Here is a 50038-nt window from a genome sequence, read left to right as displayed (position 1 = left end):
GGATCGCCGCGCCGAAGGCTTCGCCGTCGCGTTGCAGCTTGCCGCGCATCACCTCGCGGCCGAGATTCTCGCGGATGGCTACGAACTCCATTTCTGGCGTGATGATGCCGGCGCGCGCATAGGCAAGTTGGGTCACCGCCTTGCCCTGCTTGGCCTTGAGCGGCCGATTGCGTATCGGAAATTCCGGTGTCAGGCGCTCGCCGGTGGCGAATCCATTGTCTTCCGGCCGGACGTGGCGGCCGTCATAGGCTTCGACATCGCAACGCGCCGTGACCCATTCGTGGCGAAGCCGGGCAAGGCCTTTTTCGATGCTGGTTTGGACTGATGGATCGGTGTAGGGGCCGGACGGATCGTAGACGGTGACGGGCGGTTCGCCGGCCGTCGGATGGACGGAAATCTCGCGCATCGGCACCCTGATCTGCGGGTAGAGGACGCCGGGCTTGTGGATTTTCCGCGAGGCGGGCAGTGGTCCCGTCGACACGGCGGGGGTGAGGGCATTCATCGTGAGGCTCCTTTGCTCATGCATTGGAGACCCAGTTCTGTGCCGGAAGGATGAAAAGACGCTTCTGTAGACCTGCTGCAGCAGGACCTCGGGCGTAAACTCCCGCAAAGCGCTTGCACCGTCCCTACGCCAGTATGAACTGGATCAGGTTCAACGGGTCACTGCGCCGCGAAAGCCAGCAGTATCTCAGCCCCTTACCGGGACTCCCCTGGTGAATGCCTCAAGTTGAATGGGCCGGTGCTGCTTTGTCAAGCGCCTTCGGGCGCCTTCGGGCGCCTTCGGCCGGTGGCGACGTCCGGCGGCCGGCCGAGCGGAGAGCTCGCGCATGCATCGGGGACAAGTCACGCCCCGTAGACCAGGGCTGGAATGGCCAAAGTCTCATTCGCTTCGTGAAGGATGGAAAAACTGTATCGGCCATGTGCGTCGAGATCGACCGAGTAGCTCAGGCGGTCACGGATGTGGTTATCCTGGTCGAAGGCGACGATTTGCGGCTTCAGCGAGGTGATTTGCACCACGTCCAGGTAGATGGAGTTGCAGATATGATCTGGTCGTCGGGCTGGCAGGTGCAAGCGGCCGCTCTATTCAGGATGCGGCATCGGCGGCGTTCCCGATACCAATGATATCTTGCGGGCAACTTATGCAATCACCGGCTTCGTAAAACCCGACGGCGGCGGCCGTGTCCTGGCGCTGAGGATGTGCCGCTGTTCCAGCAGAGAAATCGCGTGGGCGCGGAGTTTTCGCTCTGCGAGGAAGAGTTGACGCAATCGTTTAGCTTGCTTGCAGTTCGTAGAGACCCGCCTTTGAAAGCAACTAAGCTATTGCATTGATATGTTGGTGCGCGATCGATCGCTACATAGCCGGCCGCCATTATCCGAGTATTGATCCGCCGGTGTTCGTGTTGCCGTATATGGCAATCCCTGCGAGATCGTCGCGGCCGGATCGGCCGCACCCTCTAGTCATAAAAGGGGAAGCGACCGAGAATTCCGCTGCCGAAAACTTCTCTGGCTTGGCTATGCATGCGGTAGATGAGATCGCCGCCTACCGCGACCTGGTCGAGGAAGGCATCGACGCCCAGTTCGGACAGCCTGGTTATCGCAATGCGTTAGCGGCTCAGACTTGCGGTCTCGAGAGCGGCCTTTGGGGGTCACCTCTTTTTTGTTTCAGAGGTTGGAAGACGGCTGCTCGTTACCCAATAGAAATGGCGACTACGGAACGCGATCGATCGCGGCCATCAGGAAACACCTGTCTTCGGCTCAACCTCGACATGGCGTCCGATCGACCGCAGATATACAGCTATCTCGTCCATGAGATGATCGCGTTCGCCGTAGATCTCAGCAATCCTGCGCAGCTGTGGCTCGACGGACCTCCGTTGCGCCGGCGTCAAATCAGCATCGCCAAAGACATATCCCAAGTTGCCAATCGCGCAAATGTTGCAGCCGGCCTCCACAACTGCTTGCACGAATGCCGGAATGTCTTTTTCTTGCATAGTCTTCATGTCGAACCTCTCGTGAATGGCGTGCTTGCGCGCCCATGCTGCCTTTTCAGCGTGTCCTCTGGGCGGCGCAAGCCTTGAGCGTAATTGTGCCGGGCAACCTCGACTATCCCGTCTGCCACGCTCTTTAGAGTCGGTGGGGTCTGGTGATTGCAGGCTGGGCCACTCAAAAGCCTGCAAGAAGAAAGTCATGGCGACCATTGCTCAAGATCGCGAGGGTGCGTGCAAGACCTTCCGTTGGCAGTCATGCACGCTCACCCAGCAACTGGGTATTGAGCAACTGGGTCTCACGTCGCGGGTCTCGTGTGCTTCACAGCCGAAAATAAGGTACCACCGTGGCTATTCTCAAGTGCAGGCTACCTCTTCAGGACACGGCGGAGTGCCTTCCGACGCACCCCTGGTGCAACGTGCGACCTAACGAGACACATCTCGTTCGCGTTCCCTCGACCTTTCTTCGTATTGCTGCTTGCCCTGCGATTTCAGGCCCTCTGCTAGCTTCTCGGCCGCTCTTTGGCCTGCAATGTCACTATTCAAGATCATATCCGACATCCCTGGATGGTCATAACCGTAATGCGCATGCAGTTTCCCTCACGAGCAGCGCCTATCCGTCGATTAGTTCGTCTTCCGGAACCCGAAGCCCTTTTTATCCGGCGTACCTATCCACCATTCAACCGGTATACCTTTCCCAACTTTGGCGGACCATTTACCTCAGGCATGATCATCTCGCGTGACATTTTTTTTTGGCGCCATCATCGCACGTGGCATTTTCTAAAAACCAAGACGTGTCAATTTGTAAAATCAAGGATGCGGCCGCGCCCGTTGCGAGGATTTGCAGGTAGCTCTTCAGCCCCAACACGATGTGTGAGGCGGCGGTGGAAAAGGCAACCGACGGCGTCGACGCGTCCTTTGATGATCGCAAGCGATATGCTTCGTCGCGAGCCCAGATTGCGGTCTCGGGCACAAGGCGAGATCACAGTTCTGCGATCTGTGGTAACGCGAGCCCGCAAAGCGCCGCTGCGGCCACCGCTTTTGGAATCTGGACGAGATTCGTCGTCGTCTGAGATCAGTTGATCGAGCAGTTCGCGCGCGCGGGACGCGCTTGCGGTGCAGTCTCTCCCGCGAGCTCGCCCGTGACCTTCTCATCGACGACATCCGAGAGCTGCGCGGACGGCCCTATGACCTCGTCGCTGTCGCCGGCGGCTGGAAGCACCTGACACGGCCGGCCTATGCCGATGCCATCCGCGCCTGCGGAAGCAGCGGGCGTGCCGTGGACCTGACGTGGTCGGACGTGCTGATGCTGATGTGCATCGGCACTTCCAGCCGATTACCCGCGCCGAATTGTCGTCGGTTTTCGGGAAGTAATCAGTCGCGACCTGATCGGCCATCTGCGGCACCGGCCTGATCGCGTCGAACCCGCGCAGTCCGACGCCCGGCGCTCCCTACACCTATGTGACGACAAAAGCGTCCTGCTCGAGTTCGGCCTCGACACGCTTCGCGATCTCCCGGACTGCGAGGCGCTCGAGGATGCCGGGCTGCTGAGCAGAGATGAGCTGCTTGCTGGTGAAATTATGCCAGAGTTGGCTAGTGGCCATGAGGATGCGGGTTTGGATACGGAGGAATAGCTTGGCGCTGCAGACGCTGTGGCCACCGGGCTTGCGAGTGCTTCCAGCTTTCCATAGCGAATCTAGCGCGCCCAAGGGCGTCCGAAATTTGTAGGCAAATTTCGGACATGGACACGGTCAGCGACGTCAAGCAGGCAGCGGTATGCGGCCTCTGCACCGCTGTCGCCCAAAAATTCGTGGCCATGGGCAAGCCCCACTTGAGACCCCCAGAGAGAACGCTCGTGAGCGATGGAAACGGTTTTGGTCCAAAGCTTGATACAGATGGCCTGCAGATGGGTGTAGGGTTTCAAAGCGCTCGAAGACGCGCCTTCGCAGAGTTAAAAGTCCGCGACGAACTCGTGTGTCGTTTGTCGCCAACTGCAAATTCGATAGTTAGCGCAATTATACTGCGCCGAGTCTGCCATCTCGAGCCCCAAGGGTTTGTGAGGCCTCTCGGCTCACCACCGCCTTTGCTAACCGCCGTGATTCCAAAGACGCGTGCCTTTACGGAGGGGGTCAAACGGCCTATATTATTCTTTATAAGGAGAAGAATAATGGGCACACTTGCTCGCATCTACACCCCCGCAGAGGCAGCCGCCGTCAGCGGGATAGGAATCAAGGCCGTGCACAATGCGATCGACAAACGCATTGTCGATACTGTGCCAAGCACTGCTCGGCGCATCGGTGGGGTCGTCCGACGGGCATTGACCGGCGAGGATTTGCTGCGGCTCAAGCTTTGGTATGGCGTGGGTGCGACATTGCCCGCTGATCGTCGCTACCGCCTGTTCGAGGAAATCAAAGCTGCCCCAAGGGCCAAGACCGTAAGGGCCGACGACCTGCTGATCGTCGACGTCGCCGAGGCACGTAAACAGCTCAAAGCGCGCATCGTGGATCTTGATGAAGCGGAGGCCGCCATCGGCCGCGTTAAAGGGGTGATGGGCGGAGAGCCTGTCTTCAAAGGAACCCGCATCCCTGTTCGTATGATCACGACGATGCTAGCGCAGGGCGCAGATGAAGCGGAGGTTCTGGAGGGATATCCGAAGCTAACGCCGCGCGTGATTGAGCTCGCCAGAATGTGGGTCGCCGCGCACCCGGTTCGTGGGCGGCCTAAGAAGCTGGTCGAGCAGGGCGTGAAAATAAAGTCGTCGAAGCGCGTGGTTTTGAAGGGCGACCCAGGTCCGTCGGCCAGGTCGAGACGCGTGTGACCTCGTGAGGTTTCTGATCGATGAGTGCCTGCACACGTCTCTGGTTGCGGTAGCCCAAGAACGCGGACATGAAGCAAACCACGTCAACTGGCTTGGGCTAAGCGGCGAAACCGACTGGGACCTCATGCCGCTCATTATCGATGAGGATTTCACCTTCGTCACCAACAATGCTAAGGACTTCAGGAAGCTCTATGCCAAAGAACCGGTTCACGCCGGCCTGATTATCGTCGTCCCTCAGGTCGGGCCTGAAAAACAGAGAGAGCTCTTCGATGCTCTCCTCGAGGATCTTGGCCCAGAGGAATTCCTGATTAATGAAGTTATCGAAATCGAGATCGAAAACGGCATTGCAATCGTAACACGATACGATCTGCCGTCGCCCTAGCTGAGGCTGCGCGATCTCCGCTTATGACCGACCCGGTTGCCAGTCGCTCATCTGCAAAATGTTACCGCCGAGTTTTGCAAACGCGCGTTGGCGGCAGGAGAAAACGAGAATCTGCTGATCGTGTGATTGACGATGCAAAGCGTCGAACATGCGCTCGATGCGGTCGTCATCGGAATAAACCAAAGCGTCATCCAGGATAACCGGTGTGGGTCGGCCGTCGCGGGCAAGCAAACGGGCGAAGGCCAGACGTGTCAGAACCGAAAGCTGTTCTCGCATGCCGCCACTCAACCTATCGACATCCTCATCCTGACCATTGCGGCGAACGGTCTGTGGCAACAGTGTGTTCTCGTCGAACACTATGGAGATGTCATCGAATAGCAATCCAAGCAGCGGTCGCAGCTCGGACATGACCGGCTTCAGATAAAGATCGCGTGCCGTCGAGCGCGCAGCGACCAGCGTCGTGCGCAGCCGGTCGAGGACGGCTTTTTCGAATTCGAAGCGTCTCGCTCGCTCTCCAGCGATTTCCAATTTTTCTGTGGCCTCGCGCAAAGCTTCTTCCACCGCGTCGTCGGACCGAGTGCGAATATGGCCATTGAGATCGGCCAGGGTTACACGCAACTGACTTGCTTCCTGTGTGGCGGCATCCTGAACCGAACGGGCGCGGCGCAGAACGGCTTCAGCGCTGGTGAGATCGCGAGCGCCGTCGCGCAGGGGAGCAGCGCGCATTTCGGCCGCTTCGCGCAGCTTTTGTCGTGCGGTGGCCTCGGTGAGCAGCAAGCGCCCCTTTTCCTCGCGCGCTGCATCGGGTCCCAATATGACCTCGAGGCTGGTCAGTTCCGCCTGGATGGTGACATAAGCCGTCTCCGCAGCCATGACAGCCTCGTCGGCATGGCTGCGCAAAGGCAAGGCCTCGCGCACGCTGTTGCGTGTTGTCGCCACACGCTGCTCGGCTGCGGCATGATGTTGCCGGATCTGTTCTGGATCGACTTTGAGTTCGAGGTCCCCGGCCCCGAGGGCACTCAGACGAGCAAGCTCCTCGTGTAATTGCTGTATCCCCTTGGGCGCGAGATCGGCAAGTCGCTGACGCGCCAAGCCCAGTTCGGTAGCTTTGTCGCGCGCTTCCACTAGGCGCTGGCGTGCCGTCCTGAGGCTATCGACACCGAGGGACGCAAGCAGGCTGCGGTGCTTCGCTTCGGCGTCTTCGATGGTCCGGTCGGCCTGCTGCGGCCGATTCGATCGCAGGGTCAAGGCTCCGATGCCGGCAATATCCAGGCGTACGGTGCCAGCAAAGCTTTGGTCTTCTGCATGGGGCAAGGGCTTGGCATCGATGGTCACCAAATCGGCGGCGCCGTCCCGGTATTCCATGCATAGCGTCGGCAGGGTTGCCAGGTGAGCTGCACGAAGGCTGGCGATCTCGATTTCGAGCGCCTGGAGTTGCTCGACAGCTTGTTCCGGCACCGCCAGCATCGCCAGTGCTGCCTCTCCATCTTCGATCTGGGTTCTGGCGACTTCGGCTTGTTTCAACCGGTTGTCCGAGCCGGCCAGTTGTTCGGCAGCGTCACGCGCCAAAAGAGTCGCATCCAGCCGCGCGAGCAATTCGCGTGCTTCGCGCTCTTCCAGTTCGGCTGCTTGAACTTCGCCCATCGCTTGTTCGTTTTCGGCAATGGCAGAAGCGCGCCGATCGAGAACCTCACTGCGGCGAAGCTGCGCAATCGTCGACTGCTGGCGCAAATCCGTGGCTCGTTTGAGCGCGGTCCGAAAACTATCGAGGGCCTGCTGCGCCGCGTCGTGGTGAATTGCGGCAAGGGCAGCTTCCGCCTCGGCGGCTTTCAAGGCTTCGCTGTGCGATTTGGCGGCCTCGACTGCGGCTTCCGCGGCCGAGATGGCTTCCCGCCGAGTGGCGCCTTCTTCGGGGTTTTCAAGCTCAGACAGACGCGCCAACGCCATGCGCCGCTTGTCGAGCGAATCGCGCAGACCGGTGACTTCGGCGCTGAGACGCTGCTCGTCTTTCACCAGCTTGTCACGCTCGTCGAGCGCTGCCGCATAGAGACCGCCGCTCTTGGGACGCAGCGTTGACGTAACCAGGCTATAGAGTTCTTCTTCACATGCCGCGGCGATTTCGGCCATGCGTCGCCCGCCGGTCAGGGCTTCAACTTCCCCCTGAACCGAGGACAGTAGGCTTTCGCGCACGCGTTTTTCGCCGTCCTCCTCGCTTTTGCTGCGCCTTTCGATGCCGGTGACCCCTTGGCGAACCCAGAGCAATCCTGCCGGTCCTGCGCTTCCGCCATGGATTAGTTTGCCGATAAAGGCTTCGGCCTCATCGGCTTGAGCCAACAGTCGCCCGCCGTCGAGGTCAATAACGCTGGCCAGCCTGCCGCCATAAAACTGCTTGGCAAGTCGATAGCGTCCTTCTGAAGTGGTGATGTCGGCCTCCACCACCGGATTGCCCCCACTGTAAGGCCGCAACAGTCGCACGCCTTCGGGTGTGCCCGTGTGAGGCTGGAAAAAGAGTGCGTGCAGCGCTTCGAAGAAGGTTGATTTGCCGAACTCATTGACCGCGCAAAGCACGTTGACGCCGTCGCCGATGTTTTCGATGGCGACGCCTTGCCCGGCGAACCGTTTGACGTTGTGGAGCCGAAGGGCCGTAAGTTTCATGATCCCATCGCCTCGCAATAGCTGAACAACCGAACCAGTGCTTCTCGCGATATGTCGCGTTCGACAGCCGACCGGGTTTCGTCGCTGCTTTCATCCAACAGTGCCTGCGCTGCCTCGCGAAGGGCACCAGAGCGGTCGATCCGATCCAAATCGCCACTTTCGCAGTCGGTCGCGAGCCCGTCCCCGTCCAGTTCCAGATAGGCGAAGTCGGGCGCGGCTACCGCGATCGCCGCTTGAAGGATCGTTCGCCCACTTAACCGCACCCGGCCAGACGCGGCAATTCGCAGCAAAGTCTGACGCCGCAGATGAGCCGGTGGAAGCAACGCTTCAAATGCCGCGGCGCTGTCGTCGCCAGACAGCAGATGCAGGGGAGCGGTTTTCCAGGAAAAGCTAGCTGTTTCAACGGCCACGATCTCGGGCACGGCGCCAGGCCCGGCAATGGAAACGACAAGGGCCTGACCGGGTGTATCATGCTTGAAACGGTCAGGTTCGGGCGCACCGCTATAACGGCTGCGCTCATTGATGGTGACGGGTCCGTGCCAGTCGCCAAGTGCCAGATAATCGAGGCCGGCCTTAGTCGCGCGATCTGGTGCAATGACATCGGACGCTGCTGAATCTTCGGAAAAGTTCTGAATAGCGCCATGAGCAAGGCCGAGCCGGATGGCGCCTTGCGGCGTCGCGGCGCTGTTCATCCACTCGGTAAGGTCGCGACCGGGTCTGCGGGTGGTGCAAGGTGCAGGCAGCAGCGCCACGTCCGCGCCAATGGTCAGGGTTTCGGGCCGCGTCGCCAGCAGGACATTGTCCGGCACAACGCTGTCCGCTGCACTCCACAATTGATCAGCCAACAGGGAATCATGGTTGCCAGGCAGCAATATCCAGCGCAGAGGCGCGCTCTGGCTCATCTCGGCCATGGCCTGCCGCAACATCGCTGGAGTGGGCGTTTCGGTATCGAACGTATCGCCGGCCAGAAGTATGGTGGATGCACCATGGACGCGTGCCTGCTCTGCCAGCCGGCTGATCGCGCCATGGCGCGCTTCACGGAGCCGCCCGCGCAGATCCTCTGGCATGTTGCCGAACCGCTTGCCGATATGAAGATCGGAGCTGTGGATGAATCGAAACATGGAGTCTCCGAGACTATGTCGATGCCAGGTTGCGCTGGGCGCGATCGATGGCTTCATCCAGCCGGGAGCGTGAAATCGCCGCAAGTCGCTCGACACCGAGCAGACGTGCAAGGTCGAGAGCGGGGTCGGACTGTTCCAGAATGTCCTCGTTCGCAACGACGACAGCGGCCAGCTCGGCGATTGGAATGTCGGCAATGGACCGGCGGGCATCGGCATCGAACGGCATGCGATAATCAAGCAGGTCGACCACCGTCCCTCTCTTCCATAGGAAGCTGCCGCTGGATTCTTCAGTTCTATCGAACTCGCGCAGATGCAGGTCGATCCGCTCCCGAATCTTGTTGCCCGTTCTGAGCCAGCCATGCGCCCGTGCGATGCGCTGCGCAAGGACGTCATCTCGCAGAGGTCCTTCCTGCTCGATCACCGCGTCGACCATGGACCGCAGCGTGCCTCGGTAGACGAAGTCATAAAACTGATCCGGGCTGGTGGAAAATCCGGTTAGATCAGTCAGGCGATAACGGCCGCCCGTCGGTACGGTATCATGCGTCGAATGCGCGGCCGCAGGCAAAATTCCTGCAGATGCCGATGGGCGCTCTCCCGTCGCGAGGGGAGCGGCGACAAGTTCTGGCTCTGATTTTATCGACGGATGTTCCGGTTCGCCGGCCGATGCTAGGTCTTCGGCTGGCAATGGGTCCATGGGGTCGACCTTATGTCCCATGTCCCAATGGATCGCGGCTTCACTTTCCTGTTGTTCAGCCTGTTTGCGACGGCTTTCCTCGAGCAGCGCGGCCAGGCTGGCATGAAGCCTCTCGGTGCAACCTTCGAGATCAAACCACCAATCGGTTGACCATACCCGGACAATGTTCCACCCGAGGCCGCGCAGGACCTGCTCGCGGACCTTGTCTCGATCTCGCGCCGTGGCAGAACTGTGATAGGTCGCGCCGTCGCATTCGACCCCAGCCAGATAGGCGCCGGCGAGATCGGGATGCCGGATCCCTATATCCACTCGAAAGCCCGAAATGCCGACTTGAGGAACGATGGTCCATCCGCGCTTCTCAAGCTCGGCAGCGACGGCCTCCTCGAAAGGGGATTCCAGGGCTCCGACCGATCCGCGTTCCTGCGCTGGCAATGCCACAGCGCCGCGTTCGGCAAAATCGAGAAAGGCTTTGAGATGCTGTACGCCGATCGCTTTGGTTCGGTTGGGGTCGATCTGGTCGGCGGCAAAACCTGAAAATACGATCAGTTCCTGCCGCGCACGCGTCACCGCGACATTCAGCCGGCGTTCGCCGCCGTCCCGATTCAGCGCGCCGAAATCCATGCTGCGCTTGCCGGCATTATCTTGCGAAAAGGTGATCGAAAACAGGATTATGTCACGCTCGTCCCCTTGGACATTTTCCAGATTCTTGACGATGGCGGGCTCAATACGCTCGTCGGCAAAGAACCATTCAAGCTCCGGCTCTGTCTGGCGTGCCTTGTCGAAAAGGTCGAGGATGAGCGACTGCTGTTGCGCGTTGAAAGTGATGACTCCGAGCGTGGGTCGGTCCTTTTCCGGTAGGGCCAGCCAACGCCGCATCCTGCTGACCGCCTCGTCGGTTACCGCTTGGGCTTCGATTCGATTGGTGCGGCTTTTGCCACGGTCATAGATGCCGGTCGTGATTTTTCGCAGCTGAACTGCCCGATCTTCCACCGTTGGCGAAGGGAATGTGATGAGCCGGTTCTGATAGTAGTGATGGTTGGAAAAGGCGATCAGCGACTCATTGCGGCTACGATAATGCCAGCGCAGGTCACGTACCGGGATGCCGGCCGCTTTGGCTTCGTCGAGAATGCTCTCAAGATCCTTTTCGTGTTCGACGACTTCCTCGTCCTCCTCGTTGCGGCCAAAGAAATTGGTGGGCGGCAACTGCTTGGGATCGCCTACGATTATGGTTTGATGGGCTCGCGCGATGGCACCGACGGCGTCCCAGGTGGTGATCTGCGATGCTTCGTCGAAAATCACCACGTCGAACAGGGCTTGGTCGGGCGGTAGATATTGAGCGATTGAAAGAGGGGACATCAGCATGCACGGCGCGAGCTTGGCAAAGCTCGTCGGCATCGCGCCAATCATCTCGCGGATTGACCGGCTGGGCCGCTGCAATTCCATCTGATGGCGCAACAGGCCCAACTCGGAATTGCGCGGGACGCCTTGCACAGCCGGCAAACCATGAGCGATGGCACTGATGACGCGAAGGCTTGCTTGAGCGCGGACAAGATCGTCGATTTCCCGGAAATCTTCGATGGCGTGCTCGTGCTGGAAGCGACGGAAATTCCGCAGCACCGGATCGGCATCCAGCGTGGCCGGCAGCCACCAGCGTACATAGGCCAGGCGGAACGCGGATTGAGCTTCAGCTGGTCGCACTAGACCCGCCTCGATATCGTCGACCAACGCTCCCAGATTGTGACTGACAGCCCTGCGACGAATGCCGCACCACGAAGTCCAGTCCCGGAGAAGATGACGGGCGTCGAGCAAGTCTCCCATCGCAGTCGTCAATTCGGTCAGCGGGTTATCATGTTCTGCCCAAGAAGGCGTCTTTCCAGCAGGGATCGCAAATTGGGTCTTGGCAGCCTCGAATGCTGCAGAAGCCGCAAGGAAGCGGGCTGCCCCATAGCGCATCGTGCTATCTGCTGCACCGCTTCGCAGGCTCGGGGCGGTTGCTTGCAGGAGCGCTTTGAAATCCTCCGTGCCGAGGCCGGGCAGGCGTAGCGTCTGTCGAAGCCTTTCGGCCATCGAGAGTATCTGATCGATACGGTGGGTGTCGGTATCAAGTGCGGCAAATCCGATCGGCTTCCCAGATAGGATGTTGGCTTCGACAGTGGCCCGGCGGTCCTGCATCAGGCGCAACAGCAGCAAGTCGTGCTGAGGATCGGCTACCCCCTCTGTGACATAGCCTTGAAGCAGCTTCTGGACTTTGCGTTTGCCCAACTGACTGTTTGGCCAGAATGCAGAAGCGGCCTGCTGCCATTGCTGCTCTATGTCCTCCACCCGTATGCGCGCAAAGGCAGCCTCGTCATAGCGGGCCGACAGGTCCTTGCGAGACTTGCGATAGTCTCCGATTGCCTCATTGAGAGTGGCGAGGGCTCCCCGCAACTGGGCGAAATCTCGATCAAAGACAATGCTGACGTCATAGCCGGCACTGTCCTGGAGTGCCGCTGCTAGTTTTCGCAGCGCTTCGAGCTCCGCTTTTGACGCGTCGCCTTTGGCGCGCAGGCCGATGCTCACCAGGAAGGCGTCGAGTGCGGTCGCTAGAACCTCGGACGCATTCTTGAGGGTCTTTGCCCCTTCGAGCAAATTGTCCTGCCAGCCTGACGTCCACTCGGTGACATCTATAAGACGCAAGACCGACCGCATCTCCACCGACTGAAATGCGAGACCTGTTTCGGCGGCAATATGCTCCAGCGCCAGCCGGTTTGCCTCGTCATGGGAATCGCGCGATGGCCAGGACAATCTCGGAGCGTGCTGCCGCTTGTTCTTGAGAGCGATGCCGAGCGCCAGATAAGGCGTCAGACCATTGACATGGTGCCGATGCAGCGCTTCGACATAGGCATTCAGTTCGTCGCGACGGACGCGAAGCCGCTCGTTGATCGCAATCCACTCCGCTGCGTCCACGCGCACGCCGCTTTCCCAGCTGATCCTGAGCTGGGTGAGAAAGTTGCGTCGGTCCGCCTTGCTGGAATGGAGTTCGAGACAATGCGCGCCCAGGCCATGTTCGCGCAGGCGGCGATACACCACATCGAGCGCCGCCGTCTTCTCGGCCACAAACAGCACGGTTTTGCCAACTGAAAGACAGTTGGCAATCATGTTGGCAATGGTCTGGCTCTTGCCAGTGCCGGGAGGACCGATGATGACAAAATCGCGACCCTCAGCGGCGGCAAGACTTGCGGCGGTCTGTGAGGAGTCGGCCGGCAGCAGCAAAACCATGTCGGACGGGGCATAGTGCCGGTCGAGTTCGCGCTCGTCGCGGAATGATGCGCCATTGCCCTCGAAAGCTATCTCCGGCGTGTCGATCAGATGGCGCACGACACGGTTTTCGCGCAGCGCATCGGTACGCTCGACCAGATCCTTCCACATGAGAAACTTGGCGAAGGAAAAGGTCGACAGCGCCGTCTCGTCCACCACCTCCATGCCGGGGACGTCGCGCACTGCCTGGCGCATAAGACCGAGCAGCCTCGGCACATCAACGCCGCTTTCGTCCTCGGGCAGCTCACCGGAAAACTGTGGCAGTTTGAGCTCGAAGTCGCGTTCGAGAAACTGCAACAAGGTTGCGTTGAATCGCGGTTCATCTTCATGGAAGCGCAAGGTAAAATGCGATGTTGCGCTGCGGCGCTCGATTTTGACCGGTACGAGCAGCAATGGCGCGCGATAGCTGCGCTCGTCCTCGGCCTTCTTCTTCCAGCGCAGGAAGCCGACCGCCAGGAAGAGCGTATTCGCGCCGCCCTCGGCAAAATCGTTGCGCACTTGCCGGTAAAGATCGATCAGCCGGGATTCCAATTGACGCCCATCGAGCGTCGACGGGAGCTCGTCGCGCAGAAGCGCTTCCGCGGCAAAGCCACGCTGGAGGTCACGTCCGTGCACCTCGCGATAGAGGACAGCATCCCGCTCGCCCAGTGGATTCTGTTCGGGGAGCGAAATCAGCCGGATCGAAGCGCCTGCCATCAGACGGTCCTCGAGGTAGCCGACGTCAGTACAAAGAAACGGAATTGTCTTCTTGGAGTCCGGAAAATTGAGCAGGCGGTTCCGCAGTGTCAAATCGAGGAGCTTTTTCTGCCAGCGGTCGATCCGTCCGGCCGCTGTCGTCGGCTTTACCTCGACGATCTCGACCGGCAGGGCTACCACGGCCGGTGCGGCTGGCAACGGCAACGCGATTTCGGTTGCCGCCTCTGCATCCACGCTGCGGCGCGTCGGTTCGTGCGAAGCAAGCGGTGTGATGCCGCCGCTGCGCGAGCGGCGTATATCGATGGCTGCGACAAAGGTGGCTACCTGCGTTTCGTCGAGCCGCTGTTCGATTGCGTGTTGGGCAGCCTCCAACGTCATCGCCGGCCGATGCGTCACGCCTGTCGTCTCAAACACGATGAGTTCGCGCGATGCCAGCGCCTTGCGGACCTCCATGGCATCGGGTTCAATGGCGTTGGCGAGCGTCCTTTGTGTCATCCAGACGCCGACGGCCGCGTGTCCCTGAAACATCAAAACGACGGGATGCAAGCCCGTCGCCTCCAGGGCGGACGCGAATAACAGACTGGTATCGAGACAGGTTGCCAGCTTTTCTGCCGTAATAATTGAGGGACGTCGAATTTTTTGGCCGCGGCTTTCGAAGCTCGCAGGTGGCTCTGCATAATGCAGCGATAGGCCAGCAATGGCCGAATAAATTGCGGCCGCCAGCATGAATGCGCGTTGCGGATTGCCGCTTTGATAGCCATCGAGGCTGGAAGGATGACCATGCGCTGCGAGCAGCTCCGCTGCGGAACGCAGCAGTCCTGCGATCGCCGGGTCGTTCGGCATGACGAATGCGGCGAGCAATTGCGCCATATCGACGACGCCACCCCATTCGTCGCGGGCAAGCAGGCGCACCGCAACGCGCTGCTCGGCCAGCACTGCGCCTCCTGAGGTTAGGCGCAACGTTATCTCCCCGCGCTCAGCCTCGTTGAGACCGGCCAGATAGCCGGCGTCGAGATCGATTTTTCGATCGCTTAAGGGAAGCCGGTCGCCAGCAACGATCCGATCAATTGTCCAGCTTTTGGCGCGCAAAAAAGGGGGGTTCGATGTCAGCTCGAGAGTGCATTTTTCGAAACCCTGCTGGGTCGGGTTGTTGAGCGCGATAGACCGGATCACCGGAATAGCATTTTGGAAGGACGCATATGTAAAGCTGGCGGCGATGTCCGCCACGACTTCTATTACGGGCGCGGCTGATATACCGGCAGCATCGCCAGTCTCCGAACTCGTTTCCATACCCCATCCCCTATTTTCATTTACGATAGAACTTTGCCGCCAGAATTTGAAAGTAAATTCTCGGTATGGTCGCCGCTTATGTCCAGCAGCATAGATTTCTAAAAGTGTTACCGCCCAGATAACGGTCGAAATGGAGACAGGCGATAATCGGTCGTCACGATTGGAGGGGATCCAAAAGTCGCGGAAATCGGAGCGCCGGCGCACGCTGCTGAAACCCAAGACGGGCAGGACGTCATCCGCAAATGTGTGGCGGTCCGGGCGCCATGGACCAAGCGTTGCGCGCCTATCGCGAGCGCTGTCGTGGCGCCTATCGCGGACTCGGACCCAGCCCGACAGTGACGGCGAACCTCGATCGGCCTATCGGTGAGGCGGTCGAATTCCGCCCATAGACTATCGAAAGGCACGCACTTCCAGCTCTATCTCCTCGTACGCGTTGCCGGCTACCTAAATTCGTGCGCGCGGTCCAATGCCTTTGATTGCTGATGTCGTTGTGGAGACGTTTGATCGCTGAAGCATTTGTTTGCTGACCTAGCGGCGCGGGGGGAGGTCATTTATTGGGTACATCTCCAGCACTCTATGTGCGATCGCGAGGAAAATTTGTCCAGACAAGCGAATTCATCGAATCTGGACTAATCAATAAGTATAATGATGGTAAGATTCGGGGGGCAGGAATGGCCGAGGTTGGACTTTTGGAATGGGCGGATAAGCAGCCCGACTGGATTAGGGATGCCTTAAGAAGACACGCCGCGCGGCCGGGCTTCAACCTCGAGCAGGAGGATAAGGCCGGTGTAACAGCTCGGGTCCGCCACGTCGGTGGATTTACCGCTGATCTGCCCGAATGCTCTCCGCTCTCGGCGGAGCATTTGAGGGCCAACAGTTCGAACGAGCCGCGCGCGGTGCTTTGCTCACTCGGCCCCGTCAAGCATTTGAACCGCCTCGCCGAAGAGCAGCAACTGCGTTTCGCCACCGATGGCATCACCATTATCTACGGCGACAATGGAAGCGGAAAGAGCGGCTATTGCCGGATCGCGAAGAAGCTTTGCCGTAGTCTGACGGCGGATGATCTTCTTGGCAACGTGTTCGAGATCGGCACCAAACCGCCAGCCGAAGTGCTTGTCCGGTTTCTCGAAGAGGGTGCTACGGAACCGACCCCCATAACCTGGAAGGACGGAACGCTGCCCCCCGCGTCAATTGCACGGATCTCCGTTTTCGACTCCGCGAACGCTCGCCTCTACGTCGATAAGCAAAACCGTATCGGTTTTCTGCCCGCAGCCATCGCGCTTCTCGAAAGCCATGGACGTCACCGCACCGAGCTCGAAGCCGACTTCCGGGAAGAAATCAAAGCGATCGAAAAGAACCTAAAGACACCATTGCCGAGTGGGTACACAGCTGCCGGCGCGGTCGTAAAGCTGCTGGCTCGTCTCGAAATCAAGTCAAAGGACGTGATGCCTTCCGCAGCCGAAATCAAAAACCTCGCTGCCCTCTCAGAGCAGGACATGGCTGATCTCGCTGGCCTCGAACAGGCTCTGGCAAGCGACCCTTCAACGATGGCGACAAAGCGTCGGCGTGCCAAGGCGGCCTTGGAAAAACTGCTGACTGCATCTGAACAGATCGACGCGGCTCTCTCAGCGGCGGCCCTCGAGATTTATCGCAATCTATATGCAACAGCCGATTCTACAGCGCAGGCTGCACAACTTGCCGCCTCAGGAGCGTTCGCGACTATGCCGTTGAGCGGCGTTGGGCTTTCTCCCTGGCGGTATATGTTCGACCATGCACGAGCCTATTTAGCGAGCGTCACTGGCATCGATCATCAGCACTTGCCAGATCAGGAAGGCGATCGTTGCATGCTCTGCCAGGAGCCGATGACGGCGGACGCCGCGGGGCGGATCCAATCCTTCAATGACTTCGTAACGGGCGCCGCAAATAAGGCGGCGCAAGTCGCATCTATTGCCCATGAAGAGGCCCTGCGCCAAATCAAAGGACTCACCATTGCGACCGGGGAGGCGGTTGAGGCGGCTCTCGGAGAGTTTGGCGATCTGTCCGCCGCACGCAAGGCGATGGTGGCCCTGATCTCGGCATATTATGTCGAGGCAGGTAAAAGGCGTGATGCAATTGTCGTTGCGGCTGCGCTGTCCGAGTACGCTGCGTTCCCGCAACTTGCGGCGCCAGTTGCATCGAAACTCCGAACGGAGGCGGAGGCGCTAGAGGCCGAAGCGCTGACGGACGACAAGGCAGCGGCCGACGACGGGAACCGCGCTACCGATCGAGCTCGTCGCGATACACTCAAGGATCGGAAAAAACTGGGCGACGATCTCACCATCGTTCTCGCGCGCTTGGCGAATCTCGAAGAGCGGCGCAAGCTTCTCTCATGCTGCGATGCTGTCGAAACAGGCTCGGTGTCACGGCAGATGACGTCGCTTCGACGAAGCCTCGTCATGCAGGATCTCGAAAAGCGCGTCGTCGCCGAGATTGAGACTCTGGCGTTAACGCACATCCCGTTCGCAGTTAATGATCGTAGTCAAGATGGGCAGAGCTATTTCGAGGTCGGGCTCAACGCGGCAAAAGCGATCTCAAACAGCAAGGTCTTAAGCGAAGGAGAGCAGCGCGCGCTTGCCCTGGCCTGTTTCTTAGCCGAGGTCGGAGGAGACACATCGCGTCAAGGCATGATCATCGACGACCCCGTGTCATCTCTCGACCATGTTCGGATCAGGCGGGTCGCGGCAAGGCTCGTAAAAGAAGCGGCCACAGGACGTCAGATTATTATTTTCACCCATAATCTTCTGTTCTTCAACGAGGTGGTTGACGCAGCTGCGCAGGCCAATCCGCCGATTCCCCTTGTTCGAAACTACATCAACAAGTCCGAATCTGCCGGTTTTGGCTTGATTAGCGAAACTGACGAGCCGTGGATCGCACAGTCTGTCACGAAGCGCATCGAGACTCTCAAGACGCGCCTGAAGAGCTTCGACGGCGCCACTGATTTCACCACCGATGCTTGGCGAAGGTCAGCGAAGGATTTCTACAGCGATCTTCGGGAAACCTGGGAGAGGCTCGTTGAAGAAATCCTGCTCGGTAAAGTCGTCGAGCGATTTAACAGCGATGTCAAGACACAGAGCCTGAAGGGTGTGGTGGTCGAGGACGAAGACCACAAGCGAATCTATTGGGCCATGAAGCGAGTTTCGGAGCGTTCTGGACATGACATGGCGTCCGCCAAGGCCATTCCAGTTCCAACACCAAACGATATGAAGAGCGATCTTGATGGAATTGACCAATATCGTATCGACACCACCAAACGAAAAAAGGATGCCGAAAAGCGCCGGATTGAATTCGAACAGCCTCCCAAGGCGACTGTACTCTAGCCTAATGACTATTGTCGTGTATTACTGGCCCTCACTGGCTTCATCCTGCTGCGCATGCCGGTGTCCGCCTGCCGCGGGCGAAGCCGACGTGACGAGGAAGTATCGCGAGGGCGCCAAGCCATCAATGGCTGTGCGCTCGCTCTTCATCTTGGATTTCAGCGCCGAGAAGCCTGACCGCTGGTAGTGCTTCGCCTGCACAATGTCGCCGCCGGCAAGGGCATGTCGACCATCCATCGCGTCGTCCGGTCCCTCGGGAAAGGCCTCGAAACGCTTGTCGATCTCGCGACCTACGAGGTCGCGGGCCAAATCCTCAAACTCGTTATGGGACAAACTCGAGAAATCATAAGCCATGCGCCCAGATTGAGTGCCCATTTGGTGGGCAGACAAGCAACCGGGGGCACAATTGCGTCGTGCCTCTCCATTACCAACAAAAAGATAAACGCGCTTTCCAGGCGATGCGGTCGGATGATCGTTTCGCGCTTGGCAAAAGCGAACGGATTAGTCTATGGCTCTCGGCGGGGGGGCGAGTTATGCGACGGGTGCGAATCCTTCAAGTAGGCGATATTCACTATCCGGATTGGCATCCTTCCTCTAGCAACATCGATGCCAAGGATAGCAAGTTCGCTCCGAAAATAACGCAGAAGCTACGCGCGTCTTCGCTGCGTGCCGTCTTGACGAAGCTTCGGCGGCTGACGACTTCGAAGCCCTTGGATTCGATCGCCTTCATGGGGGATTTCACGAGCCGTGGCGACAAGACTTTCATTGCTTCGGCATTCCAGCATTTCACGTTGCTCTGCCGCGCACAGGGGCGCAGTTCAAAGGCGCTTCCGTTGATATTCGTACCGGGAAATCACGATGTGAACCGTGATGACGCGCGCGAACTTGGACCGACTGAGAAATTCAGCGAAATGGCGAGTTTAGCCGCCCGCTTGGGTTGGCAGACCGTTCCCGTGGACCAACCCGTGCACTTCAGACTTCCGACAGGATCCGCAGGCGCAAACTTCATCCTCGTCAACACAGCGATAGGCAGTTGGGAGCTTCAGAACCTTCCCGCGTTCCTTCGTGATCGTCTCGAGGCACTCGGTCCTTCTACAGAACCTGTAGATCTCGGCTCGCCGGACACCTCGGGACATTCGCCCGCGACACCTCCCAGCGATCCAGACAAGGAGGCGTCCGACGACGAGTATTACGGTCAGATGGACACGCCATACATCTCGCGTGAGATGCTTGCAGGCCTACAGGAATTGCTCCAGCAGCCCGACATGCGTTACGGCATCATGATCGGCCATCACAATCTGCTGCCACAAAAGACTCCGCGCATTACGCCATACGCGGAGATGCTCAACAGCGGATTTGTCAGAACTCAGCTGCTGCAGGGCAACAAGCCTATCGTCTACCTGCATGGACACATACATGCCGATCCGGTCGAGATCGTCAACGATCCAAGGTTTCCGGACGGCAAATTGATCTGCATCTCAGCACCAGAGATACAGTCAGGTTTCAATGAGCTCGTCTTCTTCACGACCGATCAGGGAGAGCTCGTCGGCATCCGACTTATACCCTACCGCACCAATGTCGCCGACGGGACGGTCATGGAAGGCGAACATTGCTTCATCTCGACTATGTCCAACGGCAAGGCCTTTCTGAACAACGACACGTTTGACCTGATGCGCCGACTGCGCGACCATGCCACCAGGCGCGGGAATGGGTTACTCTTCTGGGACGAGATCACTGAGATTGCCGCCTCCGCCGAGCTCGGGCTAGATTTGGAAGACTCTCTTCTGATGCTCCAAGCGGCGCGCTTCGTCGAGATAGACGGCCTCACGAAGGCAAACTCGGCTTGGCGCATTAAGGTAAGGGACGAATAGAGATGGAGAATCCGTTCGGCCCCAACAGGATCGAGTACGAAAGTCGCCCGATACTGTGGTTCAGTCAGAAGTCGGCCTTGATTTCTGCCGCCGCCAAGCCGGTCTTCGTCGCAGGGACGAGAGGCAGCGGCAAGACCAGTATTCTTCGCTCGCTTTCCACAGTTCATATCCTCGAAGACAAAAGTCTCGCGGACCAAGTCGGCAAGCTCGGCTGGTATGGCGTCTTCTTCCAGCTCAATGAGACATTTTCGCCCCTAATCGACAACGCGGTTCTGAACCTCATTCCGGAGCGGATACGCTTCGACACGGCCGCCGTGATCCCGCGGCAATTCGTAATCTTCTCTCACTATCTGGAGCTGAAGATAGTCGAACGCCTGCTCGAGAGCATCAGCCAGCTCAGACGCGACAGCCACTTGAAATACCGGGCCTCTGAAGATAGGGACGTCGCCTTGGCACTGCATCGCGAAGTGCTGCACTTCATACCCCAACCTGCCCGTCTCGACTTCTTCAGCATAGATGAGCTGCGGGGTGGGATAACCCGGTACGTCGACGAATGCTTCAACGCGTTCTTCTTTGCCGCCGATGAGGGAGCGACCGGCTTCAGAGCGACAGACCCTGGCGCGATCATTAACAAGGTCGCGACCGCGATCACCCCACTTTTAAATGGCCCATCTTTCGCCGGTGACAGGGCGCCCTTCTTCAAGATCCTGATTGACGACTGTGAGGCACTGACACCGCTCCAACAGCAGTTCCTGAACACCTTGGTGAGGAAGACGCGCGGCAATGTGAAATGGGTCCTCGCCTACATCGGCGGCCTTTACGACACGATCCGGACGATCATACCCGGCCAGTCGCTCTCGAATGCTGACCGGGACGTCGAGAATCTTGATTCAGTCGATCCGAGGGAGTTCGCCACGCTGTGCGAGAACGTGTCGTCGCTTCGGCTCTACTATGCGCTTCCTGACCATCTGCGGAGTGATCTCAAGCGCAACGATGCGCTCAGCGCGTTTTCGCTCAAAAACCGGCTGGGGCGGCTTTCCGTCAATGACATCATCGAGCGGGTTATCATATCGGGTCATTCCGAGGGCAGAGAAGAGCTTGTGGCACTCGCTGATGCAGCACGTGAATTCCTCTCCGTGAATTTGAGGACGGCGGATCAGCAGCAATTCCTTCTTGATCGAAAAGCGCGCCCTTATGCCGAAGGGCTGGCGCTCGCGCTCATGAACCCGGAAATCAAGCGCCGGCCCATGAGCAAGGCGGATGCTTCAAATCTGAAGAGGTCGATCGCCCGGAAACAGGGATGGGCTTTTCTGAAAGCGTGCCAGATGCTGCGTCTGCATGACTACCCGTACGTAGGGCACCAGATCATCACATCATTGAGCGACGTCTGTATACGCGATTTCCTTGATATAATGGGAGAGATCTTCCGCCGCAGTGTTCCGAGTTCCAGTGATCCACGAAAACTGGTGGAATTCATCAACTCGGATTTACAGATTCATCTCGAACAGCAGAGACAGGCTGTGAACGCCGCCTCTCAACGGAAGCTTGATGGACTTCAGGCGCTTTCACATCCGTACGAAGAAGAGAGCGTGCGCATGGTGCGGGCGTTGGGTTACCTGACCGCTCGCCTCCAGACAGAGTTTGCCGAAGAAAATGCTCTAGGAACGACAGAGAGAGGCATTTTCAGGGTTGATCTAAAGGAAATGCGCTCGCTGGTGAACCGACTGGAGCAACCCAGCGGAAAACTGGACGAGGTCCTGCGTCGGGCGGAAAGGGATGGGTTTATCCGGGAGGTCTCCGCCGCCGGCAACTTTGAGGTGGACCGCGCCGACCCCGCATCGAAGGAGATGCTGATCAGATTGCATCGGCGATTTGCACCTTACTTCGGGTTCTCCTATCGCGGCCCGTACGAAATCAACACAATCCCTGCGGCGCAGATGGTCGACCTGCTTTTTACCAGGCATCGGCTCCCAGAAGACTGGGCCGACTCGGTGTTTAAGGAGCTCGTCGCGCGGCCCGCACTCAAGACCGAATTCCAGCACTCGCTTTTCGAGAGCGATCTCGAATGACCGCTTCAACTGTCGAGTATCGAGTCTTCGGCCATCTGGCCGTCACTGAGAAGGCGAGAGATGCAGGTACCTGCGAAACGATGGAGGCAGATATCGCGATCGTCGCGCTTGGATGGGAAACGCGTTTCGCCGCGTTCGAAAACCATCTTGACCTGAAGGTCGGCAAAATCGTGGTTCTGGACTTTGCTCTGAAGGAAGCGAACGTCCCAGCCGTCGAAGAAAACCGGCGAAAGCTCATCGCTATGGGTACCCGATGGGGCGTCGAAGTGACTGCGATCACCCTCGAGCCTTCCATCGAGTATCAGAAGAACATCAATCTCCTCGATCACCTGCTCACTCAGATGGCCGCTTCATGTGGCTCATACGAAGGAAGCCTGCGGAAGGTTTTCGTCGAGTGCTCGACGATGCCGCGAATCTACATCCAATGGCTGATTGCGGTGGCATTCAAGAAAATGTCGATTCAGTCTCTCGAATTCGGGTACGCCGAAGGTATCTACGGGAACGCGATCGGCAAAGAGGATTTTTCCAGCGGCTTGGACCGATACGTCACCGTCCCTCATCTTCAAGGCAGCGGAGGAATGGGCGAAGAGAAAGTCCTGCTCGTGGGGATCGGAGGAGATGCCGACGTATTCTACGGATTGATCGATATCGTCAGTCCGGAACGGATCTCGCTCCTCGTCCCAAGAAGCGAGAAGAATGCGCATATCGATGCTTTGCTCGATCAACAGGTGGCCAAGGTACGTGAAACCCACCGGCTCGAAGATGGCGAAGTTCGCGACATCCAGGCTTTCGGGCTGATGGCCCACCTCGATGCTTTCGAGACGTATCTCGACGGGTTCGGCTCGCGTGCGGTGGTGAACGTTTTTGTCAGCGGCCCGAAGGTTCAGGCCATCGCTGCTGCCGTGCTCGCCTGCTCCGACAGCCGCGTCCATCTCAAGGCACGAATTCCCACCTCCTATGCCCATCGTGAAGTCTCAGCGAATGGGCGGTATCATATCTATAGGCTGATTGACCTGACATCCCCTGCCTGCAGCCTTCCCGGGACGTTCTGACACGATCTTGCATTCGAGTAGCATCATGGTCCCAGTAGCCGTTCCGCCAAGCCTTCAGCGCATGTTCGTGTCGCCCGATCCGGTCGATGGGGGACTAATTCCCACTTAGAAGCTGCTCTACATCAGATCAGGGGAAATGCAGACTGGCAGAATTCCATAATTAGCGACTCAAAACATATACTCAGGCGAGACTGTTTAGCATAGAAATAGTGAGCGCTCTCCAATATGTTAGGCTCTGTCGCAGTAGCGCAACAAGCTCAGTCTTTGGATGGGTGGTATGAGGATGAGACGACTGAATGTGTACAGGCTCAGTCATTTTATCGAGGCTCTCGTTTTTGTCGTAAGCGCGTTCGGTGCGACGTGGCTTACCAGCTTTGTGAACGCGCCATGGTGGGCATATGTGATTATAGCGGCCATCACTATGGGCATGTTCGTAGCCGTGCGTCGGGTCCTTTCTGAGCCGCAACGTATGGGACTCTTGGCACACAACTCGGCAGCGACCTCTGCGTGAACCCAGGCGCCTTGAAAATGTCCCCGATGCGTCCGGATTTTTGGCGGTGATCTTCAATCAAATGCGATGAGCTGCAATTTCTGGCGACGGCCACGCTAAGGGCGGGCCTCCAGCACCATGTTGAACGGTGTCTCCGCGGCGCGACGCAATCGCTTGAAGCCGCCGCCGGTCACAACCTTGCGCAGCCTCGCCTCACCGGCCTGGGCTCCAAGCGCGAGCCCGACTTCCTGCGACACGGATGCGGGCGTGCACACGAAAGTGGAAGCGGCATAGTAAACGCGGCCGACGGGATTGAGGTTCGCCGCCAGATGATCATGCGCGAACGGCTCGACGATCATCCACGTGCCGTCCGGCTTGAGCGATCCGTGGACATGGGTGGCGGCGCCCGTCGGGTCGCCCATGTCGTGAAGGCAATCGAAGAATGTGACGAGGTCATACGTTCCGGGATAGCTCTTGGCGGCCGCCACGTCGAACCGCGTGTTAACGCCGACGCCGGCTACCTCGGCCGCCTTGCGGGCGCGCTCAATCGAGGGGGCATGATAGTCGAAGCCGACGAAGCGCGAATTGGGGAAGGCCTGTGCCATGAGCACGGTCGATGCACCATGACCGCATCCAACATCCGCGACGTCCACGCCGCGTTCGAGCTTCTCGACGACGCCCTCCAAGGCCGGCAGCCAGGAGTCGATCAGATTGGCATTGTAGCCTGGACGGAAGAACCGTTCCGTACCGCGAAAAAGACACGCGCTATGATCGTGCCACCCGACGCCCTTGCCGGACTGGAATGCCTGCCTCACCTTTTCTTCATCGAGCCACAGCGCGGACAGGAACTCGAATGCGCCTGCCATGAAGGCCGGGCTGTCTTCATCAGCGAACACCAGCTCTTGCTCGGCGTTGAGATAGAATTTGTCGCTCGCTTCATCGTAGTCGACGTAACCCGCCGCCGCCTGCCCGGAAAGCCATTCCCTTACGAGGCGTTCCTGGGTGCCGGTGCGTGTCGAAAGTTCGGCGGCCGTCATCTTGCCGCCTTCGCGCAATGCCTTAAACAGGCCGAGTCTGTCCCCCAGCAGGACTCCCGCGCCCGTTGCGATCGCACCGAGATCGCCGACCATTTTCCCCAAGAATGCGTCCAACTTTTCCTGATTCGCTTCAGACATCTGAATCTCCCTTTGGGTTCAATCTCTCCAGGCGACGGAGCCGTGCTCGTCATGAGGCGCCTTGAGCATCAGATGCTCGAAGACATGCAGATATCCCCGGCGGCTCATCCGCGCTGCCGATCCTGCACCAGACCATATCGGTGACGAGCGGCGCGGTGGTCGGGAATGACAGCCACCTCCATGCCGTTGAAAAGCAGGAAATCCGTCACTTTGCCCTCGTCGGTAACCGGCGGAGCCGGAGTGGTCGTCACCAGGGCAAGCCCTGTTGCAGCAGGTATCCTTGGGCAGCCTGTCAGAACATCGATGACTCCGGTTGTGGTGCCGGGGCGGGCGATCAGGGGCCAAGTGATTGTTCCGCGGCGGCTGTATGTTGTGGTAAGGTGATCATGCGAACTCTTGTTGGTCGGTCACGTGTTTTGCGGATGACCCGCATGTACTGTGCCAAATGAGAAAACCATTCAAACGCAATCCAGTAGATCTGACTGTATCCAACATTGTCGGAATTTGGACATCGCCGAACGCGAAGCGCTCGGGGCTTGTGACGATACTTGAGCGTGCTGCTTCGGAGGAGGGATGCGCCTCGAACCGGCCGCGAGGCCTTTTTCTGGCAACGGATATTCCGGCCGGGTTAGGCCGCGAGGAAAGCGACGGTGAATAAGAGGTAGAGGACCAACCGTTTTGAGCGGGTAGTTGCCGTGTTGCGCCCCCAGGCAAAGGCCAGCACCACGGAGCAGTATTTCTGGTGGCGATACTACATCGCCTTTAAGTGCCGGTTACCCGTTTTTACCCAGTTGGCCTGGTGCATTCAGAGCGAGGTCGTTGGAAACCGCTTATTGTGGCTATGAGCAAACTCGGGATGGAGGAGTGGACCCAAAAATTGGCAAAATGCCCCAGGGAGGATTACATGGGTCGCTCATTCCCCGTACTCGTTACAGGTGCGCGTCGCTACGCAAACAGCTTGCTTTTGACTTGGCGTTTCTTGCCGTTTCGGCATCGCTCACTAATTCGGCCGCTGCCGACACCGTGAACTGGCGTCAATTCGAAGGGACCAGCATAACTTGGGCCTACGACATCCACCCCTATGCGGATGCTCTCGCTGCGCAACTTTCCGGAGTTCGAGAAGCTGACCCGGCATCAAGGTCACGCCGGAACTCTACCCAGACGATTCTTACTGGAACAAGATGACGATCCAACTGACGACGAAGTCGCCAGCATGGGATGTGTTCGGCACTGGCATTCAGCCCGCGTAGGACCTCGCTCCGAGTGGCGCCTGCTGGACAAATACCTGAGTGATCCGAAGCTTACCGATGCTGGATACGACTACATTCGGACATGATCAAGAAGTGCGCGGCTCCTTCCTTCGCCAATGATAACTGGAACCAGGTCGTGGACGGCATCTCGTCCGGCCGCACCGCGATGACGATCGACTCAAAAATGTTCGGCTTCTGGAACGATGTTGCGGGGAAGCCGGCATCCGGCAAGATCGCCTTCGCTCCGCCGCTGCACGCACCGAGCGCCACGAGCTTGGATTCTGACATCTGGATCTGGGCTCTCGCCATGAACGCGGCTTCCGAAAAGAAGGGCACGGCCTGGCTGTTCATCCCGTGGGCCACCTCCAAGCAGGTGGCGCTCAAGGGTGCCCTTGCTGGCCAGCTCGTCAATCCGCCGCGCACGTCGACCTGGCAGGACGATACCTAGACTAAGTACGCTTCGCAGCCCGAGTTCAACAACTTCGTTGACAGCTTCAAAAAGATACAGGATCAAGCCGCGCTGGCTTTCACACCGCGTGTCGGCTTCGGCGAAGCCATGAACGCATGGGCCGTGGCGATGCAGAAGATGGCAAACGGCGATGACGTCGAGACGACGTTGAGGGCGCTTGCCGAAGAAATCCGCACTGGCCTCTGATCAAAAGGAACAGGGCAGTACTATTGCACTGCCCTGTTCCCGCCAACGGCGGAGATCACGCCGTGTCACCCCAAGCACTTAAACCCAGCGCTGCTTCGCCCGGCCGCGCCGACGATTTTTCTTGGCCGCCAAGGCGGCAGCCTGCGGCCGGGGCCACAACCGAAACGACCACGGCGATCAGTCCGTAAGCTGCCCGGGGCAGCGGAAGGGCGGAAAGCGCCTTCAGGTGGCCGCACAAGTAGGGTCTCGAGACGGACTCAGCGCGGCAGCACGCTCGATCCCATCAGCGCCTCATCGATGGCGCGCGCCGCCTGGCGGCCCTCGCGGATCGCCCAGACGACCAGCGACTGGCCGCGCCGCACGTCGCCCGCCGCATAGAGCTTTTCGACGCTGGTCCTGTAGTCCCGGTCATTGGCCTCGACATTCTTCGAGCGGCGGCTGTCAATGGCGATCTTCATCTGGCCGGCCAGTTCCGACACCGGCCCGCGAGCGGCTGGCCCGGCAAAGCCGATGGCGATGAACGCGAGATCGGCACGAATGACGAATTCGCTGCCGGCGATCGGCTTGCGCTTTTCGTCGACCTCGCAGCATTTGACCCCGGTCAGCTGGCCGTCTTCGCCGATGAACTCGAGCGTCGCCACCTGAAACTCGCGCTCGGCGCCTTCGGCCTGCGAGGACGAGGTGCGCATCTTGGTCGCCCAGTAGGGCCAGACCGAAAGCTTGTCTTCCTTTTCCGGCGGCTGCGGACGGATGTCGAGCTGGGTGACGCGGACCGCGCCCTGGCGGAAGGCGGTGCCGACGCAGTCGGACGCGGTATCGCCGCCGCCGACGACGACCACATGCTGGCCGCCGGCGAGGATCGGATGCGACGGCCACGCCACCGACTGGATCGGTTCGCCGCCGACACGCCTGTTCTGCTGCACCAGATAGGGCATCGCGTCATGCACGCCGCCGAGATCGTCGCCGGGAATGCCGGCCGCGCGCGGCGTTTCGGAACCGCCGCAATAAAGCACCGCGTCATGTTCGGCGAGCAGCTCGGCAACCGGCTTGTCGACGCCGACATTGACGCCGCAATGGAAGGTGACGCCCTCGCCCTGCATCTGCTCGATGCGCCGGTCGATATAGTGCTTCTCGATCTTGAAGTCGGGAATGCCGTAACGCATCAGCCCGCCGGGCCGGCTCTCGCGCTCATAGACATGGACGTCGTGGCCGGCGCGGCCGAGCTGCTGGGCAGCCGACATGCCGGCCGGGCCGGAGCCGATGACGGCGACGCGCTTGCCGGTCTTCTTCTCCGGCGGATAGGGCCTGATATGGCCGGTCTCGTAAGCCTTGTCGGCGATCGCCTGCTCGACCGTCTTGATGGCGACGGGAATGTCCTCGAGGTTCAGCGTGCAGGCTTCCTCGCAAGGTGCGGGGCAGATGCGGCCGGTGAATTCCGGGAAATTGTTGGTCGAATGCAGGTTGCGGATCGCATTGTCCCAGTCGCCATTGTAGACGAGGTCGTTCCAGTCCGGGATCTGGTTGTGGATGGGACAGCCCGTTGGCCCGTGGCAGAACGGAATGCCGCAATCCATGCAGCGCGCGGCCTGTTTCTCGACCTCCTTGTCCGACATCGGCAGCGTGAATTCACGGAAATGCCGGATGCGGTCGGAGGCCGGCTGGTACTTGTGCACCTGCCGGTCGATTTCGAGAAAGCCTGTTACCTTGCCCATAGTCCAGCTCCTGCTGTCCAGATGGCGCGCCTGGCGACGCCCTGCAGCTGGATCAGATGGGGCATCCCGTCCACACATGGGCCGCACCAAGTTGCCCAAAATTCGACTATGTACACTTGCCGGGCTCAAAGCTCGTGAGGGGCTCGCCATGCAGCCAGTTCTCGACTCTAATCGAAGGAGCCGGGGACTCCATCTGCAATACCACGTTGCGGTCCAAAGCTATTTCCAAAGGTTTCTGCACGAGCTGGTTTCCTCTCAGAGACGGCACACGGGTTCAGGGAGGAGCGCATCGCTCGTCTTGCCCCATTAAGTGCAGTCACAGTCACTCAGTCTCAAAAGCCATGCCAACGCGCTCAGCGCGCAGTTAGCGCCCATTGCTTCGAAAAACCTCGTCAGTGCCCAGATGTTGGTTGTAATGAACCTGACATTTGTCTGACGCTGTCAGCTTTTGGACACGCGATCACGCGCTTCGTGCCGCCAGGCCAGGCCGAGCCCTGTGTTGCCAGCGGTCGCTTCGATGATTGTACCGCCCGGCGCGAGCTGGCCACGCTGTTCGGCATTAACGATCATCGACAACGCAATGCGATCCTTGATCGATCCGCCGGGATTTTGGCTTTCGAGCTTGACGAAGAGAATTCCTGACTCCGACGTTGTACCGCTGACCAGCCGTGTTGGAGCTGAAATCAGAGGAGTTCGCCTTGGTGGAGACCTTTCGGACGCAGCGATAGCAGCCATCAACCAGCTTCTTCTAAAACACAAGGTGATCTTCTTCCGCGGCCAGGAGCATCTCGACGATGCGGAGCAGGAATTGTTCGCGCGGCGTCTGGGTAACCTTGTACCTCATCCCACGCAGGGGCCGGCAGCCGGCACGGCCTCAATCCTCAATCTCGATTCCGGCCGTGGCGGTGGCAGGGCAGACCAGTGGCATACCGATGTGACTTTCGTCGATGCCTATCCGAAATTCTCGGTCCTACGTGGCGTCGTCATTCCGGCGGCGGGGGGCGACACGATCTGGTCCAACACGCACGCCGCGTACGAGAATCTGCCGGCGCCGCTCAAAATATTGGCGGACAATCTGTGGGCTATTCATAGCAATGCCTACGACTACGCAGCCGTGCGCCCGCGCGCCACAGCCGAAGAGAAGAAGCACTTCGAGGAAGTTTTCACATCGACGATCTACGAGACCGAGCATCCGGTCGTGCGCGTCCATCCGGAAACCGGGGAGAAGTCGCTGCTGCTCGGCAATTTCGTGCAGCGCCTCGTCGGCCTTTCCAAGAGCGATTCCGCCAAACTCTACGAGGTGTTCCAGTCCTACGTCACTGCCCCGGAAAATACCGTGCGGTGGCGCTGGCAAGTAGGCGACGTCGCTATCTGGGACAACCGTGCTAACCAGCATTATGCGGTCAACGACTATGGCGACCAGCACCGGGTTGTGCGTCGCGCTACGGTTGACGGTGACGTTCCGATCGGCGTCGACGGTCGCCGCAGTATAACCCATGTCAAGGCAGCCAAGCCGGCGGCGAAGGCAGCCTGACCGTCTGAACAGGGTAAAGATGAAAACTTCGTATCGCCGCGGCCATATCGCGCTGCTTAACCGCCCCACAAAGCCTTATGATTTCCGAGAAGCAAGGCGAGTTGCGGGCTCGAGGCTTGGCCCGAAATCGAGGTCCTGCAGCGTGGCGCATGGCTCGAGTCGCTGCTCGTGGCCCCGCTGCAGCGGTACAGGTCCCCCACCGCCCCACCATCTCGCCCGCCCTGCACCTCGGATAGCGATCATTCACCGTTTGTTCATTATGATAGCGCACGATCATAACTGGACATGCTGGTAGCTCGTACATGCCTGAAGGCCCTGCGCGCCGACCCAGCGCCGGGGCCTTTTTACTTCCGCAAAATCGATTCCAGCAACGCGGGCACTTCGCAGGATGTCGGAATCCCGCGCTTGCGATGATACGCCGTACAGCGAATTGCGCGAGTCAAACGAATTTGGGTTTCTCAAATATAGAATCGTCGATACCGATCCTGATGGATCGAGCCTCGACGACGAAGTCAACCATCTTCAAACGGAATTATTCAACATTGCCGAGAGCTCCCGGTGTGCCGTCGAAGCCGACATTGGGGAGGTCAGCGGTCACCAACGATCATGGTGATCGCCAGCATCTTTCGTATTCACATAACCGTCGGCCTTGTACTTTCCCGAGGCCATGACATGAGTGGGTCTTCCAAGCACCGATTTGGCCCGGTAGGATTTGCAGGGGGCGCGGACAAGCGGATGAACAAACGGAATGATGCCGGAAAACTGCGCGCGCCTGCTGGGATTTAGCCGACCGTCGATAGGAACATAGCCCTGGTCGACGGCTTTCTGAAGGGCAAGAGTTTCGCCGACCTGGCTCAGGAACATGGCTTGTCGACAACGAGGGTGCGCCAAATCATCGAGAAGGCCGATCGGCTCGTGGGCGGCGCATTCAGACCAAGACTGAAACGTCCAACGCCTCGCCTCGGTCCGATTTCATGGTCGACTATCCCTATGTGTGCAAATGGCCGAGAAGCACCGGCTGGGTAGCGTCACGCCGCATCATTCTTTGCGGAGCTGGAGCGCGCGGGATCGCTGGAGCGGCTGGTGAAAGCGGTTGCCGGGGCGCACAACACGTGAGCTGGCGCCTCGTGTGGCAAAAGGAGAGGGCGAGAGCCCATGGCCTGCAATGAAGCGATCAAGCATTGCGATCGTGGAACCAAGCTAGTCGACCATCCGGACCGCGGCCTTCAATGCCAGCTCGCCTTGGAATCGGCCTTCCAGGAATTGGCTGAGCGCGCAGCGGAATCCGGCTGGACCGAGGAGATAGCCACGCGCTCCTCGAACTCGCCGGCGCGCGCCTCAGGAGCGACTCCGCCAATGACAGACTGAGAGGACGATTAATCGTGCCAGGGCAACGAGAGAGCGGCAGGTTCAAGAAGCTTCGCCTGAACCGATAGGAACGTCGCTGCGCCAATAAAATTGGCGGTGAAGGCTGACCGCGGCCGAGTCGGGCAAGCGAGCGAAGTGCTGAAATAAGGGCGTGAGAATCCAAGACATCGTTTGTAGAGAGCATCGAGCTTCGCGAGATTGTGGTACAGGATCGACCGCAGGTGTTCTCGCAGCGCTCGCAGAACCCGGGATTCTTCCGCGGCACCCGCCAAGGCGAAGAACGGTCAGAGTTGCACGATAACGTTTAAAAGCGAGCCTTCCTCCGAAAGTCTGCGCGCGCAGTTCCACGGTCCGATGCGCTTTCATAGCTATTCCAATCGCCGCGCCCATCCTCTCCCGGATCAGGTCCAGCGGGTCTGCAGTGCATGCGCCCCCAAAGTGGACGCCATTGGGCCGGGTGAACCGGGCTCGATTGCGCGCCGAAGGCCCGTTCCAGGCCCGGAAATCCGGGTCCGTCAGGGCGAGCGCGTGCGGGTCGAGGTAGAGAACGGCCTTGCCGAGAAAACGACCGTGCACTGGCATCGCGTGCGTGTGCCACATGCCATGGATGGCGTGCCTCACCTCACGCAGAAGCCCGCGAAAAGGCAACGGAAGATCTAGCATTTATGGGGGAAATGTTTTTTCGGAGTGCTTGACCCGCAGGAAGGGCAGGGCATGACTGCCTATCGCCCGACCCGGCCGGCCGCACTCATGACCGGCTGGGCTCGGTTAATCCTGCATGCCGCGCCCATGAGGTTGCGCTCTGTCGGGAGTGCGTCGAGCACAACGACGAGATGTAGTTCACGATCTTTGAAACGCGTGTCAACCATCCAAAGTGTGGATGCCTTTCATCGAAACAAACGATTTCATCAATGTTCTGGAATCCTGCATGGGCAGAACAGAAACCGCCCGAAAGGAGATTTTTCATGCGCTCTACCGGGCAGTGGAGTGCTGGGAAAGGGAGTTGCAACTGACCGGGTCCGACTTCTTCCGAGTCTATGGACAGACTGGGAGACGCGCACGGTGTAGCGGCTCACATCGTCATACTGCACCTACGCCACACACCGGCCGGACCTGATCCGGCTTTATGAGCATTGGGCTTTGTCAGTTGCCCAAGCGTGATGGCTTTCGCGACGCGGCGCGCCTCAGGAACTGAGCCGCGTCCAGGTCGAAACGCGGGAAAGAAAGACAGGAAACAGAATGGCCGATCAATTCGCAACGGACGTCATTGCCCTGATCAAGAAACGCGCCGAGTCGGAGAGCGGTGAGGGAATGCCTGCGTCATTCGTCGGCGAGATAACAATCGCCACGGAACTGGACGCGCTCGGGTTTGATTCGCTGGGTTTGGCGGACGTCCTCTGGGATGTGGAGCAGGCCTACGGCATCAAGATCGACATGAACACGGCCGATGCCTGGTCCAATCTCAAGAATGTCGGCGACGTCGTGGAAGCCGTCCGCGGCTTGCTTGCGAAGGAGGCTTGAATGGACAGGCGCGTCGTTATCACCGGAGTGGGCGGCCTGTGCGGACTGGGCACCGACGCCGCCTCTATGTGGAAAGAGATGCGCGAAGGCCGCTCCGCCATCGGCCCGATCGCCAATTCCGAGCTTCATGACCTGGAGGGCATGACCGGCGCTGAGATCAAGGCGCTGCCCCAGCACGACATCAACCGGGGGCATCTCATCTCCATGGACCGCTTCAGCTTGCTCGCCGTGCTTGCAGCGCGCGAAGCCATGCGGCAGGCCGGACTTTCCTGGGACGAGGGGAATGCCCATCGCTTCGGCGCGACAGTGGGCGTCGGATTTACCGGTTCATACGCAACAGAACAAACTTACCGCTCACTGCTTTTGGGTAGCGCAATCCGTGCTGAACTCTTCACTGGAGTAAAGGTGATGCCCAGCGCCGCTTCCGTCCATCTTAGCTTGAGCCTCGGCTTGCGCGGGCCGGTCTTCGGGGTGACCTCCGCATGTGCCTCGGCCAACCATGCGATCGCCTCGGCGGTGGACCAGATCAAGCTGGGCCGGGCCGACGTAATGGTTTCCGGAGGCAGCGACGCACCCTTCGCATGGGGCGTGCTGAAAGCATGGGAAGCAATGCGCGTGCTTTCACCCGATACCTGCCGGCCCTTCTCCGCCGATAGGAAGGGCCTGGTGCTGGGCGAGGGTGCGGGCATGGCCGTGCTGGAAAGCTACGAGCATGCCACGAGGCGTGGTGCCACAATTCTTGCCGAGATCGCCGGCGTCGGCCTTTCCGCCGACGCCTTCCACATTGCCGCGCCATCTGTCGAGGGGCCAGCGTCGGCGATGCGCGCCTGCCTTGCCGATGCCGGGCTGAATGCCGAGGACGTCGACTACCTCAACGCGCACGGCACCGGTACCAAAAGCAATGATCAGACTGAAACGGCGGCGATCAAGCGTGTGTTTGGAAACCACGCTTATTTGATGTCCATCTCTTCCACCAAGTCCACGCACGCGCATTGCCTCGGCGCAGCGAGCGCGCTTGAAATGATCGCCTGCGTGATGGCAATCCAAGAGGACGTCGTGCCGCCGACCGCCAACTATCGCGAGCCAGATCCCGCTTGCGACCTCGACATCACACCCAATGTGCCGCGCGAGCGCAAGGTGCGCGTCGCCATGAGCAACGCCTTCGCCATGGGCGGTACGAACGCAGTTCTGGCATTCAGGCAGGTGTAGAAGCCATGCAAGACGCCTCATTTGAGGTCACCTGTCGTATCTAGCTGCTTGCCGGACCACTATGTGAAGCGAGCGCTATTGGCTGCCTCTGCGATGCGGGAATTGGCAGCGGACGTCTCACGATCAAACAGGCATCTGCTTGTAGAATTCTTTTAATCGTGAAGCGGCGCGAGTGCGCTATCCGTTGAGGTGAGCAAGGCCGGCGCCCTGGGTGAGCGCTGGTGTCGGGTGGTGGAAAGTACAGGGGGAGCTGTGTGGCCCCCTCTTTCTCGGCCTCGACGATGTGCGAAGGAGCCTGTGCGGCGAACGGGCCGACGCCCCAGGCTCAGAACCTGGGCGAACCTAACTCCCGCCAAAGGACAGCCCAGAGCTGGATACACGAAAGAGATACTGAACCCGCGAATCAGATTCTGATCAATCGTCGTGTCTGAGCTCCGCTCGGCTCTTACGGAGATAATCGCGCGGCCCGGCAACGGCCGCGCGTGCCGCGGGCGTGAGCTTTGCGCTTCGTCAGAAGTGCCTCGAGCGTGACGACGATAATTGACCAGCCATATGGAACGCATTCGCCCAGTTATCCAAAGCGTGGATACCTTTCATCTAAACAAAGGATTTTACCGTTTTTGCTGCAGGTCCCATAGAGGCGCTTCAAGTTGGAAAGATAGGTAGTTCCCATGGTTGCGTTGGATCCGAGGAGCATCATCTGGTGTGCGGGGCGCACAAAGTCAGTCGCATCTGCATTACGGCTTGGTCTTTCGGCGGTCTCCACAAGTTACGCCCCGTTGGTGCGATGCCAATTATTTAACCAATGCTTGGACATTTATCTCAACCAGACAGCTCCAAGGTGAGGTCTTCCATGCGCCCGAATGTCGATTGGAAGTTGTGCTGGGAAAATGAGCTGCAACTGGCCGACCATGTCGAACTCTCCGACTTTTTTCGAAAGACCTATGGACGGACTGGCGCCTTCAACGCGGAGCCATTCGAAGGCGGCCGCAGTTGGGCCGGCGCGAGGCCGGAATTCCGCGCAATCGGCTACGACGCGCATGGGGTAGCGGCTCACATCGGCATGCTGCGGCGCTTCATCAAAGTTGGCGAGGTCGACTTGATCGTCGCTGAATTGGGCCTGTACGCGGTTCGTCCGGATCTTGAAGGGCTCGGAATCGGTTTTTCGATGCGCGTGGCGTACCCAGTGCTCCATCAGTTGGGTGTTCCATTCGCTTTCGGCACGGTTCGGCACGCGCTGCGAAACCATGTCGAAAGATTCTGCAGAGCCGGCCTCGCGAACATTGTGTCGGGCGTTCGCGTACGATCGACCCGTCCAGATGTGCATCCCGACCTGCCGCCCACGCGCCTGGAAGACGTACTCGTGTTGGTTTCGCCGATCGGACGCTCGATGGACGAGTGGCCGTCCGGTACCCTGATCGACCGGAACGGTCCGGAACTATGAAGCCTCTGGACTACATATGCGAAGGGCAGAGTGACAATGCCGATGGCACTGCAGAGCGCAGCGTCTATCTGACGTTTGACGATGGTCCCAATTCATTTTTCACACCGCAGATACTCAATGTGCTGGCGCAACATCAGGTGACGGCGACCTTCTTCGTTGTTGGGGCCTACGCGGCCGACGAGCCGGAACTCGTTCGCCGAATTATTACAGACGGGCACGGTATAGCCAACCACACGATGACTCATCCGGACCTGGCCAAATGCGGGTCCGTCGAAGTCGACTGCCAGATAGTTGAGGCAAACAGAGTCATAGGGATGGCTTGCCCGCAGGCCATGGTTCGGTACTTTCGTGCACCGTATGGCATCTGGACCGAAGAAGTAATCGCTGCATCAGCGGGTGCGGCATTGGCGCCCGTCCATTGGTCCATTGATCCACGCGACTGGTCTCGCCCCGGCGTTGACGCCATCGTCGACAGAGTGCTCGCCGATATCCGGCCGGGCGCAATCGTGCTGTTGCACGACGGGTGCGCTCCCGACGAATTGCAACCAGGCAATCAAGCCAGTCTGCGCGACCAGACGGTGACAGCGTTGTCACGCCTAATTCCAGAATTGCACGGCCGCGGATTTGTAATCCGATCACTTCCTCAACACCCCTGAACAAACAGAGATCCTATGGACCTTCTCACCACAGCCAGTACTGTTGCCGTTTCGTCTTATGCGGTGCTCTCGACTGTTTACAGAGGCATGCAAGCGGTCTACTCCCAACCGGAAAATGTTACGCCGCCGTCGGAAAGCTTGTTCGGATCCGACCGTTGGCCGAGCGTGGATGTCATTATCCCCTGCTACAATGAGGACCCGCGCACACTCGCGGCGTGTTTAGCTTCCATTGCAAATCAAGATTACGCCGGAACATTTCAGGTCTATCTGGTTGACGACGGTTCTGGAAATCGTAATGCCGTCATCCCGGTACATCACGCCTACGAGGGCGACCCGAGATTCAATTTCATTCTGCTCCGCGAGAATGTTGGCAAACGCAAGGCGCAGATCGCCGCCATCCGCCGCTCATCTGGAGATTTCGTGCTCAGCGTCGACTCTGACACGACACTTGCGTCCGACGTCATCACAAAGCTTGCAGTAAAAATGCGGGATTCCATGGTCGGAGCGGCCATGGGCCAGCTGACGGCATACAACCGCAGCGACACTTGGTTGACCCGATTGATCGATATGGAATACTGGCTGGCTTGCAATGAGGAGCGCGCGGCGCAAGGTCGCTTTGGTGCGGTCATGTGCTGCTGCGGCCCATGTGCAATGTACCGCCGGTCTTGTCTCCTTTCTCTGCTGGATCAATACGAGACGCAGCTGTTCAGGGGGAAACCAAGCGACTTCGGTGAAGACCGTCATCTTACGATCCTCATGCTGAAAGCAGGCTTTCGAACCGAGTACGTTCCAGGTGCCGTCGCGGCGACAGTCGTTCCGGACAAGATGGGACCTTATTTGCGCCAACAACTCCGCTGGGCACGAAGCACCTTCCGGGACACGATGCTTGCGCGAGGTCTACTGCGTGGCCTGGATCGCTATCTAACTTTGGATGTGATGGGAGAGAATCTCGGCCCATTGTTGCTCGGCATCGCGGTAGTAACGGCGCTCGGTGAGCTACTATTTTCACATACAGTAAATTGGTGGACGGTGCTGGCTATTGTCACGATGACCATAATCAGATCTACGGTGTTATCTTTCCGCACTCGGCAGCTTCGATTCATCGGCTATTCAATGCACGCGTTAATCAGGATATTCCTGTTGATCCCCTTGAAGGCTTACGCCCTGTGTACATTGAGCAATAGCGATTGGCTGTCGCGTAAAAGTGTTCCCCTGCCCAACAGGAGCACAAAGGAAATCACAAGCGCGATGCCGCTTGCCGGAGCAAATGCTGCGGGCAATTCTGGAATTGCGGAGTCACTTCATACTGCAGATCTTTCGCTCACAGCTGGTGAAGTCTGACGGCCTTGCAGCGCCGAGTGACCGAGTAAGTTGTGTCAGTCGACACGGGGTGAAGCTTTCGAGTTACCTATGGTCAGAACGGGAACTATCTGGAAGCGACACGTGGCATCTTGACGTTATTCTTTGGCGGAAGCGATACACGCGTCGCTCCGGCCGCGACTTTCCAAAGGTGCCATCTCAAGGCGGTGGCCTGCTCTGAACCAGAATTCGCAAGTAAGCTGCCGGTGGCCAATCGGACTCATTCCGCTTGAGATAGACGCATGTCCAATGTAGCAATCGACCTTACCGGCGTAACCAAATTATTCGGAAACAAGCTCGTTGTGGACGGGCTGTCCTTCACCGTTGCATCGGGAGAGTGCTTCGGTCTGCTGGGGCCGAACGGCGCAGGCAAGAGCACGATTGCGCGTATGCTCCTCGGTATGACCCGGCCTGACGCGGGTGATATAACAGTCCTCGGTCTACCAGTGCCGGCACGCAGCCGCTTGGCCCGCAAGGGCATAGGCGTGGTCCCGCAGTTCGACAATCTCGACCTGGAATTTACGGTACGCGAGAACCTGTTGGTGTTCGGGCGCTACTTCGGCATGAGTACAAGAGAGATCAACGCCGTCATCCCACGGCTCCTCGAGTTCGCTCGCCTTGAGAGCAAGGCGGATTCACGTGTCGGCCTGCTATCCGGCGGGATGAAGCGGCGCCTGACGCTGGCACGTGCTCTGATCAACGACCCCCAGTTGCTTGTGATGGATGAGCCCACGACCGGCCTCGACCCGCATGCCCGCCATCTGATCTGGGAGCGACTTCGTTTCCTGCTGGCGAGCGGAAAAACGATCATTTTGACCACCCATTTCATGGAAGAGGCTGAGCGGCTTTGTGATCGGCTGTGTGTTCTCGAGCGGGGACGCAAGATCGCCGAGGGCAGTCCTCATGCGCTGATCGACGAGTACATTGGGTGCAACGTGATCGAGATCTTCGGCGGCAATCCACAGGAGCTGATTTCGCTGATCAGACCGTACGTTCAGCGTGTCGAGGTAAGCGGCGAGACGCTCTTTTGCTATGCGCCTGAGCCGGAGGATGTGCGCATCCAGCTTCGCGGTCGAGCGGGTCTGCGTATTCTAGAGCGTCCACCCAGTCTGGAGGACGTTTTCTTGAGGTTAACCGGACGTGAGATGGAGAAGTGAGCAATGGGTGAACGTTTTGCGGCCGCTCTACCCGCCAACGCCTGGAACTGGATCGCGGTGTGGCGCCGCAATCATCTGGCATGGAAGAAGGTGGCATTTGCTTCAATGCTCGGCACCCTTGCTGATCCGATGATTTACCTTTTCGGGCTCGGCACTGGCCTTGGACTGTTGGTAGGCCGCATCGAAGGTGCATCCTACATCGCCTTTCTGGCAGCCGGCATGGTTGCGACGAGCGCGATGACAGCATCAACCTTCGAAACAATTTACGCGGTTTTCGGTCGAATGCGCGATCAGGGCACTTGGGAAGCAATCCTGCACACACAACTTACCCTCGGCGACATCGTTCTCGGTGAATTGACCTGGGCAGCCACAAAGGCCTTTCTGGCCGGTACGACAATTGCGATTGTTGCCGCCGCGCTAGGTTATGCCGCGTGGACGTCGGTTCTCTACGTGCTGCCGGTCATCGCTCTCACCGGGTTCGCCTTTGCGAGCCTGGCCATGCTCGTCATCGCGCTCGCGCCCAGTTATCACTATTTTATTTTCTATCAGACGCTTGTCATCACACCCATGCTGTTCCTTTCGGGCGCGGTTTTTCCAGTCGGCCAATTGCCAGGAGTGTTTCAGCAGATTGCGGCCTTCTCGCCGCTGGCGAATTCTATCGATCTAATCCGTCCGGTGATGCTCGGCCGCCTGGGCGACAATGTAGGGCTGCATATAGGCGCACTTTGCATGTTCGCTGTATTGCCTTTTTTTCTGTCGGCTGGACTGTTTCATCGACGACTAATGCGTTGACGCTTACCTACGCCCATCAACGAGAAGGAGGTCCGCAATGCCGGATTGCAAACTGCCCCCAGCGGCCCGGAGGCATGCGTGTGCCAGGAATCGCGAGTGGTACAACAACGCCGAAGCCGGGCGCCACCCAGCCGCTGCAGGCACGCGCCCATCTTCGCGACCACACCTCGGAGTACAGGCTGGGTGGTGAGGCGCGCGGACCCACCCGGAGCGTTCAAGCGATAGCAGCCAAGCTTCTTGTGCGCGTCCCCAGACCGTCGCGGCCATTATTTAGTTGGATACACATGCAATGACCCACAACGAACCAACTCCTGAGCCTTTTGTGATCCTTGCTATGCCAAGGACCGGAACACACTATTTAGAAGAATTGCTAAACGAGCATCCGACCGTTCTGAGTAACGGTGAGTTGCTAAACGAATATGATCCCAATTGGCCCAGCACGGATCGCCTGCTAGGCACGGATCGCGAGCTTCTTGAGCTTGCCTATGTGCGCTGCCCTATGCGCGACTACAAGAATGTGACGCATCTTGGCTGCAAGATCAATGAACCTCAGTTTCGCGAGCGTCCAGCATTCTTTGCGGAATTAGCTCGTTGGCCAGCACTCAAGGTCATCCTCGTTGTTCGCCGAAACGTATTGGAATCGCTCCGATCCTTTGTGCAGGCCAGGGAAAGCGGTCAGTGGCTGAAGTTCAGCTCGGACAACGATACCGCTCGGCCACCGAGCGTCAGGTTGTCAATCGCCGACTGTGAGGCTTATTTCAAAGCCGCCGACGATTTTCACGCTCGCGTTATGGACTCCTTCACGTCGACCAACCTGCTTGTAATGGAATACGAGAGCCTACTTCACGAACCTGCCCAATGCTTGGGAGCGGTTTGGGATTTCCTGGGCGTTCCAGCGCTTGAGCCATCAGATAACGCCATCTTGCAGCGCCAGGAAACGCGACCGCTTGATCAAACGGTGGAGAACTTTGACGAGTTGCGGATTCACTTCGCACGCGGACCTTATTCAAGATTTTTTGACCTCGGAGATTCAATGCGCTCCTACGCTTAATCGCTTGTACCGCGTGCTCTGATGGGCGTGTAGGATATCCTGCAGTTTGCGCGCATTCCGTTCCAAAACTGACAAACCAAAGTCACCAAGGCAACCGGCAGTCGATCTGCGGCGAACATCAAAGGGCACGGGCGCAAGGCGACCTGGTCAATTCCCTCTCTGATGAAGCACTTCCTCAGACGCGATCTTTGGCGAGCCTCGAGTGCAGAATTCCGGCAAGGTGGAGGGTTCCAGTGCGCAACTGCACCAATCTCGCTGGACGGGACAGGCGTCCAGTTGGCACGGCGCTTGCTCCGAGATGACAGCAGCGCTCGACCGGAGCGCAGCATGGGAGAAGGAGGAGCCCCCACCCCGATCCGGTCAGGGAGAGAGAAACGATGTTGGTTCCAAGAGTCCCCCGCGCGATCGCAGCGCCCCGCAAGCGCCATTTTGCCCGGACCTACGTGCAGGTACTTGCCGCCATGGTCCTTGGAGCCGCAATTGGCTACCTCTATCCGGAAACCGGCCAAAGCCTGAAGCCGCTCGGCGATGCCTTCATCAAAGTCATCAAGATGATTATCGCACCTGTCATCTTCCTGACAATTGCGACCGGCATTGCCGGCATGAGCGATCTGCAGAAGGTCGGCCGAGTTGCCGCCAAGGCGATGGTTTATTTCCTTACCTTCTCGACGCTTGCACTCGTTGTCGGGCTGATTGTCGCGAATATCGTTCAGCCTGGCGCCGGCCTCAACATCGATCCGGCCTCGCTCGATGTCGAAGCCGTTAAGGGCTATGTGGCCACGGCTCACGAGCAGTCCGTGACCAGCTTCCTGATGAACATCATCCCGTCAACGATTGCCAGTGCCTTCGCGGAAGGCGACATCCTGCAAGTCTTGTTCTTCTCGGTCTTGTTCGGCATTGCTCTGGCGATGACCGGAGAGACGAGCAGGCCGGTCGTTACCTTTCTCCAGGCGCTCACCGCCCCCATTTTTAAGCTCGTCGGCATTCTGATGAAGGCTGCACCCATCGGCGCCTTCGGCGCTATGGCCTTTACGATCGGCAAATACGGAATCGGTTCGGTGGCCAACCTCGCGATACTGGTCGCGACGTTCTATCTGACCGCCTTCCTCTTCGTGTTCGGGGTTCTCGGCGTGGTCTGCCGCTGCAACGGCTTCTCGATCTTTTCTCTTGTCCGCTACATCAAGGACGAGCTGCTGCTTGTCCTGGCAACGTCCTCCTCGGAGGCCGCGCTGCCCTCGCTCATGGAGAAGATGGAGAAGGCCGGCGCCGCGCGTTCGGTCGTAAGTCTCGTCATCCCTACTGGATACTCATTCAATCTGGACGGCACCAATATCTACATGACGATCGCCGCCCTCTTCATCGCGCAGGCGACGAACACAGATTTGTCAATTGCCGATCAGATCCTCCTGCTGCTAATTGCGATGCTTTCCTCGAAGGGTGCGGCAGGCGTCACCGGCGCCGGCTTCATCACATTGGCCGCTACTCTGTCTGTCGTGCCGAGTGTTCCCGTTGCCGGAATGGCTCTAATTCTTGGCGTGGACCGCTTCATGTCGGAATGCCGCGCGCTGACGAATTTAGTCGGTAATGCGGTGGCATCGCTCGTTGTCGCTCGCTGGGAAGGCGAATTGGACCAGTCCCGGATGGAAGCCGCTTTCCGCGGTTAGGGTTACATCAAACGGGCTCCCCGCAAGCAAGCAATAGCGCGACGTGTAAGTCACGGCCTTCACAGCAGTCGAATTGCCGGCCTCCAAAGAGCGCTGGAAATAGTGTACTAACGCGGAGAGTAATACAACACCATGAAGCCCCTAAGCAAACGAACGGTTCACGGAAACTCATCTGGGTCCGCATGGAGCGCTGTTCGTCGAATGCGTTATCAACCGTGGGGTGTGGTAACTATTTCAGCTTGCCGCCCCAAGCCGTCGCGGGATCGCACCGGATGACGGAGGACCGGCCGATCAGAATCGCTAGGGGAAAGCGCGTCACAATTGCCGATCTCGCCCGCGAAGCCGGAGTCAGCGTAGCAACAGTCGATCGGGTTCTGAACGTCCGCCTTCCGGTGCGAGAGGAGACCGCCCAGCGGGTCCATGCGGCCGCGCACGCGATCGGCTATCATGCTGCCGGTCTCATCAAACAGCGCTTGCAGCAGCACCTGCCGCACTACAAGCTGGGCTTCATCTTGAGAAAACCTGCCCACGATTTTTACCAAGATTTCGCTCGCAATATTGAAGAGTCGGTCAGTATGGCTAAATCCTTCCACGGCCTTCCGATCATCGAGTTCGCGCAGTCACATTTGCCGCGTGACCTGCTCCCGCTTCTTAAGGACCTTGGAAGCCGCTGCCAGGCGATCGCCATGGTGGCGGCCGATCACCCGAAAATCACAGCATCAGTCGAGGAGCTCAAGGCGAAAGGTATCCCGGTATTTTCGCTGTTATCCGACTTCGCCGATGGCGTGCGCGAGGGCTACATCGGCCTCAACAACAGCAAGGTCGGACGGACTGCCGCTTGGGTGTTTTCCAAGGCCGCAAAACGGCCCGGCAAGGTGGCGGTGTTTGTCGGAAGCCATCGCTTCCAGGCGCATGCGACGCGGGAAACGGCCTTTCGTGCCTATTTTCGTGAGAACGCGCCCAAATTCGAGGTGCTTGATCCGCTCGTGAACCTTGATGAACGGCAGCTCACTTACGAAAAATTGCTGGATCTTATGCAGCGGGAACCAGAGCTCGTCGGCTTCTATATGGCCGGCGGGGGTATAGAGGGAGCAATTTCCGCGCTCCGAGAAGAGGGGAGCGGTCAGGATCTCGTCGCGATCGTGAGTGAAATGACGCCGCAGTCACGTGGGGCGCTTGCGGATGACATCTTGACGATGGCGGTCGGCACGCCAATGCGCCGACTTTGCCAGGAGCTGATAATGGCAATGGAGCGGGCCATCAAAGCCGGCGTCGCGGAGAGCCCGGGGCAGACATTTCTGCCGTTCGACATTTATCTTCCGGAAAATATTTGACCTTGATGGATTTCTATCATGAGCGCCCATTTTCCTTTCACCGATGAAAGGAAAGCTCGATTGACTCGGCCGTCTCTGTCCGATCTGTGAACCGGCGTGGTTCCGTCTTGAAAGAAGCCGGATGCCGAAATGGCAGCCGCGCTTCATGGAAGGAAAGTCAAGCAATGCGCCAGGTATCGCCCCGCTTTGCACTCGATCACATGGCGGCGCCCCGCCTTGACGTCAGTGCGCTTTTCGCGCTTGCCCGTGACCAAGGCCTGACCGACGTCCAAATCCGTTACCCTCATTTCAGCAATCCTGTCGCACGCGGCATTCCGGCTGCGGACGTTCGGTTTGCCGCTACCGAAGCGGGCGTCACGATCATCTCTGTCAACGCCTTGCAGCGGTTCAACGACTGGACTCCAACGCGTCAGGCCGAGGCAAGCAACCTCGCCGATTATGCGACGGCGTGCGGGGCAGAGACGCTCGTGTTGGTGCCGGCCAACCGCAGCTCGTGGCCCACCAATAGCGAGCGCCAGGACAATCTTCGTTTCGCTCTAAACGAGATCAAGCCAATCCTCCAGTCGCGGGGTCTGATCGGTCTCATCGAGCCGCTGGGTTTCCGAACCTGCTCGCTTCGATCAAAGAAGGAAGCGGCCGAGGCCGTTGCCGCGGTTGATGGCCAGTCCGTCTTTCGCCTCGTGCACGACACGTTCCACCACACCCTGGCCGGGGAGACATGCCTGTTCTGCGAGCTTACCGGCCTGGTGCACATTTCAAGCGTAAACGACCCGACCTTCTGGATTTACCCCGATCGCTTTCTTGCAGGTTCCGACAATGGCAGCCAGATTCAGGCGCTGCTGGATGGCGGCTACGCGGGACCTTTCTCGTTCGAGCTGATCGAGGAAGTCCATTCTCTGGACGATCTCGCAGGCGCACTTGCCGCCAGCATCGACTTTATCCGGCGAGGGCTATTGTCGTCAAAGTAGATGGTGACAGGTGTAGTGACTATAGGTGCGCCTGAATTTTCCGAGGGTTCACAGCGGGGCAGCCATCCGAGATGCCTCCTGTATCATTATCTCCCGCATCCAGATGCTTGCCGGATCGCTATTGTGGAGGGCCGGCCATTGGAGGGTCTCGGTGAATGTGGGAAATGGCAGCGGAAGTTCGATAACCCGCAGGGGGAACGTTTTTTCGAAATGCCTGACCAGCCGTAAGGGCATGGTCGCTATACGAGCTGTGCCGGACACCATAGGTGGAATCATGCTGAAGCCCTGCACGGCGACCTCGACACGTCTCTTAAGGCCATGCTCAAGCAAAAACCATTCCTCGATAGACGGCTTCATCGTACGCCCGAACCTGACCGCGACGTGCCTCATCGACATGTATCTCTCGAATGTAAGCTGCTGTGGCAGCTGCTTGTTTGTGGGACAGCCTACGCACACGAGCTTCTCGTCAAACAGCGCAATGCTTGAATGCACACTCGACGTGAACATATCCGGTAGAATTAGAAAATCGACGTCACCGCGCCGGAGAAGCTCATCGGGGCTATCGTCGACAGGCAGCAGTTCGAAGCTGACGGCGGGGGCTTCCCGTGAAATACGCTCCACAAGCTTTTCGAAAAACACGAGCGTGACGAAATCGGAAAGAATGATCCTGAAGAGGCGATCGGCTCGAGCTGGGTCAAACGGATCCGAAGAAATAATCGAGCACTGGATGTGCTGGAGAGCGTCGCGAACTGCGGGGGCAAATGCTGCCGCACGCGGGGTTAGAAATCGTTCGCGACCTCTTATCGTAAACAGTTCATCGCGGAAATAATCGCGCAGTCGGGCGACGGCCGCACTCATGGCGGGCTGACTCAGGTTGATCCTGCGTGCCGCCGCCGAGAGATTACGCTCCGTCAGGAGTGCGTCGAGCACAACGAGGAGATTTAGATCAAGTCCTTTGAAACGCATGTCATCAGCCATCCATGGGATGGATGCCTTTAACCGAAACAAACGACTTTAACAATTTAGCATTCTTGCAATCTTTTGTCGCAAAAAGTTTATGATGGATGACGTTAAGGTCCGACATATGAGCCGCGTGATCTGCCGAAGCGAGCAATCGTTCGTACTGTGCAGGTCAGAGATTGGCAGTTTGAAACGCCGGGCCGATGGCGCCGGGCTATCAACCAGCGTCTTCGGCGGCCCCGACCTAGCTGGGCGTGGAATCTAATAGGGTGCACCTTTCCAGTCCGAGGCGACTGATGGGCGGTTTGATCCTAAGCTGCCGTGAGGCCTGTGCCAATTGTATCGGCGAGCCAATGCAGCAGTCCGGCAGCGTTTTTGAGAGCTGTTGTAGGCTCGGCCTAAGCCCATTGGCGCAAGCCTATCTGAACGAAGCGCTTGGCCTTGCCGCTATCCGGTATGTGATCTGTGGTGTCTTCTCGTCCTGCTGTTCTTGTTTTGGAACGCCCTTATGGTGAGCCCATCCGGGACGTGGGGCACCGGGAGCACAAAGGTGCAGGCAGGCCGTCAATAGACCGTGGGCTGAGAGCCCGAGCTCGTTACATGGCCGCCCCTGGCGACTTTCCCGGATGCGCTGCGAGCGCGGATCAGTAGATGTCGTGTTGCCCGCCAGCTCCCGTCTTTGACCGAGCCAAGAAGGAGGAACGGGCATGCTTATCATCGGACTGGATATTCACCGCGCCTTCGCCGAAGCAGTGGCATGGGAGGAGGGCAGGCTCAGGCGACTCGGCCGCGTCGACATGCGGCGCGATCTGCTGGCGGCGTTCGCCGCGAAGCTGTCGCCGAACGATGTCGGGGTGATCGAGGCCACCGGCAGCGCGACGTCCGCTGCAGCTGTGATTGCGCCGCATGTGAAGAAGGTGGGGATCGCCAAGCCGAAACAGGTGTTTATCGTTGCCTATGCCAAGATCAAAACGACGATCGACGCCGACGTTCTTGCGCAGCTCTATGCCAGCGGCTTCTTGCCAGAAGTCTGGATTGCGGACGAGCCGACGCAGGCTCTGCGTCGACAGGTGACACGGCGCAATCAGATTGTCCGACAGAGATCTCGATTGAAGAGCGTCATCCAGTCGATCCTTCATAGCCACCTGATCCGTCCTGCCCGCATGCCGACCTGTGCGGCGCCAAGGGTCGGACCTGGTAATCGAGCAGGTCGTACCGCAGGACGAGCGCCTCGCGATCGATGGGCATCTGCGCGAGTTCGACCGATTGGGCGAAGACCTCCAGGTCATCGAACGCGATCTTGTCCGCTCGGCTCTCGAGGATGAAGGCGTGAAGCGGCTGATGACCATTCCCGGCGTCGACATCACCGTCGCGCTGGCGATGAAGGGCGGCGATCGGCGACGTGTCGCGCTTCGACGATCCGCAGAAGCTCGTGACCTATCTCGGGTTGAACCCAAGCGTCCAGCAGTCCGGCCAGGTCCGGCCTACCATGGGCGGATCACCAAGCAGGGCCGTGGTCATGCGCGCGGCATGCTCGTCGAGGCGGCCTGGGCGGCCGCTCGTGCTCCCGGACCGTTGCGAGCCTTCTCCCTGCGGCGTGCGAGCCCGGCGCGGACAGCATGTCGCGGCCGTGGCAACCGCACGCAAACTCTCTGTCGTGATCTGTCATCTGTTGAGAAGGGCGAGAGTTACGCGTAGGCTCGACCCTCCCTGCATGCCAAGAAGCTTGCGCGATGTGGAACTCAAGGCCGGGAGCAAGGCTGTGCGCGGCCAAAAGGGAGCGCACGCCTACAACATAAAGAGCCACCGGGAAGAAGAGCGCCGCTGGGTGGAGCAGGCCGAGGGCGCCTATGCACGCCTCGTCGCCGGTTGGAACCCACGAGGTCCGAAGAGGGTAGGCACGGATGCCGCAAACCGGGCGCCCAGCTTGGCATAAGGGCTACGTGGCCTCAGGAAGCGTCGTCGCCAATGCAGACCATGGACGAATTCCCAGCCGATGCCGAGATGCCGGTCGACCGTGCCTGTCGCCGTCCGGTGATGCGATGCCCCCGAGCGGATGAGTTCGCCCCGGATGCTCCCGGTCACGACGCACGGGTTCGGGTTCCAAGGCGCTCAGTTTTGTTCGCGCCCAATCGGTGTAGGACGCGGCAGAAAATACGAGCGTGACGAAATCGGGAAGAATGATCCTGAAGCGGCGATTCGGTAGAGCCGGGTCAAACTATCCGACGAAATAAACGAGCACTGGATGGGCGGGAGAGCGTCGCGAACTGGAGGGCAAGAGCTCCCGGACGCAGCGTTAAGTTTGAATACCTCCGCGGACATGGTCGCGAGCTTATCGCGCAAATAATCGAGCAGCCGAGCGCCGGCCGCACTCATGACCGGCTGGGCTCGGTTAATCCTGCATGCCGCGCCCATGAGGTTGCGCTCTGTCGGGAGTGCGTCGAGCACAACGACGAGATGTAGTTCACGATCTTTGAAACGCGTGGTCAACTATCCAAAGTGTGGATGCCTTTCATCGAAACAAACGATTTCATCAATGTTCTGGAATCCTGCATGGGCAGAAGCACCTGACGCACACCGATGCCCCCACTGCCTCATGGCGTGGCGAGCGTCTTAAGAAACCGCCCGAAAGGAGATTTTTCATGCGCTCTACCGGGCAGTGGAGTGCTGGGAAAGGGAGTTGCAACTGACCGGGTCCGACTTCTTCCGAGCCTATGGACAGACTGGGAGACGCGCACGGTGTAGCGGCTCACATCGTCATACTGCACCTACGCCACACACCGGCCGGACCTGATCCGGCTTTATGAGCATTGGGCTTTGTCAGTTGCCCAAGCGTGATGGCTTTCGCGACGCGGCGCGCCTCAGGAACTGAGCCGCGTCCAGGTCGAAACGCGGGAAAGAAAGACAGGAAACAGAATGGCCGATCAATTCGCAACGGACGTCATTGCCCTGATCAAGAAACGCGCCGAGTCGGAGAGCGGTGAGGGAATGCCTACGTCATTCGTCGGCGAGATAACAATCGCCACGGAACTGGACGCGCTCGGGTTTGATTCGCTGGGTTTGGCGGACGTCCTCTGGGATGTGGAGCAGGCCTACGGCATCAAGATCGACATGAACACGGCCGATGCCTGGTCCAATCTCAAGAATGTCGGCGACGTCGTGGAAGCCGTCCGCGGCTTGCTTGCGAAGGAGGCTTGAATGGACAGGCGCGTCGTTATCACCGGAGTGGGCGGCCTGTGCGGACTGGGCACCGACGCCGCCTCTATGTGGAAAGAGATGCGCGAAGGCCGCTCCGCCATCGGCCCGATCGCCAATTCCGAGCTTCATGACCTGGAGGGCATGACCGGCGCTGAGATCAAGGCGCTGCCCCAGCACGACATCAACCGGGGGCATCTCATCTCCATGGACCGCTTCAGCTTGCTCGCCGTGCTTGCAGCGCGCGAAGCCATGCGGCAGGCCGGACTTTCCTGGGACGAGGGGAATGCCCATCGCTTCGGCGCGACAGTGGGCGTCGGATTTACCGGTTCATACGCAACAGAACAAACTTACCGCTCACTGCTTTTGGGTAGCGCAATCCGTGCTGAACTCTTCACTGGAGTAAAGGTGATGCCCAGCGCCGCTTCCGTCCATCTTAGCTTGAGCCTCGGCTTGCGCGGGCCGGTCTTCGGGGTGACCTCCGCATGTGCCTCGGCCAACCATGCGATCGCCTCGGCGGTGGACCAGATCAAGCTGGGCCGGGCCGACGTAATGGTTTCCGGAGGCAGCGACGCACCCTTCGCATGGGGCGTGCTGAAAGCATGGGAAGCAATGCGCGTGCTTTCACCCGATACCTGCCGGCCCTTCTCCGCCGATAGGAAGGGCCTGGTGCTGGGCGAGGGTGCGGGCATGGCCGTGCTGGAAAGCTACGAGCATGCCACGAGGCGTGGTGCCACAATTCTTGCCGAGATCGCCGGCGTCGGCCTTTCCGCCGATGCCTTCCACATTGCCGCGCCATCTGTCGAGGGGCCAGCGTCGGCGATGCGCGCCTGCCTTGCCGATGCCGGGCTGAATGCCGAGGACGTCGACTACCTCAACGCGCACGGCACCGGTACCAAAAGCAATGATCAGACTGAAACGGCTGCGATCAAGCGTGTGTTTGGAAACCACGCTTATTTGATGTCCATCTCTTCCACCAAGTCCACGCACGCGCATTGCCTCGGCGCAGCGAGCGCGCTTGAAATGATCGCCTGCGTGATGGCAATCCAAGAGGACGTCGTGCCGCCGACCGCCAACTATCGCGAGCCAGATCCCGCTTGCGACCTCGACATCACACCCAATGTGCCGCGCGAGCGCAAGGTGCGCGTCGCCATGAGCAACGCCTTCGCCATGGGCGGTACGAACGCAGTTCTGGCATTCAGGCAGGTGTAGAAGCCATGCAAGACGCCTCATTTGAGGTCACCTGTCGTATCTAGCTGCTTGA

The 50038-nt window shown here is 59.0% G+C and carries 32 protein-coding genes, 8 pseudogenes and 1 riboswitch; of the genes and pseudogenes, 25 read left to right on the top strand and 15 right to left on the bottom strand.

Annotation, left to right across the window (positions count from 1 at the left end; all coding sequences use genetic code 11):
- The 3 genes and pseudogenes from EN852_RS31520 to EN852_RS43395 form a co-directional block, all read right to left on the bottom strand.
- Positions 1-502 (bottom strand): annotated as a pseudogene (locus EN852_RS31520) (phosphomethylpyrimidine synthase ThiC); the annotation flags it as partial.
- A 103-nt stretch (positions 503-605) separates the two neighbouring features.
- Positions 606-722: riboswitch (TPP riboswitch) on the bottom strand.
- 121 nt (positions 723-843) lie between these two features.
- Complete coding sequence (locus EN852_RS31515; protein WP_245454713.1) at positions 844-1071, bottom strand: hypothetical protein; 228 nt, start codon at positions 1069-1071, stop codon at positions 844-846.
- Between the two features lie 662 nt (positions 1072-1733).
- Positions 1734-2195 (bottom strand): hypothetical protein, encoded by a 462-nt coding sequence (locus EN852_RS43395; RefSeq protein ID WP_306283303.1) that lies wholly within the window; start codon positions 2193-2195, stop codon positions 1734-1736.
- Positions 2196-3093: 898 nt separating this feature from the next.
- On the opposite strand from EN852_RS43395, the pseudogene EN852_RS42640 reads away from it, so the two are divergent.
- The 3 genes and pseudogenes from EN852_RS42640 to EN852_RS31495 all read left to right on the top strand — a co-directional run bounded on the left by EN852_RS42640 (position 3094) and on the right by EN852_RS31495 (position 5182).
- Positions 3094-3616: pseudogene (locus EN852_RS42640) on the top strand (SMC-Scp complex subunit ScpB).
- Between the two features lie 533 nt (positions 3617-4149).
- A complete protein-coding gene (locus EN852_RS31500; protein WP_126057624.1) occupies positions 4150-4800 on the top strand; it encodes a DUF433 domain-containing protein in 651 nt (216 codons plus the stop codon).
- 4 nt (positions 4801-4804) lie between these two features.
- Positions 4805-5182, top strand: coding sequence for a DUF5615 family PIN-like protein (locus EN852_RS31495; protein WP_126057625.1), 378 nt, complete (start codon positions 4805-4807; stop codon positions 5180-5182).
- A gap of 21 nt (positions 5183-5203) precedes the next feature.
- Here the strand turns inward: EN852_RS31495 and EN852_RS31490 are convergent, their stop codons facing one another.
- The 3 genes from EN852_RS31490 to EN852_RS31480 are packed head-to-tail and all read right to left on the bottom strand — an operon-like array spanning position 5204 to position 14935.
- Entirely contained in the window at positions 5204-7837 is a 2634-nt protein-coding gene (locus tag EN852_RS31490; RefSeq protein WP_126063810.1) for an ATP-binding protein, read from the bottom strand.
- Entirely contained in the window at positions 7834-8958 is a 1125-nt protein-coding gene (locus tag EN852_RS31485; RefSeq protein WP_126057626.1) for a DNA repair exonuclease, read from the bottom strand. Before EN852_RS31485 ends, EN852_RS31490 begins: the two co-directional genes overlap by 4 nt.
- Positions 8959-8971: 13 nt before the next feature.
- On the bottom strand, positions 8972-14935 hold the full coding sequence (locus EN852_RS31480; RefSeq protein ID WP_127880090.1) for a DUF3320 domain-containing protein: 5964 nt from the start codon (positions 14933-14935) through the stop codon (positions 8972-8974).
- 671 nt (positions 14936-15606) lie between these two features.
- On the opposite strand from EN852_RS31480, the gene EN852_RS31475 reads away from it, so the two are divergent.
- Positions 15607-18291: an AAA family ATPase gene (locus EN852_RS31475; protein WP_126063811.1), complete on the top strand. Its 2685-nt coding sequence runs from the start codon at positions 15607-15609 to the stop codon at positions 18289-18291.
- Between the two features lie 21 nt (positions 18292-18312).
- Here the strand turns inward: EN852_RS31475 and EN852_RS31470 are convergent, their stop codons facing one another.
- Positions 18313-18642, bottom strand: coding sequence for a hypothetical protein (locus EN852_RS31470; protein WP_186815491.1), 330 nt, complete (start codon positions 18640-18642; stop codon positions 18313-18315).
- A gap of 59 nt (positions 18643-18701) precedes the next feature.
- Between EN852_RS31470 and EN852_RS31465 the strand changes: the two genes are divergently transcribed.
- The 3 genes from EN852_RS31465 to EN852_RS31455 are packed head-to-tail and all read left to right on the top strand — an operon-like array spanning position 18702 to position 23280.
- Positions 18702-20159 carry a metallophosphoesterase gene (locus EN852_RS31465; protein ID WP_126057628.1) on the top strand — a complete coding sequence of 486 codons (1458 nt, stop codon included), beginning with the start codon at positions 18702-18704 and terminating at the stop codon, positions 20157-20159.
- A 2-nt stretch (positions 20160-20161) separates the two neighbouring features.
- The gene (locus tag EN852_RS31460) at positions 20162-22228 is read left to right on the top strand and encodes a hypothetical protein (RefSeq protein WP_126057629.1); all 2067 of its coding nucleotides are present in this window, start codon (positions 20162-20164) and stop codon (positions 22226-22228) included.
- Positions 22225-23280: a hypothetical protein gene (locus tag EN852_RS31455; RefSeq protein WP_126057630.1), complete on the top strand. Its 1056-nt coding sequence runs from the start codon at positions 22225-22227 to the stop codon at positions 23278-23280. Before EN852_RS31460 ends, EN852_RS31455 begins: the two co-directional genes overlap by 4 nt.
- Positions 23281-23886: 606 nt before the next feature.
- On the opposite strand, the gene EN852_RS31450 is transcribed toward EN852_RS31455, so the two are convergent.
- Together EN852_RS31450 and EN852_RS31445 are read right to left on the bottom strand one after the other, a co-directional pair.
- Positions 23887-24945, bottom strand: a complete 1059-nt coding sequence (locus EN852_RS31450; protein ID WP_024504268.1) for a class I SAM-dependent methyltransferase — start codon at positions 24943-24945, stop codon at positions 23887-23889.
- Between the two features lie 57 nt (positions 24946-25002).
- Positions 25003-25223 (bottom strand): annotated as a pseudogene (locus EN852_RS31445) (insulinase family protein); the annotation flags it as partial.
- Between the two features lie 1054 nt (positions 25224-26277).
- On the opposite strand from EN852_RS31445, the gene EN852_RS42635 reads away from it, so the two are divergent.
- Positions 26278-26643 carry an extracellular solute-binding protein gene (locus EN852_RS42635; RefSeq protein ID WP_245454714.1) on the top strand — a complete coding sequence of 122 codons (366 nt, stop codon included), beginning with the start codon at positions 26278-26280 and terminating at the stop codon, positions 26641-26643.
- A gap of 464 nt (positions 26644-27107) precedes the next feature.
- On the opposite strand, the gene EN852_RS31435 is transcribed toward EN852_RS42635, so the two are convergent.
- The 3 genes and pseudogenes from EN852_RS31435 to EN852_RS42630 form a co-directional block, all read right to left on the bottom strand.
- On the bottom strand, positions 27108-28562 hold the full coding sequence (locus EN852_RS31435) for a glutamate synthase subunit beta (protein ID WP_024504270.1): 1455 nt from the start codon (positions 28560-28562) through the stop codon (positions 27108-27110).
- A gap of 41 nt (positions 28563-28603) precedes the next feature.
- Positions 28604-28767: pseudogene (locus EN852_RS31430) on the bottom strand (thioredoxin domain-containing protein); the annotation flags it as partial.
- Between the two features lie 275 nt (positions 28768-29042).
- Positions 29043-29228, bottom strand: a pseudogene (locus tag EN852_RS42630) (pyridoxal-phosphate dependent enzyme); the annotation flags it as partial.
- Here EN852_RS42630 and EN852_RS31420 point away from each other — a divergent pair.
- Complete coding sequence (locus EN852_RS31420) at positions 29143-30096, top strand: TauD/TfdA family dioxygenase (protein ID WP_024504271.1); 954 nt, start codon at positions 29143-29145, stop codon at positions 30094-30096. The pseudogene EN852_RS42630 and the gene EN852_RS31420 sit on opposite strands and share 86 nt — an antisense overlap.
- A gap of 594 nt (positions 30097-30690) precedes the next feature.
- On the opposite strand, the gene EN852_RS41095 is transcribed toward EN852_RS31420, so the two are convergent.
- On the bottom strand, positions 30691-30960 hold the full coding sequence (locus EN852_RS41095) for a hypothetical protein (protein ID WP_024504272.1): 270 nt from the start codon (positions 30958-30960) through the stop codon (positions 30691-30693).
- A 993-nt stretch (positions 30961-31953) separates the two neighbouring features.
- Here EN852_RS41095 and EN852_RS31410 point away from each other — a divergent pair.
- Positions 31954-32100 (top strand): annotated as a pseudogene (locus EN852_RS31410) (multicopper oxidase domain-containing protein); the annotation flags it as partial.
- A 104-nt stretch (positions 32101-32204) separates the two neighbouring features.
- Here the strand turns inward: EN852_RS31410 and EN852_RS42625 are convergent.
- Positions 32205-32333: pseudogene (locus EN852_RS42625) on the bottom strand (LysR family transcriptional regulator); the annotation flags it as partial.
- 370 nt (positions 32334-32703) lie between these two features.
- Here EN852_RS42625 and EN852_RS31405 point away from each other — a divergent pair.
- The 11 genes from EN852_RS31405 (at position 32704) to EN852_RS31355 (ending at position 44619) form a co-directional block, all read left to right on the top strand.
- A complete protein-coding gene (locus EN852_RS31405) occupies positions 32704-32985 on the top strand; it encodes an acyl carrier protein (protein WP_029356603.1) in 282 nt (93 codons plus the stop codon).
- Entirely contained in the window at positions 32986-34194 is a 1209-nt protein-coding gene (locus EN852_RS31400; protein ID WP_126057631.1) for a beta-ketoacyl-[acyl-carrier-protein] synthase family protein, read from the top strand.
- A gap of 853 nt (positions 34195-35047) precedes the next feature.
- Positions 35048-35638 (top strand): NodA family N-acyltransferase, encoded by a 591-nt coding sequence (locus EN852_RS31395; protein WP_024505875.1) that lies wholly within the window; start codon positions 35048-35050, stop codon positions 35636-35638.
- On the top strand, positions 35635-36294 hold the full coding sequence (nodB, locus tag EN852_RS31390) for a chitooligosaccharide deacetylase NodB (RefSeq protein WP_126057632.1): 660 nt from the start codon (positions 35635-35637) through the stop codon (positions 36292-36294). Before EN852_RS31395 ends, nodB begins: the two co-directional genes overlap by 4 nt.
- 15 nt (positions 36295-36309) lie before the next feature.
- Positions 36310-37635, top strand: coding sequence for a chitooligosaccharide synthase NodC (gene nodC, locus EN852_RS31385; protein ID WP_032899868.1), 1326 nt, complete (start codon positions 36310-36312; stop codon positions 37633-37635).
- A 260-nt stretch (positions 37636-37895) separates the two neighbouring features.
- Entirely contained in the window at positions 37896-38810 is a 915-nt protein-coding gene (gene nodI, locus EN852_RS31380) for a nodulation factor ABC transporter ATP-binding protein NodI (RefSeq protein ID WP_024505873.1), read from the top strand.
- A 3-nt stretch (positions 38811-38813) separates the two neighbouring features.
- The gene (locus tag EN852_RS31375; protein WP_029356621.1) at positions 38814-39602 is read left to right on the top strand and encodes an ABC transporter permease; all 789 of its coding nucleotides are present in this window, start codon (positions 38814-38816) and stop codon (positions 39600-39602) included.
- 289 nt (positions 39603-39891) lie between these two features.
- Complete coding sequence (locus tag EN852_RS31370) at positions 39892-40653, top strand: sulfotransferase (RefSeq protein WP_024505871.1); 762 nt, start codon at positions 39892-39894, stop codon at positions 40651-40653.
- Positions 40654-41030: 377 nt separating this feature from the next.
- A complete protein-coding gene (locus EN852_RS31365; RefSeq protein ID WP_126063813.1) occupies positions 41031-42317 on the top strand; it encodes a dicarboxylate/amino acid:cation symporter in 1287 nt (428 codons plus the stop codon).
- Positions 42318-42589: 272 nt separating this feature from the next.
- Positions 42590-43651: a LacI family DNA-binding transcriptional regulator gene (locus tag EN852_RS31360; RefSeq protein ID WP_024505889.1), complete on the top strand. Its 1062-nt coding sequence runs from the start codon at positions 42590-42592 to the stop codon at positions 43649-43651.
- Between the two features lie 164 nt (positions 43652-43815).
- Positions 43816-44619 carry a TIM barrel protein gene (locus EN852_RS31355; protein ID WP_024505888.1) on the top strand — a complete coding sequence of 268 codons (804 nt, stop codon included), beginning with the start codon at positions 43816-43818 and terminating at the stop codon, positions 44617-44619.
- A 48-nt stretch (positions 44620-44667) separates the two neighbouring features.
- Here the strand turns inward: EN852_RS31355 and EN852_RS31350 are convergent, their stop codons facing one another.
- A complete protein-coding gene (locus EN852_RS31350) occupies positions 44668-45585 on the bottom strand; it encodes a LysR family transcriptional regulator (protein ID WP_024505887.1) in 918 nt (305 codons plus the stop codon).
- 701 nt (positions 45586-46286) lie between these two features.
- Here EN852_RS31350 and EN852_RS43390 point away from each other — a divergent pair.
- From EN852_RS43390 to EN852_RS31335, 4 genes and pseudogenes are all read left to right on the top strand, one after another.
- Positions 46287-46661, top strand: a pseudogene (locus tag EN852_RS43390) (IS110 family transposase); the annotation flags it as partial.
- 91 nt (positions 46662-46752) lie between these two features.
- A complete protein-coding gene (locus EN852_RS43385; RefSeq protein ID WP_245265439.1) occupies positions 46753-47277 on the top strand; it encodes a transposase in 525 nt (174 codons plus the stop codon).
- Between the two features lie 1218 nt (positions 47278-48495).
- Positions 48496-48777 carry an acyl carrier protein gene (locus EN852_RS31340; protein WP_126057635.1) on the top strand — a complete coding sequence of 94 codons (282 nt, stop codon included), beginning with the start codon at positions 48496-48498 and terminating at the stop codon, positions 48775-48777.
- Positions 48778-49986: a beta-ketoacyl-[acyl-carrier-protein] synthase family protein gene (locus EN852_RS31335; protein WP_126057631.1), complete on the top strand. Its 1209-nt coding sequence runs from the start codon at positions 48778-48780 to the stop codon at positions 49984-49986.
- The last annotated feature ends 52 nt before the right edge of the window (positions 49987-50038 follow it).

Source organism: Mesorhizobium sp. M2E.F.Ca.ET.209.01.1.1, assembly GCF_004010375.2.
Lineage (GTDB): Bacteria > Pseudomonadota > Alphaproteobacteria > Rhizobiales > Rhizobiaceae > Mesorhizobium.
Note: the sequence above shows the minus strand (reverse complement) of the source record. Positions and strands in the feature narration are given on the sequence as shown.

Excerpts from the sequence above, each read along its gene's own strand:
- EN852_RS31450 (WP_024504268.1), bottom strand. The coding sequence starts at position 24,945 with ATGTCTGAAGCGAATCAGGAAAAGTTGGACGCATTCTTGGGGAAAATG.
- EN852_RS43395 (WP_306283303.1), bottom strand. The coding sequence starts at position 2,195 with ATGGTCGCCATGACTTTCTTCTTGCAGGCTTTTGAGTGGCCCAGCCTG.
- EN852_RS31420 (WP_024504271.1), top strand. The coding sequence starts at position 29,143 with ATGCGATCCTTGATCGATCCGCCGGGATTTTGGCTTTCGAGCTTGACG.
- EN852_RS41095 (WP_024504272.1), bottom strand. The coding sequence starts at position 30,960 with ATGTTCCTGAGCCAGGTCGGCGAAACTCTTGCCCTTCAGAAAGCCGTC.
- EN852_RS31460 (WP_126057629.1), top strand. The coding sequence starts at position 20,162 with ATGGAGAATCCGTTCGGCCCCAACAGGATCGAGTACGAAAGTCGCCCG.
- EN852_RS31375 (WP_029356621.1), top strand. The coding sequence starts at position 38,814 with ATGGGTGAACGTTTTGCGGCCGCTCTACCCGCCAACGCCTGGAACTGG.
- nodB (WP_126057632.1), top strand. The coding sequence starts at position 35,635 with ATGAAGCCTCTGGACTACATATGCGAAGGGCAGAGTGACAATGCCGAT.
- EN852_RS31360 (WP_024505889.1), top strand. The coding sequence starts at position 42,590 with ATGACGGAGGACCGGCCGATCAGAATCGCTAGGGGAAAGCGCGTCACA.
- EN852_RS31455 (WP_126057630.1), top strand. The coding sequence starts at position 22,225 with ATGACCGCTTCAACTGTCGAGTATCGAGTCTTCGGCCATCTGGCCGTC.
- EN852_RS31485 (WP_126057626.1), bottom strand. The coding sequence starts at position 8,958 with ATGTTTCGATTCATCCACAGCTCCGATCTTCATATCGGCAAGCGGTTC.
- EN852_RS31350 (WP_024505887.1), bottom strand. The coding sequence starts at position 45,585 with ATGCGTTTCAAAGGACTTGATCTAAATCTCCTCGTTGTGCTCGACGCA.
- EN852_RS31405 (WP_029356603.1), top strand. The coding sequence starts at position 32,704 with ATGGCCGATCAATTCGCAACGGACGTCATTGCCCTGATCAAGAAACGC.
- EN852_RS31365 (WP_126063813.1), top strand. The coding sequence starts at position 41,031 with ATGTTGGTTCCAAGAGTCCCCCGCGCGATCGCAGCGCCCCGCAAGCGC.
- nodC (WP_032899868.1), top strand. The coding sequence starts at position 36,310 with ATGGACCTTCTCACCACAGCCAGTACTGTTGCCGTTTCGTCTTATGCG.
- EN852_RS31490 (WP_126063810.1), bottom strand. The coding sequence starts at position 7,837 with ATGAAACTTACGGCCCTTCGGCTCCACAACGTCAAACGGTTCGCCGGG.
- EN852_RS31470 (WP_186815491.1), bottom strand. The coding sequence starts at position 18,642 with ATGGCTTATGATTTCTCGAGTTTGTCCCATAACGAGTTTGAGGATTTG.
- EN852_RS31335 (WP_126057631.1), top strand. The coding sequence starts at position 48,778 with ATGGACAGGCGCGTCGTTATCACCGGAGTGGGCGGCCTGTGCGGACTG.
- EN852_RS42635 (WP_245454714.1), top strand. The coding sequence starts at position 26,278 with ATGATCAAGAAGTGCGCGGCTCCTTCCTTCGCCAATGATAACTGGAAC.
- EN852_RS31475 (WP_126063811.1), top strand. The coding sequence starts at position 15,607 with ATGGCCGAGGTTGGACTTTTGGAATGGGCGGATAAGCAGCCCGACTGG.
- EN852_RS31435 (WP_024504270.1), bottom strand. The coding sequence starts at position 28,562 with ATGGGCAAGGTAACAGGCTTTCTCGAAATCGACCGGCAGGTGCACAAG.
- nodI (WP_024505873.1), top strand. The coding sequence starts at position 37,896 with ATGTCCAATGTAGCAATCGACCTTACCGGCGTAACCAAATTATTCGGA.
- EN852_RS31395 (WP_024505875.1), top strand. The coding sequence starts at position 35,048 with ATGCGCCCGAATGTCGATTGGAAGTTGTGCTGGGAAAATGAGCTGCAA.
- EN852_RS31355 (WP_024505888.1), top strand. The coding sequence starts at position 43,816 with ATGCGCCAGGTATCGCCCCGCTTTGCACTCGATCACATGGCGGCGCCC.
- EN852_RS31340 (WP_126057635.1), top strand. The coding sequence starts at position 48,496 with ATGGCCGATCAATTCGCAACGGACGTCATTGCCCTGATCAAGAAACGC.
- EN852_RS31500 (WP_126057624.1), top strand. The coding sequence starts at position 4,150 with ATGGGCACACTTGCTCGCATCTACACCCCCGCAGAGGCAGCCGCCGTC.
- EN852_RS31370 (WP_024505871.1), top strand. The coding sequence starts at position 39,892 with ATGACCCACAACGAACCAACTCCTGAGCCTTTTGTGATCCTTGCTATG.
- EN852_RS31480 (WP_127880090.1), bottom strand. The coding sequence starts at position 14,935 with ATGGAAACGAGTTCGGAGACTGGCGATGCTGCCGGTATATCAGCCGCG.
- EN852_RS31400 (WP_126057631.1), top strand. The coding sequence starts at position 32,986 with ATGGACAGGCGCGTCGTTATCACCGGAGTGGGCGGCCTGTGCGGACTG.